At 29.8% G+C, this 53,409-nt stretch carries 39 protein-coding genes and 3 riboswitches; of the genes, 8 read left to right on the top strand and 31 right to left on the bottom strand.

What is annotated here, in order from left to right:
- Positions 1-182: 182 nt before the first annotated feature.
- Positions 183-596 carry a hypothetical protein gene (locus HBE96_RS13015; RefSeq protein WP_169298176.1) on the bottom strand — a complete coding sequence of 138 codons (414 nt, stop codon included), beginning with the start codon at positions 594-596 and terminating at the stop codon, positions 183-185.
- Positions 597-809: 213 nt separating this feature from the next.
- Between HBE96_RS13015 and HBE96_RS13010 the strand changes: the two genes are divergently transcribed.
- Both HBE96_RS13010 and HBE96_RS13005 read left to right on the top strand, forming a co-directional pair.
- Entirely contained in the window at positions 810-1,283 is a 474-nt protein-coding gene (locus HBE96_RS13010) for a hypothetical protein (protein ID WP_169298175.1), read from the top strand.
- A 91-nt stretch (positions 1,284-1,374) separates the two neighbouring features.
- Entirely contained in the window at positions 1,375-3,441 is a 2,067-nt protein-coding gene (locus HBE96_RS13005) for a cell wall-binding repeat-containing protein (protein ID WP_169298174.1), read from the top strand.
- A 237-nt stretch (positions 3,442-3,678) separates the two neighbouring features.
- Here the strand turns inward: HBE96_RS13005 and HBE96_RS13000 are convergent, their stop codons facing one another.
- A complete protein-coding gene (locus HBE96_RS13000) occupies positions 3,679-4,485 on the bottom strand; it encodes a YitT family protein (RefSeq protein ID WP_206154927.1) in 807 nt (268 codons plus the stop codon).
- A 539-nt stretch (positions 4,486-5,024) separates the two neighbouring features.
- Between HBE96_RS13000 and HBE96_RS12995 the strand changes: the two genes are divergently transcribed.
- Positions 5,025-5,228: a hypothetical protein gene (locus tag HBE96_RS12995; RefSeq protein WP_169298172.1), complete on the top strand. Its 204-nt coding sequence runs from the start codon at positions 5,025-5,027 to the stop codon at positions 5,226-5,228.
- A 52-nt stretch (positions 5,229-5,280) separates the two neighbouring features.
- A riboswitch (ZMP/ZTP riboswitch) is annotated at positions 5,281-5,362 on the top strand.
- Between the two features lie 52 nt (positions 5,363-5,414).
- Positions 5,415-6,590, top strand: coding sequence for a phosphoribosylaminoimidazolecarboxamide formyltransferase (locus HBE96_RS12990; RefSeq protein WP_169298171.1), 1,176 nt, complete (start codon positions 5,415-5,417; stop codon positions 6,588-6,590).
- A 67-nt stretch (positions 6,591-6,657) separates the two neighbouring features.
- Here HBE96_RS12990 and yjeM read toward each other — a convergent pair whose 3' ends face one another.
- The 6 genes from yjeM to aat all read right to left on the bottom strand — a co-directional run bounded on the left by yjeM (position 6,658) and on the right by aat (position 16,433).
- Positions 6,658-8,175 carry a glutamate/gamma-aminobutyrate family transporter YjeM gene (yjeM, locus tag HBE96_RS12985; protein WP_169298170.1) on the bottom strand — a complete coding sequence of 506 codons (1,518 nt, stop codon included), beginning with the start codon at positions 8,173-8,175 and terminating at the stop codon, positions 6,658-6,660.
- A 54-nt stretch (positions 8,176-8,229) separates the two neighbouring features.
- On the bottom strand, positions 8,230-9,456 hold the full coding sequence (pepT, locus tag HBE96_RS12980; protein WP_169298169.1) for a peptidase T: 1,227 nt from the start codon (positions 9,454-9,456) through the stop codon (positions 8,230-8,232).
- Between the two features lie 349 nt (positions 9,457-9,805).
- Complete coding sequence (locus HBE96_RS12975; RefSeq protein WP_169298168.1) at positions 9,806-12,466, bottom strand: winged helix-turn-helix domain-containing protein; 2,661 nt, start codon at positions 12,464-12,466, stop codon at positions 9,806-9,808.
- A 32-nt stretch (positions 12,467-12,498) separates the two neighbouring features.
- The gene (pepT, locus tag HBE96_RS12970) at positions 12,499-13,725 is read right to left on the bottom strand and encodes a peptidase T (RefSeq protein WP_169298167.1); all 1,227 of its coding nucleotides are present in this window, start codon (positions 13,723-13,725) and stop codon (positions 12,499-12,501) included.
- Positions 13,726-14,412: 687 nt separating this feature from the next.
- Complete coding sequence (locus HBE96_RS12965; RefSeq protein ID WP_169298166.1) at positions 14,413-15,528, bottom strand: aminopeptidase; 1,116 nt, start codon at positions 15,526-15,528, stop codon at positions 14,413-14,415.
- A gap of 236 nt (positions 15,529-15,764) precedes the next feature.
- Positions 15,765-16,433, bottom strand: coding sequence for a leucyl/phenylalanyl-tRNA--protein transferase (aat, locus tag HBE96_RS12960; RefSeq protein ID WP_169298165.1), 669 nt, complete (start codon positions 16,431-16,433; stop codon positions 15,765-15,767).
- A 304-nt stretch (positions 16,434-16,737) separates the two neighbouring features.
- Here aat and HBE96_RS12955 point away from each other — a divergent pair, with 304 nt between their 5' ends.
- Complete coding sequence (locus HBE96_RS12955; protein WP_169298164.1) at positions 16,738-18,534, top strand: multicopper oxidase family protein; 1,797 nt, start codon at positions 16,738-16,740, stop codon at positions 18,532-18,534.
- Positions 18,535-19,448: 914 nt separating this feature from the next.
- Here the strand turns inward: HBE96_RS12955 and HBE96_RS12950 are convergent.
- Positions 19,449-20,207, bottom strand: coding sequence for an exodeoxyribonuclease III (locus tag HBE96_RS12950; protein ID WP_169298163.1), 759 nt, complete (start codon positions 20,205-20,207; stop codon positions 19,449-19,451).
- 289 nt (positions 20,208-20,496) lie between these two features.
- On the opposite strand from HBE96_RS12950, the gene HBE96_RS12945 reads away from it, so the two are divergent.
- Complete coding sequence (locus tag HBE96_RS12945; protein WP_169298162.1) at positions 20,497-21,057, top strand: hypothetical protein; 561 nt, start codon at positions 20,497-20,499, stop codon at positions 21,055-21,057.
- A 435-nt stretch (positions 21,058-21,492) separates the two neighbouring features.
- Here HBE96_RS12945 and ilvA read toward each other — a convergent pair whose 3' ends face one another.
- The 13 genes from ilvA to HBE96_RS12880 all read right to left on the bottom strand — a co-directional run bounded on the left by ilvA (position 21,493) and on the right by HBE96_RS12880 (position 38,083).
- Positions 21,493-22,725 (bottom strand): threonine ammonia-lyase, encoded by a 1,233-nt coding sequence (gene ilvA, locus HBE96_RS12940; protein WP_169298161.1) that lies wholly within the window; start codon positions 22,723-22,725, stop codon positions 21,493-21,495.
- A 669-nt stretch (positions 22,726-23,394) separates the two neighbouring features.
- Positions 23,395-24,678 (bottom strand): homoserine dehydrogenase, encoded by a 1,284-nt coding sequence (locus HBE96_RS12935; RefSeq protein WP_169298160.1) that lies wholly within the window; start codon positions 24,676-24,678, stop codon positions 23,395-23,397.
- Between the two features lie 27 nt (positions 24,679-24,705).
- Positions 24,706-26,025 (bottom strand): aspartate kinase, encoded by a 1,320-nt coding sequence (locus HBE96_RS12930; protein ID WP_169298159.1) that lies wholly within the window; start codon positions 26,023-26,025, stop codon positions 24,706-24,708.
- A 132-nt stretch (positions 26,026-26,157) separates the two neighbouring features.
- Positions 26,158-27,066, bottom strand: coding sequence for a homoserine kinase (thrB, locus tag HBE96_RS12925; protein WP_169298158.1), 909 nt, complete (start codon positions 27,064-27,066; stop codon positions 26,158-26,160).
- Between the two features lie 9 nt (positions 27,067-27,075).
- A complete protein-coding gene (thrC, locus tag HBE96_RS12920; protein WP_169298157.1) occupies positions 27,076-28,557 on the bottom strand; it encodes a threonine synthase in 1,482 nt (493 codons plus the stop codon).
- 431 nt (positions 28,558-28,988) lie between these two features.
- Entirely contained in the window at positions 28,989-30,062 is a 1,074-nt protein-coding gene (locus tag HBE96_RS12915) for a 2,3-butanediol dehydrogenase (protein WP_169298156.1), read from the bottom strand.
- Between the two features lie 191 nt (positions 30,063-30,253).
- Entirely contained in the window at positions 30,254-32,161 is a 1,908-nt protein-coding gene (locus HBE96_RS12910; protein ID WP_169298155.1) for a sigma-54-dependent Fis family transcriptional regulator, read from the bottom strand.
- Between the two features lie 265 nt (positions 32,162-32,426).
- Entirely contained in the window at positions 32,427-33,173 is a 747-nt protein-coding gene (locus HBE96_RS12905; RefSeq protein ID WP_169298154.1) for a class I SAM-dependent methyltransferase, read from the bottom strand.
- 421 nt (positions 33,174-33,594) lie between these two features.
- Positions 33,595-33,915, bottom strand: coding sequence for an energy-coupling factor ABC transporter substrate-binding protein (locus HBE96_RS12900; RefSeq protein WP_169298153.1), 321 nt, complete (start codon positions 33,913-33,915; stop codon positions 33,595-33,597).
- On the bottom strand, positions 33,915-34,667 hold the full coding sequence (locus HBE96_RS12895) for an energy-coupling factor ABC transporter permease (protein WP_169298152.1): 753 nt from the start codon (positions 34,665-34,667) through the stop codon (positions 33,915-33,917). The genes HBE96_RS12900 and HBE96_RS12895 overlap by 1 nt, the downstream gene beginning before the upstream one ends.
- A gap of 200 nt (positions 34,668-34,867) precedes the next feature.
- Positions 34,868-35,722 (bottom strand): energy-coupling factor ABC transporter ATP-binding protein, encoded by an 855-nt coding sequence (locus HBE96_RS12890; RefSeq protein WP_169298151.1) that lies wholly within the window; start codon positions 35,720-35,722, stop codon positions 34,868-34,870.
- 12 nt (positions 35,723-35,734) lie between these two features.
- Positions 35,735-36,631, bottom strand: a complete 897-nt coding sequence (cbiQ, locus tag HBE96_RS12885; RefSeq protein ID WP_169298150.1) for a cobalt ECF transporter T component CbiQ — start codon at positions 36,629-36,631, stop codon at positions 35,735-35,737.
- A 222-nt stretch (positions 36,632-36,853) separates the two neighbouring features.
- Positions 36,854-37,033, bottom strand: a riboswitch (cobalamin riboswitch).
- Positions 37,034-37,090: 57 nt separating this feature from the next.
- A complete protein-coding gene (locus HBE96_RS12880) occupies positions 37,091-38,083 on the bottom strand; it encodes a TIM barrel protein (RefSeq protein WP_169298149.1) in 993 nt (330 codons plus the stop codon).
- Between the two features lie 622 nt (positions 38,084-38,705).
- A riboswitch (cobalamin riboswitch) is annotated at positions 38,706-38,892 on the bottom strand.
- A gap of 179 nt (positions 38,893-39,071) precedes the next feature.
- On the opposite strand from HBE96_RS12880, the gene HBE96_RS12875 reads away from it, so the two are divergent.
- Positions 39,072-39,230 carry a hypothetical protein gene (locus HBE96_RS12875; protein ID WP_169298148.1) on the top strand — a complete coding sequence of 53 codons (159 nt, stop codon included), beginning with the start codon at positions 39,072-39,074 and terminating at the stop codon, positions 39,228-39,230.
- A gap of 218 nt (positions 39,231-39,448) precedes the next feature.
- The gene (locus tag HBE96_RS12870; RefSeq protein WP_206154926.1) at positions 39,449-39,811 is read left to right on the top strand and encodes a hypothetical protein; all 363 of its coding nucleotides are present in this window, start codon (positions 39,449-39,451) and stop codon (positions 39,809-39,811) included.
- A gap of 89 nt (positions 39,812-39,900) precedes the next feature.
- Here HBE96_RS12870 and HBE96_RS12865 read toward each other — a convergent pair whose 3' ends face one another.
- The 9 genes from HBE96_RS12865 to HBE96_RS12825 all read right to left on the bottom strand — a co-directional run bounded on the left by HBE96_RS12865 (position 39,901) and on the right by HBE96_RS12825 (position 52,975).
- A complete protein-coding gene (locus tag HBE96_RS12865; RefSeq protein ID WP_169298147.1) occupies positions 39,901-40,062 on the bottom strand; it encodes a hypothetical protein in 162 nt (53 codons plus the stop codon).
- Between the two features lie 48 nt (positions 40,063-40,110).
- Positions 40,111-40,503: a TIGR02452 family protein gene (locus tag HBE96_RS12860; protein WP_169298146.1), complete on the bottom strand. Its 393-nt coding sequence runs from the start codon at positions 40,501-40,503 to the stop codon at positions 40,111-40,113.
- Positions 40,504-40,646: 143 nt separating this feature from the next.
- A complete protein-coding gene (locus HBE96_RS12855; protein WP_169298145.1) occupies positions 40,647-41,264 on the bottom strand; it encodes a hypothetical protein in 618 nt (205 codons plus the stop codon).
- A 19-nt stretch (positions 41,265-41,283) separates the two neighbouring features.
- Positions 41,284-42,651 carry a hypothetical protein gene (locus tag HBE96_RS12850; protein ID WP_169298144.1) on the bottom strand — a complete coding sequence of 456 codons (1,368 nt, stop codon included), beginning with the start codon at positions 42,649-42,651 and terminating at the stop codon, positions 41,284-41,286.
- A gap of 25 nt (positions 42,652-42,676) precedes the next feature.
- Positions 42,677-42,985, bottom strand: a complete 309-nt coding sequence (locus tag HBE96_RS12845) for a hypothetical protein (RefSeq protein WP_169298143.1) — start codon at positions 42,983-42,985, stop codon at positions 42,677-42,679.
- A 970-nt stretch (positions 42,986-43,955) separates the two neighbouring features.
- Positions 43,956-44,396 (bottom strand): dUTP diphosphatase, encoded by a 441-nt coding sequence (gene dut, locus HBE96_RS12840; RefSeq protein WP_169298142.1) that lies wholly within the window; start codon positions 44,394-44,396, stop codon positions 43,956-43,958.
- A 176-nt stretch (positions 44,397-44,572) separates the two neighbouring features.
- A complete protein-coding gene (locus HBE96_RS12835) occupies positions 44,573-48,604 on the bottom strand; it encodes a DUF4430 domain-containing protein (protein ID WP_169298141.1) in 4,032 nt (1,343 codons plus the stop codon).
- A gap of 246 nt (positions 48,605-48,850) precedes the next feature.
- Positions 48,851-51,982, bottom strand: a complete 3,132-nt coding sequence (locus HBE96_RS12830) for a cell surface protein (protein WP_169298140.1) — start codon at positions 51,980-51,982, stop codon at positions 48,851-48,853.
- Positions 51,983-52,159: 177 nt separating this feature from the next.
- Positions 52,160-52,975, bottom strand: a complete 816-nt coding sequence (locus HBE96_RS12825; RefSeq protein ID WP_169298139.1) for a hypothetical protein — start codon at positions 52,973-52,975, stop codon at positions 52,160-52,162.
- Between the last annotated feature and the right edge of the window lie 434 nt (positions 52,976-53,409).

Below are 53,409 nucleotides of genomic sequence, written 5' to 3'. Positions count from 1 at the left end.
AACATTTGTATATTATCCCAGTAGGCTTCGCCTAAAAAATTGGAAGCTAAAGGAATATTATGGTTAATGCTAACAGGAAATTATGTGCAAATATAAGTTTTATATTTGTACGAAATTTAGGTAATTACAAAAGGTAGATACTAAAAATAAGTATCTACCTTTTAAATTAATTATTTGATTAACTAGAAGCAGATGAAAGTTTCTATTTGTCTTAAATCAATTCCAAAACGTACCCATCTGTGACCAGTCCATCTAAAACCAGAAGCAGATCTTCTTCCTACATAATCTAACCATGCCCAAAATGGTCTTGCTCTTCTTGGCCAAATATAAACATATCTAAATCTACATGGTCTTAAAGAACCTGGATCTACTGCAAATGTACCTGGCATGTATTTTGCGTGAGCATGTTGTTTTGAAGGTGTAATATTTGGTGGCGGACCAAAAGGTGCTCCTCCCATTTGAGGAGACGTTCCACCCATCTGAGGAGGTGCTCCACCAATTTGAGGCTGCTGCTGTCTGATCATAAAATCCATATATGGACAATAGGATAAATCATCTTCTAGATCTTCACTTCTAAAATAGTCATAATAATACATGAAACTACTCCTATTTTTTTGATTACATTATATAATATGCAATAAACTCCATATGGTTAATGTTTATTAGTAAAACTTTCTAAAGAAATATATTTTTTTTACGAATTTTATTATATACAAATATATTAAAAAACAGTTTAAATAGAAGCTTCTTAATTTTATGCTATAATGTAATAAAATCATCATATTTAACACTTTTGTTAGGAGTAACTTATGGGCAAAATAATAGAATTTAAAAATTTTAAAAATAACGCATATAAAGGAGATATAAATGATCCTTCTGAAGATGAAAAACTTTATATTAGAAAAGAAATAAACATTAAATTAGATGAGATTGATTACCTTCTTAATTGTGTATATAAACAAATGTTAATTAATAATAAACTTATTATTGATGCAGAAAATAATTGTAATTTTTCTAAATTAACTTACCTAAAAGATTTTAACGATAAACTTGAGGATATTATGTATTTTTTAACTAATAGTTCCTATCAGGATCCTATTATAATTAAGATTAACTTTATAGAACTTAAATACTTATTAGGTACTTTACAACTTGAACTAGAACTGCTAGATAACTCTAAAAAACTATCCTCTTCTTCTTATTCACCTGTATCATTAGAAAATTTATATAATAGGCTGTTACCAATATATAAAACCTGGGAAAAAGAGATAACCAAAGAATAAACATTATGAGAATGAAGTAGTATTTATTCTTTGGTTTAATAAATTTGTACATTAGCAGTTTTATAAAATTCGATCACGAGGAGGACAAAAGATGAAAAAGTTCTTAATTTTTTTAACAACTGCCTTAATTTTCACGTTATTTCAAGTATCTAACTTTAATATGACAAAAGTTTGTGCTGAAGGTATTGGAAATACATACTATGTATCTCAAAATAATGGTACTGGAAAAGGTGATTATGGAAGCATAGACAATCCTTTCAATACTATTCAGGCTGGAATAGATGCACTTAAACCAGGAGACACTCTTTTAATAAGAGGCGGAACCTACTTTGAAACCACAAATGTGTTTGATAAAAATGGATCAAATGATGCTTGGTACACTATAAAAAACTACCCTGGAGAAACTGTTATTATGACAGGAAATAATGAAAGGGTAATTGGTGCAAAAGATGGAGTGGATGCAATAACCTTTGCTGGTTGTTCTTATTGGAAAGTTGATGGAATCACTATGAAGGACTATACAGGTGCTGGAATATACGTAACCAAAAGTTTTACAACAAAAATAAAATCTAGTTATATTGATATGGAGAATTTGACTATATATAATTTAGATTATCCAGTATATAGAGGTATCGGTACTTCAGGCATAGATGGTGAAGGTTCTGATTACTGCAGTGTTAAAAATTGTGAAATATATAATGTAGGCTTAAAAATAAATAAGCCAAAAGATCACGGGATATACATAGGTTATGACTGCTACAATTGGACATTCACAGGAAATAAAATTCATGATAATGCAGGTGCAGCTATACAAATGTATGGTAGACCAAATGGAGGAAGTAACTGTACAATTACGAATAATCTTTTATACAATAATCATGCTTATGGTATGGCTGTTGCTAGTAATGCAACTAATAATTACATATATAATAATGTATTTTATGGTAATTCCATAGATGATATTTATATGATGGATAACGCTGTTAAAAACTGGGTTAGAAATAATTTGTTCTTAAGTAAAAATAGCATTTACAACGTACAGTTAACAGATGCAACCTCAGTAGATAATTCTTTTGATAATGATATTTACTACAAAGCTAATAAAATAGTGGCTAACAGATATGATCAAACATTGTATTTTGAAAATTGGAAAGCTTACTCAGAAGAATATTATGGTAGATGTATAAACAGCGATGCTGAAGCTGAAGCATTAATAAATAATTGGACACCTGTTAGTAATAAAAAATATTCAAGTACTAGATTAAGTGGGCAAGACAGATTTCAAACAGCATGCAAAATTGCTGAGAGCTTAAATAATGGAACAGTTAACAATGTAGTTATTACATCTGGTTACAATTTTCCAAATGCTCTTAGTGGCAGTGTTCTAGCTAAAAAATTAGATGCCCCTATTCTTTTATGTGGCAGCTATCCTTTTGAAAACATTAGCACTTTAAACTATATAAAATCTCATTTAAATAAAGATGGAACAATATATATTCTAGGAAATGAAGAAGAAGTAAATAATAATATAGTAACTAATTTGAAAGATTTAGGATATTCAAATATAAAAAGACTTAATGGTAATTCAAAATATGACGCCATAAAAACTATAAATGATGAAATAAATCCTAAAGAAGGAACTCCAATAGTTATAGCTGGCGGAAATGTATTTGCAGATGGTTTAAGTATATCAACTATTGCTGCCGCAAAAGGTTATCCAATAGTTTTATCCGATAGTAATGCTTTATCTGATTCTGCTTTACAAACTATCAAGAAGATTAAACCTTCTAAAATCTATATTGTAGGAGGAACAGGTGCTGTATCTGATAACATAAAAGAACAGATCAAAAACAGTATCAGCCTTTCTGACAATGATATATTGAGAATATGGGGAATGGATAGGTATGAAACTTCATTAAATATAGCTAAATATTTTGATTTAGATAGTTCCACAGTAACCTTTGCTTCAGGAGAAAATTTTCCAGATGCTTTAGCTGGCAGTATATATGCAGCAAAGTATAATGCTCCAGTTATTCTTGTAAACAGCAACATAATAAATCAAAAAAATTATATTAATGGAAAAAGTTATTTAAACCAAGTTATCTTCGGTGGACCAGGAGTTGTTCCAGAAAGTATAAAAATTAATTTAGCAAAATAACTGGCTCCTATAATAAAGTTGTCTAAAAACACACTTTACAGTAAAATGTTTAATATAGTTTTTTATAATTTAAAAATGAAGCTGTGTTAAAATTAATAAAATATATAATTTTTTTCATAGTAGTTTTTTAGAAAAGTAAAGTCTTAGTTTTAAGTATATTATAAAAAGGGCTTCTCAAAATACACGCAAATGTACTTTGAGATAGCCCTATACTTTTTCTACACCACAGTATACTTCTTAGTGTATAGCTTTCTTTTTATAACTCTTTCCTGATGTATCAACACTCCCTATTGTTATTAAGGCAGCTTCATCAAATCCATGTACAATGGACTTTAATTTAGAAATTTCCAAACGGGTTACCACCACATATATTACATCTGTAGATACACCTTTATAACCACCTTTTCCACTAAGTAAAGTTATCCCTCTTCCAAGTCTATCCATTATAGCTTGTGATATCTCTTCATGTTTACTTGAAATAATAAATACAGCCTTGGACTCATCTATACCATCAACTATAATATCTATAAGTTTCATTGCTATAAAATATGCGATAAGGGAATACATGGCCCTGTCCCAGCCAAAAATAAAACCTGCTGAAGTTAATATAAAGAAATTAAAAAACAATACTATTTGTCCAACTGAAAAGGTTGATCTTTTGTCCAAAATTATTGCAACTATTTCAGATCCATCAGTAGATCCACCATTTCGTATTATTATTCCTATTCCTAATCCTGATATTATTCCACCAAAAACCGAAGCCAAAAGAACATCTTGAGTTATACCTGGAATAGGCTTGAAAATAGATATTCCAATAGAATAGCATACTACAGAAAATAACGTTGATATGGTAAAAGTTTTTCCAATTTGTTTATATCCAATAACAAAAAACGGTATATTTAGTATAAAGGTGAGAACCCCTAGTGGTATGTTAGTAAAATGGCTTACCATAATTGATATTCCAACTAATCCACCATCTATAATATTATTGGGTATTAAAAATATTTCCAACCCAATAGAATACAAAATTGCACCTAACATCATTAATAAAATTTTAGTAGTTTTTGAATAAATATTTATATATTTTTTTATCACAAAATTCCCCCTTCATTTTTGTAAAAATATTATCTTTACTATGATTTTTATGTTAATATACGTATAACTGCTTAAAAATATGCAAAATATAAATTTTACTTTACATAATGTATATGAATATTATATCAAAAATTCTTGCAATAAACAATTATCAATTATTACTTATTCTCAACTGATATCAATTTAAATATGTTAACTATTAAAATATTAGTTCATTATTTCTTACATATTAGAGATATACTTCATGCTTGTTAAAATTACAAATTCCCATACTACTATTTAAAAATTATAGGTAAATTTAACAAAAGCATTGTAAAAACGTTTTCAAAAGCATATAATAATATTAAGAAACGGGTAATTTTATCAATATATTTCGCATATATAAACATTTTTAAATGCTAATTACTTACCAACAATAAATATTAAAAAAAGAAAAAACAAATTACAATAGTATTTTGTTTAAATTATAATTATGGAGGTGGCATATTATGGTAAGTTTGAACTTTTTAGATGAACAAGCAAAAGATAAAGATGAAAGAATAGAGAATTTAACTGAAGTAATAAGCAGCCCTGAAAAAAACTATACTCTTGAAAAAGAAAAAATAAATGAAGATAACAGTGACTTTTCAATACTCTACATTATATTTTCTGTGATTCCAATGGTTATACTATTAATTTTATTTGGTTTATAATAAAATTTTAATTCATGTTTGACTTAGGAATTAATATAAGTTATACTTTAGTCAGTAATCATGCAACCGGCGGAAATGGAATTAACCATAAGGAGCATGATTTAAAAAAGTTATCGACCGCCTGGGTAGAATATATTATTTTACCCAGGCGTTTTTTGCTTTATTTTATTTTTGGAGGTTAAATTTATGAAAAATCAAGAAGTTGTACTTAAGTATGGATGTAATCCACATCAAAAACCGGCAAAAATTTATGCTGAAAATAAAACACTACCTTTTAAAATACTAAATGGTAATCCTGGTTACATTAATTTTATGGATGCCTTCAATTCATGGCAATTAGTTAAAGAATTGAAAATAGCTACAGAACTTCCTGCTGCTGCTTCCTTTAAACATGTAAGTCCTGCTGGTGCTGCAGTAGGTGTTCCATTAAGTGATACATTGAAGAAATCCTATTTTGTATCAGATATTGACTTATCTCCTGTAGCTTGTGCTTATGCACGTGCTAGAGGTGCAGATAGAATGTCATCTTTTGGTGATTGGGCTTCTATAAGTGATGTAGTAGATCTTCCTACAGCTCAAATTTTAAGTAAATCTGTTTCAGATGGCATAATTGCATTAGGATATACTGATGAAGCTTTAAAACTTTTAATGAGAAAGAAAAAAGGAAACTACTGTATCATTCAAATGGACTGGGATTATGAACCTTATGAAATAGAAAAGAGACAAATATATGGAATAACCTTTGAACAAAAAAGAAATAATGTGATAATAAAAGAAGATATGCTTAATAATATAGTTACTATTAATAAAAATATTAGTGATGAAGCTAAACGTGATTTACTTATTTCTATGATTACTTTAAAATATACTCAATCCAATTCTGTTTGTTTTGTTTTAGATGGTCAAGTAATTGGTGTTGGTGCAGGACAACAGTCCCGTATACATTGTACTAGACTTGCTGCTTCTAAAGCAGATACATGGTTTTTAAGACAGCATCCAGCCGTCCTTAATCTACCTTTTAAAGAGGATGTTTCAAGGCCAAATAGAGACAATGTTATAGATCAATATCTTAGAGATGATATTACTCCTATGGAATTAAAAGAATGGAAAAGTGTATTACAACAAATACCAGATAGATTAACAAAAGAAGAAAAAAGAACCTGGCTTTCAAATTTAACTGGAGTTTCTTTAGGTTCAGATGCATTTTTCCCTTTTAAAGATAATATAGATAGAGCTGTTCAAAGTGGAGTTAAATACATTGTACAACCTGGAGGATCATTAAGAGATAATTTAGTAATAGAAGCCTGTAATAAATACAATATAGCTATGTCATTCTCTGGAACAAGATTATTTCACCATTAAAAGTTTTACATATAAAAAATAAACTGTACCAAATAGTACAGTTTATTCTTTATATTCTTTATATTATTTACATATTACTATTTACTGAATGATTCGTATTCTTCTTTTCATATAAGTAATGCATTACAAATGCAACTATACCAAAGAATATTGGTCCTGCAATCATCCATATTGTATCTTTTAATTTTCCATGCACTGCTGGTTCTATTATTGTAAAGAAATTAGCAAATCCTATAGTAAATGTAACCACTATAACAGCAATCCATGTCCAGGCATTACTTTTAAAAACTTCAAAAGGCTTCTGAATATATTTTTTCTTCTTAAAACCAATGAATGCAATTGACAAAAACATATATGGAACAGTCATTGCCACGTTAGTCATCTCTATTAATATAGTAAAGAATTTAGATGCTGCATCTCCTCCAAAGGATACTAATGCTATAAATACCACTACAATTATGCACTGAATCCACATAGCATTTTTAGGCATCCCATCTTTAATTTCAGCCATTTTACCTGGCCATAATTCTTTTGGCGTACCTTCTATTAATTGTTTCAATGGTGCATAACTTAATGTAAAGAATGCTCCTGTTAGTGCCAAAAACATGGACAATCCCATATATCTAGCCATCCAAGCTCCCATTGTTAACGAAGCAGCTTGGCTAAGTCCAAAACCTTTTCCCAATTGATATCCCAAATTTTGCATTACTACATAAGCAACATTACCCATGTGTACACCTTTTACTGACAATACATCGCTCCAATTAGTAAATACACCACATAAGAATATACCTATAGCATATCCTATAGCAATAATTATTGCTGCTATTGTAACACCCTTTGGAAATGTTATTTCTGCTTTTTCAGTTTGATCTACTAATCCTCCAACCGCTTCTATTCCACCATAAGCAAATAATGCATACACTAAAAATGATAATATGCTAATTGTACTTTGATATCCTGGATTTGGTGATTGTGTAAAAGCAGCTGATGCTGCAACTGGTTGAGCTAAGTGACCACCATTTACTATTAAAACAAGTACTGCACCAATTAGTAATACAATGTTAAGTAAAGCTACTGCCGTACCACCTACTGATGTTACCTTTGTTATTTTTTCTAATCCTTTAGATGCTGTTAATGTTACAATTAAAATCCAGCATACTCCTAATACTCCTAATACTTGAGTAGACTTTAGTCCTAACATTCCCCAAGTTGCAGTTTTATCACTTCCAAATATTGCGTTTGAAAATGGTACCCATATTGTTGAAGATATATTAACCATCCAAACTACATATGAAGCATACCACATAAATGTACCTATAAAAGCAAATCTAGCACCAACAGACTTTTCCATCCATGAGTAAATTCCACCTTTTTCACTTTTAAATGCTGCTCCATATTCTGCCATCATGAATGCATAAGGAATAAAAAAGGTTATTGCTGATAAAATGAACCATGGTATTGCGCTATACCCCATCAAATAAAACGATCTAGGTATGTTAGTAAATCCAAATACTGATGTAAAAATCATTAATACAAGTGCTATTAAAGTCATCTTTTTTTGTTTTTGATTATCCGGTTCCATTTTTGTCCCCCTAAATTTTTTCTTTATTTGTCACTTCTTTTTCTAAACTTTTTATTACATTTTCTCATATAATTCAATTGTTTTAAGTATTACTTCTACAGCCTTTTCCATAGCATACACTGGAATATACTCAAACTTGCCGTGGCAGTTATGTGCACCAGTAAACATGTTTGGTGTAGGAAGTCCCATAAAAGATAATGTAGCTCCATCAGTACCACCTCTTATAGGTTGGATTTTAGGGACCACATTAACTGCTTTCATTGCTTCAAATGCAGTATCCACTATATATTTTACAGGTTCAACCTTTTCTTTCATGTTCTTATATTCATCTTTTATTTCAATTTTAACTATACCTTCACCATATTTTTTATTTAACTTTTCTGCAATACTAGTTATAAATTCTTTTCTTTTTGCAAAATCTTCCACATCAAAATCTCTTATTATATATTCAAGTTTTGTTTCTTCTACCTCCCCATTAAGTTCAACTATATGATAAAAACCTTCATAGCCTTCTGTAGTTGCTGGTGTTTCATTCTCTGGAAGCATGCCCATAAATTCTGAAGCAATAAGCATTGCATTTATCATTGTTCCTTTTGCACTTCCTGGATGAACACTTCTTCCACTTATAGTTATCTTAGCATCTGCTGCATTAAAGTTTTCATACTCTAATTCTCCAACAGCTCCTCCATCTACAGTATAAGCTAAATCTGCATTGAACTTTTCAACATTAAAATGATCTGCTCCTCTTCCTATTTCTTCATCAGGAGTAAATGCAACCTTAATAGTTCCATGTTTAATACTAGGATTATTAATTAAAGTTTCCATAGCAGTAATAATTTCAGAAACTCCTGCTTTATCATCAGCACCCAATAAAGTAGTTCCATCTGTTGTTATAAGTGTTTTTCCAACATAATCCTTTAATTCTGGAAAATCCTTTGGCGAAAGAATTACATTTTTTTCTTTATTTAAAACTATATCCTTACCGTCATAATTTTCAACGAATTTAGGATTTACATTAGCTCCTGAAACTTCTGGGCTCGTATCCATGTGAGCAATAAATCCTATAGTAGGAACTTTTTTAGTAGTATTTGAAGGTAATGTTGCCATTACATATCCATTTTTATCTACTGAAACTTCTTTCATTCCCATCTCTTCTAATTCTTTTACTATTGCTTTCGCTAATACAAGTTGTCCAGGAGTAGTTGGAACACTCTCACTTTCCTCACTTGATTTAGTATCAAAGCTTACATAATTAATAAATTTCTCTACAACATTAGACATACTTAATCCCCCCACAAAATATAAGTATAATTTTAATAATTATACTATTAATATTAAATTAGAATTTTATAGTTCTGCAGCACTACATTCAATTTTTAATAATTTGCTATGAATTTTGCATAAACTTTTTTATAAAGTTATGCATATTATTATGTATCTCCCTTTTAACTATACCACTTTTCTTTAAAGTATTAATCATTATAAAGTATGACTGGATGGGTTGAAATAAGTTTATTTCAATGTCATACTTTGAGTTAATTGTATATATATGCAAAATCATTAAAAAAAGTATAAGATACTTAGAATTTAAGCTGTATATATTTTAATACGTTACATATGTACGCTAATTTTATATAATTCCTATTTCTTTAGCCTTTGCTACAGCTTGTACTCTATTTCGTACAGCTAATTTACTAAATATATTTAATATATGGCTTTTAGCTGTACTTTCTGTAATAAATAATGTTTTAGCTATTTCTGAATTTTTCGCACCACTTTCTATAAGCATTAGCACTTCTTTTTCTCTTTTACTTATTATTTCATTATTTTCTCCACTTGAATATAAATTTAATATTTTGTTTAAATATTCATTTATCTTATAATAATCTTTATTATATTTCATAGATTTTATAGTTTTTAATAAAATTTTATTTGTCTTCACTTGCTTTATTAGAAAAATTCTAATAAATCCGTTTTCACTTCCAACAATGAGAGCTTCTCTTAAATCTCGTGTAGCATTTTCATACTGGTCCTTTTGTGAAAAAATCTCTGATCTCAATATATATGATCTTATAATTATGTACTTATTATTAATTTCTTTTTCAGAAGTTAATATCTTATTTAATATCATTAATGCATCTTCACTTTTTCCTTTATGAATAAGTATTTTAGAAAAAATAATAAGTTCTTCTGTAATTTTAAAATCTCTTTTTGTAATGTATTTTTCCGCAGAATTGATTTTTCCTTGTTCCATAAGTCTTCTCATTTTCAATACTTTAAAATTATCTTTTAACTTATGAAAATAGTATTTATCTAATATCTTATAATCACTACCTTTTTGTGATAACTCTTCTATCCTTTCATGAATTTTATCTAATTCAACTTTTTTATTTTTACTATCCTTTTCTAAAATAATTCCTGAATAAACATAGTACCCTATAAAAGCAGTGTAAATATCCCATTTATCTTCTACTAATTTTAAACCTTTTAATACATACTCTTCTGATTTATTAATATCATTTTTTTCATAATAAATTAATGATAATCCTATATAAAAAATAGCCATCAGTGAAGAGTTCTTAAACTCATCACTCATACTACTATTTAAACATATGTTACATATATTTTCACACTCTATTAATTCACCCATAAGTAATTTTATAAAAATAATAGTTCTATTTACCACTAAATATAAAACATCATCTTCATAGGACTGGCTTAAAAGTAGGGCCTCATGAAAGTATCTTTTTTGTAAAACAAAATCCTGTAAATAAAAACTTACTACACCTAATTTTAAATTTATTATGGCATGCCAAAAAGTATCTTTTTCTAAATATCCAAGAGCTCTTTCATAAAGTTCTTTACTTTTTTCATACTCTGATTTAATAAAAATTTTATCTCCTTTTATAATAGCTAATATACCAATACATTCTTTTTTATAATTTTCATCACTGCAATTATCCAAAGCTTTTTCAGTAAATTCCAAATACTTATAGTAACTTATATCATCATTTATATACATATGCATACAAGCTATACAAAACCTTGGTTTCTTCACTATTATATCTTGAGGTATGCTTTTTAACCATTCTAATACATAAAAATATTCATTAGTAAAAACTTTTTTAACACATTTATCTTCAATTAGCTTTACTGCTTGTTCATAATTTTCTACCTTTATGTATTGATTAATAGCGTTATCTATATGCTCATTTTTTTCATACCATCCTGCTGCCTTATTACTTATTTCAAAAACTTCTTCTTTATTTATTCCATTTAGCTGACTTATCAAAAATTCTTCAAAAAGTCTACAATACCTAAATGATTTTCCATCATAATCTAATTTCTCAATAAATAAGTTCTTATCACATATTTCTTCTAAAATTTTTTGACTGTTTTTTCTTCCACTTACCGCATTGCATAAATCTGCATTCAATTCATCTAAAATACAAGTTTTTAATAAAAATTCTTTAATTTCTCCTGATTGAACATTAAAGATCTCTTCACAAAAATAATCATGAATATATTCATTATTTCCACTAAATCTTTCTTCTATATCAGTTATATCTTTTCTTCTGTTCATAGATAATACAGCAATTTGGATTCCTGCTATCCATCCTTCTGTACATTCATTTAATGCTTTTGTACTTTCTTTTGATATTCTAAATTCTACATTTTCATTAATAAATTCTAAAGTTTCCTTTAGCGAAAAGCTTAAATCTTTTCTATCTATTTCTGTTACTTCACCATTCAGTCTTAGTTTAGAAACATTTATATTGGTTTTTGATCTGCTGGTTATTATAATATGAATATTATCAAAAATACCATCGATAAAGTGTTTTATTCCAGTAAGTATATCTTTGTTTTTTATAAAATGAAAATCGTCTATTACAAATATTAAATTTTCATCTATAGATGATATACTATTTAATGCTATATCCACTATTGTTTCCATAGGAATATCATCATTGTCTTTAAAATTAACCTTTTCACTTTTATCATATTTTTCTTTAAATTTTTCAATTGCTGCAATAAATGAACTCCAAAAAATATCTGGATTATTATCCCTTTCATCCAATGAAAGCCATACCACATTGTTTTGCAATTCCTCTGAATTTATCCATGAAATAACCGATGTAGTTTTTCCACTTCCTGCTGGGGCAGATATAATTGTAAGTTTTGTTTTTAAAGCTCCATCTAACTTTTTTACAACCTTTTCTCTAAAAATAAGTTTACATTTTCTTTTAGGAATTAAAAATTTGGTTTTATTATATTTATAATTTAATATCATTTTTCACAGCCCCCAATATCTTTAATAAAACTTTACATTTCTGCAAACAATTCAATTATTTTAAGTATTACCTCTACAGCTTTTTCCATAGCATAGGTTGAAATATATTCATACTTACTGTGAAAATTATGTCCTCCCGAAAATATATTTGGTGTTGGAAGCCCCATATAAGATAATCTTGCTCCATCTGTTCCTCCTCTTAGTGGTGTTACATCTGGAAATATATTTACTTCTTTCATAGCCTCAATAGCTATATCCACAATATATTTTACAGCTTCTATTTTTTCTTTCATATTCCTATACTGTTCAGTTATCTCAGCTAGTACTGTATTTTCTCCGTATTTTTTATTCAAATACTGTACTATTTTTTCAATAAATTCTTTTCTTTCCTCAAATTTTTTATCATCAAAATCCCTTATCAAGCAATGAATTTTTGTTTCTCCTACATTACCATTAATATGCTCTACATGATAAAATCCTTCAGTACCCTCTGTAGTCTCTGGAGTTTCATTTTGTGGAAACATATTCATGAACTCTGTTGCAATTCTCAAAGAATTTATCATTATTCCTTTAGCTTCTGCAGTATGAGTATTTCTTCCATTTATGATAATTTTTGCAGTTGCTGCATTGAAATTTTCATATTTTAAATCTCCAATTCCCTCTCCATCTACTGTATAGGCCAAATCCGCCTTAAACTTTTCAACATCAAAGTACTCTCCTACTTTCCCTACTTCTTCATCCGTAGTAAAAGCTATTCTAATAGTTCCATGTTTAATTTTAGGGTTTTGTATTAAAAAATCCATAGCAGTAACAATTTCTGCAATTCCTGCCTTATCATCTGCTCCAAGAAGTGTAGTTCCATCTGATGTAATTAAAGTTTTACCTATATAATTCTTTAGTTCTGGAAATTCTTTTGGAGAAAGAATTATATTTTTTTCCTCATTTAATATTATATATTCTCCATTATAGTTCTCCACAAATTTAGGCTTTATATTAACTCCTGAAACTTCAGGACTAGTATCTATGTGAGCAATAAATCCTAATATGGGAACATCTTTATCAATATTTGACGGCAGAGTTGCCATTATGTACCCATTTTCATCTAAACAAATATCTTGCATTCCTATTTCTTTGAGTTCTCTTACTAACTCTTTACCTAATTCTAACTGTCCTGTAGTAGTAGGATTGGTTATAGAATTTTCATCCGATGTAGTATTATACTTTACATACTTAATAAATTTTTCTACAACTTTAGACATAACTATCTCCCCTTATAATAAAATGATTGCAAATACAATCCACCTAAAGTATGATTTTACATAAGTGGATTAATTTAATTATACCATTAATTTCATAAAACCACCTTACAAATTTATCCTATAACTAATATTGCCATTGAAATTTTTCTTATTTAAAAGCACCAAAAATCTCATAATAAAATTAGATTAGGCATCTAAGGCATATTCAAAAAAATAACAAGTCAGTATGCGACAGATATTTTTTGTAAAACAAAGAGACAGATTCTGCAGATAGTTGTTCTATCTAAGAGTTCTGTGGACGCAGTATTACAAAAATAGACTAGCATATAGACTTGATGTTTTTTTGAAGATGTCTTAGAACTAGAGGTCACTGAAAAACTACTTCAGATGGAATACAAAGAACTATTAGAAGAGATGCTTTAGCTATAAAATTAAAAAGAAGTATATTTTAAAAGAATTAAATTCTTTACTCCTTTATATTTAGGAAACAAGTGTAAAAATAACTGAATTTAGGAGAGATAATAAATCTAAGGAAAGTTAATTACTTAATATGGTTATTTTGTGTCTAATCCATATTGTATAGGGTTGTAATAATTTATTCACTAACTAAATCTTATTTATTACAACCCTTGAGTGTTTTTATTATTTAATTTTACTATGGATAATATATATTCTTTAGCATCATTATTACTTTAAGTTATCTGGATTTAATCCTTTTAGTTCATCAATTACAAATAAACCATCTTTTCTTATTAGTACATCATCAAAATAAATTTCTCCGCCACCATATTCTGGCCTTTGTATATATACTAAATCCCAATGTATAGAGGATCTATTTCCATTAAAACAATCATCATAAGCTGCCCCTGGCGTAAAATGAATAGATCCTGCTATTTTTTCATCAAATAAAGTATCCTTCATTGGTTTTAATATATATGGATTAACTCCTATTGCAAATTCTCCCACATATCTTGCCCCTTCATCTGTATCAAATACTTTGTTTACTCTTTCTGTGTCATTAGCTGTAGCTTTTACTATTTTTCCATTTTCAAATTCTAATCTTATGTTTTCATAAGTAAATCCATTATATAATGATGGAGTATTATATGTTATATATCCGTTTACAGAATCTTTAACTGGTGCAGCATAAACTTCTCCATCTGGAATATTCATTTTTCCATCACATTTTATTGCATTTAACCCTTTAATAGAAAATCTTAAATCCGTTCCTTCTCCCTTTATAGCAACCTTATCTGTTTTATCCATTAATTCAACTAAAGAATCCATAGCTTTTGACATTTTTCCATAATCTAAGTTACACACATTGAAATAAAAATCTTCAAAAGCTTCCGTACTTGTTCCTGATGATTGAGCCATTGCAGTATTGGGATATCTTAAAACTACCCACTTAGTTTTAGGAACTCTTATTTCGCCATGCACTGGCTGCCAAAACTTTTTCATAACAAGAGACATATTTTCCCCTGGAACATCTGAAGTTTCAGTTAAATTTCCTGGAGCTCTTAAACCAATGTATGCATCCATATCTTTCATTCTTGCTGCTTCATATTTAGCCATCATTTCTAACTGTTCTTCACTGCAGTTCATATAAAGTTCTCTATCAACTTCTGGTAATTTATTTGTTGCAAAAGGTATTCCTCCTGATAAATATGTTTGTTTTATAAGTTCAAGAGTTAATGGATTTGGTGTTCCTATAGTCTCTATTAAAACCTTTTCACCTTTTTGAATACCACAAGAGTAATTAATTAAATTTTTTGCAAGTTCTATTATTCTAGAATCTTTCATTTTAACTCCCCCATTTTCAGTTTAATATATGCAAAATTAATACATTTATTCTTACATATATTACTATATCACAAATATTAAAATACATCAAAATAGTCTAATAATTTTCATTCATGACTTTCATGTTAAAAAAATTCAATTTATTACAAACATAAACAAATTACTCATATGCTTAAAACTTTAATTTTAAAAACATGACAGAGATAAATCTCTTTATCCTGTCATGCTTTCTAAATTTATATAATTTTATCGGCAAAAAACCTTTTTGCCTCATTTTGCACAACTTCTAAAAATTTATCTCTCTTAATATTTACTGCGCCTAAACTTTCAAGATGTTTACTATATACCTGACAATCTATTAATATAAAGTTTTCTTGTTGTAATTTTTTACACAGAGTAATCATAGCTGCTTTTGAAGCATTATCCATAATAGAAAACATAGACTCTCCAAAAAAGCACTTTCCTATTACAATTCCATAAAGTCCCCCTACTAATTTATCTCCATACCAGGTTTCCACAGAATGCGCATATCCTAAATTATGAAGCTTACAATAAGCTTCTATCATATCATTTGTAATCCATGTTCCACTTTCTTTTCTAACTCCTGCACAATTAGATATTACATCCCTAAAACAAGTATCAAATAAAATTTTATATGTATTCTTCTTCAATAATTTTTTCATAGAATGAGAAATCTTAATATCCTTTGGATACATAACGAATCTAGGATCTGGTGACCACCAAAGTATAGGCTCATCTTCTGAAAACCATGGAAATATTCCATTACTATAAGCAAGTATTAATCTTTCCGGGGACAGATCACCATATGCAGCCAAAAGTCCATCCTCTTCTGCAAGTGATGGATCTGGAAATATTAAATCCTCTGATAATTTAAAAACAGGCACAATTAAAAGCTCCCTTCAAATCTATAACTTATCGCTTCATCCATTATTTCATTATAACATTTTAATATGTAATAAAAAAACCCTTTATTATATAAAGATTATTAATATTTAATTAGCCAATTTTATAATTATATGAATATTAGCATTATACATTTTTTCTAAAAAACAATAACATGTTATAAAAAACTTCATATTATATTTTAAAGATATAATGTGAAGTTAATCATATTATTATTTTGACAAATGTTGTTAATGTAGAATACATCAAGGAGATTCCTTGTAATGAATAAGAAAGGAGTTTTTTATGAACACTTTACTTCCTGCAAATTTAATTCCTAAATTTCAAAATCAATTATTGATACCACCTGTTTACAAACCCACTATAGTTATAGATCCTAATACTGGAAAAGTATTAAGTCATAATTATGTGATTTCTATAAGAGCATTTAGGCAACAACTTCTACCTAAAAAATTTCCACAAACTACTGTATGGGGATATAGTGGAACTGTCATAGATCCTTTATCTGGTTCAACTATCAATAACTTTTACAGTTCACCTGGCCCCACTTTTCAAGCTGAACGCAATATCCCAATTAACGTTCAGTGGATTAATGCTATTAAAACACCGCATCTACTACCAGTAGATCCAACTTTATGCTGGGCAGATCCTAATGGATTAGGAATGGTATTACCTCAAGCAGTTCCACCATTTCCACCAGGATTACCAAAAGCACAAATGCCTGTACCAATAGTTACTCACATTCATGGAGGTGAAAACAGTTCTATTTTTGATGGACATCCTAATGCTTGGTTTACTGCTGAAGAAAAAAAAATAGGCTCTGCATTTATAACTTCGGTTTATAACTATCCAAACAAGCAACCTTCAGCTACATTATGGTATCACGATCATGCTATGGGTATAACCAGACTTAACGTATTAATGGGTCTTGCCGGCTTTTATATTATAAAAGATCCTAAAAATAAATTAGATTATAGCGAATCTATACTGCCAAGTAAAAAATATGATATACCAATTGTAATTCAAGATAGATCTTTTAATAAAGATGGATCCTTTAACTTTCCTACAAAAGGTATAAATCCAGGTATACATCCATATTGGATGCCAGAATTTTTTGGAAACACCATCATGGTAAATGGACGAGTATGGCCAAATTTAAATGTAGAAAAACGTCAATATCGCTTTAGATTATTAAATGGGTCCAATGCAAGATTTTACAAATTAAAATTTTCTAATAATATACCATTTATGCAAATTTCTAGTGATGGAGGATATTTGGCTCATGCTGTAAAACTTAGCTCGCTAACTTTAGCTCCTGGCGAAAGGGCTGATATTCTTGTAGATTTTTCTAACGAGCATTCTAAAAGTAAAATAATTCTTCAAAATTACGCAAATGCACCTTATCCAATGGGAGATGCACCAGATCCTAATACTACTGGACAAATTATGCAATTTACTATAAAAAACTCTCATTCTGAAACCCCTAATAAATTACCTAAAACTTTGAATAAAATTACTAAATTAAAAGTAGATTCTAAAAAAAGAATTTTAGTATTGTTTGAAGTTCAAGGACCAAATGGTCCCAAAGAAGTTTTACTAAATGGTCAAAAATGGTCCGCACCTGTTTCCGAATTACCAAGAATAGGTTCAACAGAAGAATGGGAATTTGTTAACCTTACACAAGATGCTCACCCTATGCATCTACATCTGATACAATTTCAAGTTTACAATCGTCAAGCCTTTAAAGTTAAAGAATATACAAATGACTGGATTGCTCTTAATGGAAATCCTCCATTAAATCATCCTACAAAGCGTTTATCCGTAAAACCATATCTTATAGGGAATCCTATAAATCCTGATTCTAATGAAGAAGGTTGGAAAGATACTGTTAGAGCAAATCCAGGAGAAGTTACAAGAATAAAAGTCCGTTTTGCTCCACAGGACATAGATCCTAAATTAACTTCTCCAGGAAAAAACTTTTATTCATTTAATCCTGAAATAGGTCCAGGTTATGTATGGCATTGTCATATACTTGATCATGAAGATAATGAAATGATGAGACCTTACAAAATAATTTTATAAATTATAATACTAATCATTAAAAGCTGTTTAGCTTTTACAATATAAGCATAATGTGACGTAAGTAACCGAAGAAACGTTAAGCTGTATTACGTCTGATATATGTTGTGCAGGAACACTCGCTTCATTTAAGAAGTTCTAATGCCTGAGATATTAAAAAATGCCTACCTCCTCAAATGTGACCTCCTGTCACTTTCGGAGCTTTTGCCGTCCTGGCAAAAATCACGTCATTTTTTAATATCTCAAGCATAAGAACTTCTAAAATTTGCTCGAATGTTCCTGCACAACATATATCAGTCTTCATACAGCTTAACGTTTCTTCTTACTTCAGTCTACATATATACTATTATCCCTATTATATTAAAAGCGCAGCTTTCATAATAATTATTTTTCATTTATATATTTTAAGTTAGTTATTCTAATCACAACTTAAGGCGTAGCCTGTAAGTAGTAGGTTTATTTCCAATTTTAAATCTATGTGTTATATAGTGTTTTGTTTGATTTTTTTTAATTTTCACAATTATATTATACTAAAATGAATATTTTTGATTTATTTTTCTATCTTGAAGGCTTCCGCCTGAATTTTTAAGAGCTAAATTATAAAATTATCAATATTGATATGTACAACTGAAATTACTAGTTTTGATTTTAACTTTTACGTAGGGATATAGGATAAGCGTTTACTCACATTAGCTAAATTGTTTTCTTATTAGTCTTAGCGAGAAGTTAAGGAAAGCCTTAGAACTTTAGCCTTGTTTGAGGGAACCGAGTTTGGCAAAGTTCTTAGGTTTTCCTTAACTTTGAGCTTTAGACTAATTGAAAACATTTAGCAGTGAGTAAACGCTTATCCTATATCACATAGTAAAAGTTAAAATCAAAACTTTCACTACACTTTACTTCGCAATATTTTTATATTATTACTTATCTGAAATAACAATTTCTACAGGACAATGATCTGATCCCATAACTTCTGTATGAATATCTGCACTAATTAGCCTTTTCTTTAAGCAATCTGAAACACAAAAATAATCTATACGCCAACCAGCATTATTCTTTCTAGCATTAAATCTGTATGACCACCATGAATATGTACCTTCCTTATCTGGATTAAAATATCTATATGTGTCAATAAAACCTGATTCTAAAAATTCAGTAAATTTTTCTCTTTCTTCATCTGTAAACCCAGCATTTTTTCTATTTGTTTTAGGATTTTTAAGATCTATTTCCTTGTGAGCTACATTTAAATCTCCACACATAATTACAGGTTTATTTTTCTCTAAAGACTTCAAATAGCATCTAAAATCATCTTCCCATTTCATCCTATATTCTAGTCTAGCTAACTGATCTTTAGAATTTGGTGTATAGACTGTTACCATATAAAAATTATCAAATTCTAAAGTAATAACTCTTCCTTCTTTATCATGTTCTTCTATACCAATTCCATATTTAAAACTTAAAGGTTTATTTTTTGTAAATATAGCTGTACCTGAATATCCTTTTCGTTCAGCATAATTCCAATACTGATAATACCCGTCTAATTGTAATTCTATTTGCCCTTCCTGCAATTTACTTTCTTGAATACAAAATATATCTGCATTTACTTCTTTAAAATAATCCAAGAATCCCTTAGTGACACATGCTCTAATTCCATTTACATTCCATGATATTAATTTCAAAACTCACACCTCCAATATTATATTTTACAATAAATCAAGAAATTTATCATTACAATAACATATAAACTAGTTAATTAACAATATAAAAAATACAACATAAGTGCTAAAGAAGGAAATGCAAACGTTGATCTTTGAAAGTGGAATAATATAATATTAAAAATTTCTATACTTTTTATATTACCGTGAAAATATACAGAAAAAGTGTTATAATTTCAATATCAATTAAGGTGCAGTTGTAGAATTACATGAAATAAAGACTGGATTAAGCGGAGGATGAAAATTATATATAATGAGTAACTATAAAGAAATACATTTAAACGACATAAATTGGAAAGAAAAACTAATCAATTTAACTAATTATGAAGAGAATTTTGTTTTTCCTATTAAATATAATGGCAAATTTACTAATCTAATATTAACTCCAACTTTAATAATAAGTGGTTTTAATGAAAAAAAAGAAACTATAGTAAAAAATACTCTTAGTTTTATTTCAGAAAATTTTAATAGTATTTATGAAAATATGTTAAAGACCTTAGTTAAAACTTTTAAAAATTGGGACATATATGATAATGATAATAAAGAGGATTATTACGTTAAGACAGAAGAAGACTTAGATAAAATGCGTTATGATGGTAATTTCATTGATACAATAATAATTAATTGTAATGAATTAGAAAATGAATTTGCTTATTATTCCTTTAAATTTCAATTTAATTACTGCCGATTCGGTTATGATGATGGAGCAGAAGTTGTTATGTATAAAGATAAAGTTATATTTTGGGCTGATGGAAATAGTATGGAATATATATATACTTTCAGAGATATATTAGAAGCAAATAACTCAATTTAAATCTATACTTAATGTTATTTTCTATACTAAAACACTATATTATTCAAAATTGAATTATACAGTGTTTTTTGTATCACAATATAAGCATATTTCGACGCAAAGGTGCAGTGGCAGTTTGGATTTTAACTTTTACTCCATGATATATGGTGTATAAAAGCTTTTGAGTGAATTTAGGAGCTCTTATGTCTAAAATTTAAAAAATCTCGTAATTTGAATCAGAACGATTCAAGCCGCGAAAGTCCCAGGACGGGACATTTGAGCGGGTAGAGATTTTTTGAATTTTAGACATTAGAGCTCCTTAATAAACGGTCAGCTTTTATACACCATATATTCAATGTGGACTCCAGCTAAAAAGTTGTGTTGCAATATTTTTATATTATGATAAAACTCATAAGCAAATTATAATACATATTTCACCAACTATTTCTTTTAATATTAGTATACCTTATCTACATTATATCCTTCTTCATTTAGAGCCTTAACTATCTCTTCAATATGTTCATGTCCATTTGTTTCTACTGTTACTTCTAAAACTACATGTCTCAATCTGTCAATAGCCTTAAATTGATTATGATCTAATTCTATTACATTAGCTCCTTTATCGGCTAAAATCTTAGATATCTTAACTAATTGTCCTGGTGTATCTTGAAGTTTAACTGAGAAGCAGAAGATTCTTCCCCTAGAAAGCAATCCATGATTAAGCATTGATGCTATTGTTACTACATCTATATTTCCTCCACTTATTAAAGAAACTACTTTTTTGCCCTTAAAATTTAATCTCTTTAAAGCAGCTAAAGACATTACTCCTGTTGCTTCTGCTACAAGCTTGTGTTTTTCTAGAAGAATAAATACTGCTTCCATAAGCTCGTGATCACTTACTGTAACAATATCATCTACATATTTCTTTACAATTTCAAATGTAACATCTCCTGGTTGTTTTACTGCTGCTCCATCTGCGATTGTATCTATTGTATCTGCAAAAGTTAACTTTCCAGTATTAAAGGATATCTGCATAGGATTTGCTTTTTCCCCTTGAACACCTATTACCTTAACATTAGGGTTGATAGCCTTGGCGGCTACAGATATACCACTTATTAATCCACCACCACCAATTGGTACTAATATAACATCTACATCCTTTAATTCTTCCATAATTTCAAGAGCAATTGTCCCCTGTCCTGCTGCTACATCCACATCATTAAAAGGATGAACAAAGGTGTATCCATTTTCTTTCTCTAATCTCTTAGCTTCTTCATAAGCTTCATCATAAACTTTTCCCTTTAAAACAACATTTGCTCCATAGTTTTTAGTAGCTTGTACTTTTATTAGTGGAGTAGTTTCTGGCATAACTATTGTTGCCTGAATTCCAAGCTTATTTGCGGCATATGCAACTCCCTGTGCGTGATTTCCCGCAGATGATGCTATAAGCCCCCTTTTTTTCTGTTCCTCGGTTAACTTACCTACCTTGTTTAATGCTCCTCTTAATTTAAAAGCTCCAGTAATCTGAAGATTTTCTGGTTTTATATAAACCTCGTTTCCACTTTCGCGACTAAACTCAGAACTATATATCAATTTTGTATTTACACATATATTCTTTATTCTTTCTCTAGCCTCTTTCACATCACCTAATGTTAGATATTCTTTATTTGCTGCTAAATTTTCCTTCATATTTATTGCCCCCTTCTATTTACTCTTATCTTTTGTTTCTAACTTATTGTGTTTTGCCCCAATTTTCTAAAAGTAATCCTCCTTATCTTATTTTTTAATTAGTCTTTAACTTTATATGTAATTTTCTTAAAAAACTTATTAAGTTAGATATCACTATAATTTAAAGCGTTATAACTATATCTCGATACAGTTAAAAAGTTAATACATATTACTTTAATATGGCTCAGAAGTAATTTAAATATTATTTTATAAAACAAATTATTTATAATAAAAAAATCTTTCATCCTTAAAAACATAATTTTCTTATGCTTTTAAGGACGAAAGATTGAACTTCCGTGGTACCACCTAATTTGCAATTAGATATACTAACTGCCACTTCTTATCAGGTCAACTTTAAATACTGTAACTAAATAAACTTATTATTTATAGTGAACCTTAACCATATATCGCTGGTAAACGTCTTTATCTACTTAACAAAAGTCTTTCAATTTAGAAGCTCCGGAGTGATCATTATATATTCACATTAACACTAACTTCCACCTACCGTTAGCTCTCTTTTGTTAACATATCGAATACCTTTTTCTCCATCTCTGCCCTACATATTAAATTTATAAATTGCTAACTTGTTAATAAGTATATTTTAATTTTGATAAATTGTCAATAGACTTTTTAACTTAATTCTTCAATTCTAATTACATTTTTAACTTTATCCACCATTCCTAAGTTCTTTATTTCTTTTAAAGATTTATCAATATTTTCTTCTAACGTTTCATGAGTAACAAGAACTAAAGATACAAAATCCTCTTTTTTAGGTTTCTGTATAAATGATAAAATACTGACTTCATTTTTTCCAAGTATAGTTGCTATCTTTCCTAGAACTCCCGGCATATCCTTTACTGTAATTCTTAAATAGTACTGAGATTTAATTTCACCTGAATTCGCTATTTCTCTGTTATTATATTGTACATCAGAAGCATTTAACCCTTCTCTGTCATTTCTTAAAACAGATATAATATCAGAAACTACAGCACTTCCTGTTGGAAGTTCTCCTGCTCCTCTTCCACAAAGCATTAAGTCTCCTACTGCATTTCCCTTGATAAGAATTGCATTAAAGGAATCATTAACATTAGCTAAAGTATGAATTGCAGGAATCATTGTTGGATGCACTCTAACTTCTAATTTTCCATTTACATCTTTAACTATAGCTAAAAGCTTTATAACATATCCCAATTCTTTAGCATATTCTATATCCTTAGGTCTCACCTTAGTTATGCCCTCTACATATATATCATCTACATTTACCTTTGTTTCAAAGGCTAAAGTAGTCAAAATAGCTAATTTATAAACTGCATCATAACCTTCTACATCAGAAGTTGGATCTGCCTCAGCATAACCTTTTTGTTGTGCCTCTTTAAGCGCACTTTCAAAATCCATTCCTTCCAAAGTCATTTTAGTTAATATATAATTTGTAGTTCCATTTATGATTCCTACAACTTCTTGTATCTTATTTGCTGTTAAACTTTCATTTATACTATTTATTACAGGAATTCCACCAGCTACACTAGCCTCAAAGTTTATAATAACCCCCATGTCACGAGCCTCTTTGAAAATCTGCTCTCCATTAGTTGCTATAAGTAATTTATTGGCAGTAACAATGTGTTTCTTTCTTCTTATAGCATTTAATATATAATCCTTAGCAGGTTCTACTCCACCTATAACCTCTACTACAATTTTTATACTATCATCATTAAATATTTCATCTACATTAGTGGTTAGAATTTCATCTGGTACTCCTACTCCTCTGTTTTTTCCTGTATTCCTTACCAGTATTTTTGCAATTTCTATATCATAGCCTGCTCTTTTCATTATAGTTTCTCTATTGTTTTTTAATATATTCCAAACACCTTTTCCTACATTTCCTAAACCTAATAACGCAATTCTAACCTTTTCCATGATTATTACTCCTCTCATTTCCACAAACTAATTTACAAAAGCTTTATATATTGATCTAAGACCTTTTTCAAAATCATCATTTTCAACACCTACAGTAATATTTATTTCACTTGATCCTTGATTTATCATTCTAATATTTACATCTCCCTTAGCAAGACCACTAAACACCTTTGACGATATTCCTTTTGTTCTATTCATTCCTCTACCTACAGTGGCTATAAGTGCCATATTAGGATAAACATCTATAGAATCTGGATTACACTGTCTTTTTATATCCTCTAATATATCATCTAACTTATCTTCAAGCTGCATATCCTCTATTACTAGTGAAACTGAATCTATTCCTGACGGCATATTTTCAAAAGATACTCCATTACCTTCTAATATAGAAAGAAGTTTTCTACAAAAACCCTGTTCTGAATTCATAAGCATTTTTTGTACAGCTATAACTGTAAAACCTTTTTTACCTGCTACGCCTGTAATAGTTCCAGTATTATTTACAGGCTTATCATCATCTACAATTAGAGTTCCCTTATCTTCTGGTTTATTAGTGTTTCTTATATTTATAGGAATACATACGTCTCTAATTGGAAATATACTTTCTTCATGAAGTACCTTCGCTCCCATATAAGAGAGTTCTCTTAATTCTTTATAAGTTATAACTTCTATTGGTTTAGCATTCTCAACTATATTAGGATCTGCCATTAAAAATCCTGAAACATCCGTCCAATTTTCATAAAGCTTTGCATGTGCACATCTTGAAATTATAGCTCCTGTAACATCAGAGCCTCCTCTTGTAAAAGTTTTTATGTTTCCATCAGGCATTGCCCCATAAAAGCCTGGTATAACTGCCCTTTCTATATTTGCCATTCTTTCCTTAAATGCTTTCTCTGTAGCTTCTAAATCCAAAGTTCTATGCTTCTTAAAATGTATAACTTCTGCTGCATCTACAAATTCATATCCAAGATAATCTGCTAAAATTAATCCATTTAAATATTCTCCTCTGCTTGCTGTATAATCTGCTGAAGCTCCTTGTCCTATTTTTCCTTTTATTTCATCCAAATGCTTTTTTATATCTATATTAACTTCCAATTCCCCTGCTAAAGTAACATACCTCTCTTCTATAAGTTTAAAAACATCTTCAAAGGATATACTATTTTGTGCATGTGCATGACACAAATATAAAAGATCTGTTATCTTATAATCCTTTTTAAATCTTTTTCCCGGCGCTGAAGGTATAACATATATTCTTTTATCATCATTTAAAACTATATTTTTTACTTTTTTAAACTGCTCACTGTCTGCAAGTGAACTTCCTCCAAATTTTGCTACAACTATATTATTCATTATTAGCCCCCCGTTTATTTCAATTAAAAATTAACAATTGACAGTGAACATTCGTTACTGTTAAACAATCATCTACTTTAATCATTTTTTCCATGAAAGGAGAAAAATTTTCCTTAACTGTTCATTGTCAATTTAGCTACATTTAGTTAATGCTGCCTCCCTATTTACAATAACCCCTTCATTCTCTATTTTAAGTTCTTTAACTGACCACTTGCCTTTCAAGACATTCAAAAACTTCTGAATGTTTTGAACGAACTCATTATCTTCTTCCTTAAGCATAACCATAATTGTTGGACCTGCCCCACTTAAAAATACGCCCAAACAATCAAGTTTTTCACACTGCTCTTTTACAGAGTAAAAATTTTCTATAAGCTGTGCTCTATAATCTTCATGTAGCTTGTCCTTACATGCAAATTTAAGCAAATGAAAATCCCCATTATTTAAAGCGCTTATCAAAAGTGCAGTTCTTCCTATATTATAAATTCCTTGATTATAATTCAGAAATTTAGGTAACACCGCTCTCGCTTTTTCTGTAGATAATGTAAAATTAGGTATAAGTGCACAAAACTTAATTCCTTCTTTTATATTTACCTTATTATAAACAACTTCCTCACCTTCAGATATAGAAACAGTCATACCTCCACAAAATGCCGGATTTATATTATCAGGATGTCCTTCAACTTCCACTGCCAGATCTAAAAGCTGCTGATCGTTTAAAACTCTTCCTGCTAATTCATTAGCACAAACAACTCCTCCTAGTACACAAGCAGCACTACTACCAAGGCCCCTTGATACAGGTATTTGGCTTTCTATTTTTATCTTCAAGCCTGTAGGCTTATAACCTATTTTTTCAAAACATTTTTTCATAGCCCTATATATTAAATTATCTTCACTTTTAAATTTATCATCACAGCCTTCAATAATAAGACCTTCTTCAATTTCTTCTACGATAAATTTATTATACATATTAACTGCTATTCCAAGGCAATCAAATCCAGGACCCATATTGGCACTTGTAGCAGGTACTCTAACTTCTACCATAAATATCACCTACATCCTTAAAAATTTTTTAATAACTTCCCTCATTTCGTACTTTTCACAATTTACACTATGACGAATTTCTTTTTTATCTAGTCTGCATATACCTTTTGGTATTTCAAGTTTCATTTCCTTTGATAAACTTTGTATCATTTCAAATTCAGAAGCACTTTCATCTGCAAAATTTAATACTTCATTTATGCTCTTTGGAAACTTAAATGGACTTGCTGTTGAAGCTATTACTGTAACACTTTCATCCCCTGTATTCTGCTTATATTTTTCATAAACCTCGTAAGCTACTGCAGTATGCGTATCTACAATATAGTTAGATGTTTCATAAATTCTTTTAACTGCTGCAAGAGTTTCTTGCTCTGTAGCAAAATCTCCATATAGGACTTTTAAATTTTCCTTCATAAGCTTTGTTATTTCATAATTACCTTCTTCTTTAAGCTGTTTCATAAATATATTTATAAGTTCTTCATTTCTGTCGCTTATTTCATATAAAAATCTTTCTAAGTTACTGGATATTAAAATATCCATTGAAGGAGAATTAGTTACAGAAAAATCTCTTTTTCTATTGTAAATCCCTGTATTTATAAAGTCTGTAAGAACTTTATTCTCGTTAGATGCGCAAATGAACTTTCCTATATTAACACCCATTTGCTTAGCATAAAAAGCTGCTAATATATTTCCAAAGTTCCCTGTAGGAACAACTACATTTATGCTTTCTCCATCTTTAATCTTTTTATTTTTTAATAAACTTACATAGGAATAAACATAATAAACTATTTGAGGTACGAGTCTTCCTATATTTATAGAATTTGCAGAAGAAAACATATATCCCTTTTCATCTAAATCTCCATTAAATTCTCTATCTGAAAATATATCCTTAACTCCACTTTGAGCATCGTCAAAATTCCCTTCTATACCTACCACAAAGGTGTTTTCACCTTCTTGGGTGATCATTTGTCTTCTCTGAATTTCACTTACACCATGTTCTGGATAAAAAACTATAATTTTTGTTCCATCTACATCATGAAATCCTTCCAAAGCTGCCTTCCCGGTATCGCCTGATGTGGCTGTAAGTATAACTATTTCCTTTTCTACACCTAACTTCTTAGCTGCTGTTTTTAAAAGATGTGGTAATACACTCAATGCCATATCTTTAAATGCTAGTGTACTTCCATGATAAAGTTCTAAAAAATATGCTCCTGACTTGTACACTAATGGTGCTATTTGAGAATTTTGAAATTTTTCATCATAAGCTCTATCTATACAATCTTTAAGTTCATCATCACTAAAATCATCAAAATATTTTTTCATAATATATAATGCAAGTTCCTGATAACTCATATTCCCTAATTCTTCAAAAGATTTGGTTATCTTAGGAAACTTGTCTGGTATATATAATCCACCGTCTTCGGCTATTCCTTTTATTATTGCTTCTGATGCTTTTACAACTTTTCCTTTTCCCCTAGTGCTTTTGTATAACATTTATTAGCCCCCTTTTAAGTTAACTTTTTTGCATTTTAAGTCTATGTATTTTAGCTATGTTATATATAATATATTGTTTGTCTGGAAAAAGCAAGTGTTTTTTTGCCACGTACATACCTTGTGTATTTGTTTAATCTAAAACCTTTACAATTCAAGTATTTGCCATCACTCTGTATAATCTTTCTTAGATAAAAGTATTTTTATTGTAAAAACTTTACATTGCAAATAGTAAAACACCTTTTCGTAGATCCTTCAAACACCATTTATTAAATTATTTAAATTGCAGCATAATTCCTAAATCTATCTTTAATGAAAGCTTGCATTACTAGACAAAAGTTTCACATTTAAAACAAGCTATCAATGTAAATTAATACATAGATAGCTTATATTTATACTATTTATAATATTTAAAACTTAACCTATTAAATCAATTATAAAAGTGATTTATCTGGAGTTATAATTATTTTTACGTGTTTCTTCTTTTCCGGTCCAGTTAATGCACCAAATCCTTCTTCTACTATATCATCTAACAATACTTTCTTTGTAATATATCCCTCTGCTTTTACTCTTCCATCACTCATTTGTGCAATTGTTGCTGGAAATTCGTGTCTATAAGCTAAAGTTCCTACTACTTTCTTTTCTGAAAATACTAAAACATTAGGATTAAAGCTTATATCTCCTTCCCAAATACTTGTTATTACCAAAGTACCTTCAAACTTTATACTATCGAGTCCAATATCAAATCCTACTTTAGCACCTGTAGTTTCAAATGCTGCATCAACACCAACCCCATCTGTAAGCTTTCTAACTTCTTCAGCTATGTTAACTTCATTTGGATCAAGTACTACATCTGCACCAGCTCTTTTAGCATACTCCTGTCTTACTGATTTTCTTTGTAAAACAATTACAAGCTTTGCTCCAGCTGCCTTTAAACATTCTATAGTAGCTAACCCTATTGGACCTGATCCTAAAACTAATGCAGTATCTCCAGTTTTAAAATTAGCTACCCTTATTGAATGAAGTGCCACTGCCATAGGTTCTATTAATGCTGCTTGTTCATAGGACATATTGTCAGGAATCTTATGAACAAATTCTTCTGGAAATACAGTATATTCTGCAAATCCTCCACCACTTCCACAAAGTCCATGAAAACCTAATGATGAGCAAAGATTGTATTTTCCTTCTCTGCATGCTGCACATTTACCACAAGCAACAATTGGTTCAACTGCTACTCTATCCCCAACATTAAATTTTGTTATACCTTCACCTATTTCTACTACTTCACCTGAAAATTCATGGCCTAAAACCACAGGTGCTGTGTTACCGCTTAATGGATGAGGTTGTCCTACTGGAATAAATATAGGTCCTCCTAAATACTCATGTAAATCTGAACCACAAATTCCACACCATTTAACTTTAATTTTCACAGATCCTTTTACTACCTTTGGCTCTTCAATTTCTTCAACTCTAACATCCTTTTTATTGTACCATAATGCTGCTTTCATAATTATACCTCCAAAGTTTAATATATTTGTTAATTCATTCACACACTTGTATATTAAGCAAACATTATGCCAAAATAAAAAAAGCTTATAAAAAAGGCTCTTTTTACTTTATGTGTGTCAATACGATACACTTTTATATGTATCATATTGACACATACAAAAATATGATTGTCATTTTGATACACTTTAATTTAATTACTATTATATTTCTTTATTTTTCTATATAATGTAGATCTACTTATGTTTAAATATTTTGCAGTTTTCGCCATGTTTCCCTTGCAAATTTCAAGTGCATTTTTAATAGTTTCTCTCTCTAATATTTGTATTGGAACAATATGATGTTCTTCATTATGAGCTTTCACTTCATCATTAATATATATTTTTTCTTCATCACTGCAACACAAAATAAAATTATCATCACTTAAATAGTAATCTCTTTCAACCACATTTCTAAGTTCTCTTACGTTTCCAGGCCAATTATATTCTTTTAGCTTATTTATATAATTTTCTGTTACCTTTTTATGAAACTCTTCTCTTTTAACATTTAAACCTTCTACAAAATGCTTAACAAGTATATCAATATCTTCTTTTCTTTCATTTAAAGGTATAGTTTCAATACTCATTACATTTAGTCTATAATAAAGATCTTCTCTAAAATTTTTCTTTTTTATTTCTTCCTTTAAATTTCTATTGGTAGCTCCTATGACTCTTATGTTTAGTTGTTTTTCATAAGTTGCACCTAACCTTGAAATTTTATTATTATCTAATACTCTTAGCAGTTTACTTTGTATATCCAGTGGCAGTTCACCAATTTCATCTAAAAAAATTGTACCTCCATCTGCAATTTCAAATTTTCCTGGATGCCCCTCCTTAGAGGCCCCTGTAAATGAACCTTTTTCATAACCAAACAATTCACTTTCCACTAATTCGCTAGGTATAGAAGCACAATTTACTGCAACAAAAGGGCCAGATTTTCTATCACTATAACTATGTATGGACTGAGCTATAAGCTCTTTCCCTGTACCACTTTGACCCTGAATAAGAATATTACTATCAGTTTTTGCTATTTTTTTACCAAGCTTTATTACATCTTTCATTTTTTTATTTTGGGTTATAATATCCTCAAAATTATAAGATGCATTGTATCCAATTACTTTACTTACTAGCCTATGAACATCCTGTATCTCTCTAAAGGTTATAACTATTCCTATAACTTTTTTGTTCACCTGCATAGGAACTGCATTTATAATACATTTAACTATTTTACCTTTCACATGAAAATCACACTCAATATTATTATAAGATATACTATTTCCTTTTATTATTTCATTGAAGTTTACAGTTTTCATAAGCTGTACTATATCCATTTCTTTTAAATCTTTATCCATCACACCTAAAATCTCAACAGCTCTTCCATTTACTCTTTTAGTTTTTAATTTTTCATTTAAAACAATCATACCTTCACATATAGAATTAAAGGTAATATTCATAAGCTTATTAGAGATAACTAATGCTAATTGTTTTTGTATAGACTCTGCTGCTGATATTACAATACCAAGTGTATGTATATGGGCACTAGAAAACTTACCTGACATGTTTATACATCCTATTATATTGCCATCTTCATCATGAACAGGTGATGCAGAACATGTCCATATGTGTTGCTTTATTCCAAAATGTTCTGCTCCTATGGTCTGCATAGGTTTATCTAAAAACAATGCAGTACCAATTGCATTAGTTCCTACTGCTTTTTCTGACCAAAGCTCACCTTTTACAAAGTTTAGCTCATCTGCCATTTTCATAATGTCAGTGTCACCAATAACATCTATAATATATCCATCTTTATCTGCCAGTATTATAGCAAAACCCGAACCTGCAACAACACTATGTAAACTTTCCATTACAGGACGAGCTACTGAAATTAGTTCTTCATTACGCTCAATTATAATTTTCAAAGGAAGCTTATATTTACTATTTCCCTTTCCACCCATTGGATCTACATTAAGTTCCATACACCTTCTCCATGATTTAGCAATTTCAGTTCTTACTGCATAACTTATATTTCCATTTTTAATAAATTCATTCCAAGCCTTAGCCATGTCTTCTATAATAATACACCTCCATATCACAACTACTAGCTATATACAAAAATAACGTAGATTAATTTGCATATACACAAATCTGTCTACGTCACTATAAACTTATATATACTTAAATTTAGCAATATCATGGCAGTTACTTGTTATATTGATTTTAATATTTCTAAAATCTCTTTATCCATGCATTTTACCACTTAAGTTATATTATAACAAAACATTTATTATCTATCTATAGGTAACTACAGGAAACTACCGCAAATTTTTATTATAACTTATAAGCACATATGCTGAACATTGGTGTTGTCTTATAAGCCACTTTTTCTTCTTCTGTATATATTTTATCTGAAATATCTTTTTCAACTATTATCTTCTTGAATCCGCATTGTCTTAATACTTCCTTGTCCCATTCTGGACGTATTTTATAGGTCATTGGAAGGTTTTTTGCAATTTCTTCACACTGATTTCTCTGACCTTTATTAGTCTTACAATCATATCCCATATTTCTAGCCAATTTCATATCTTTTTCATACTCTTCATCAAAACCTGACTTTGCTAATCTTAAATACCAGTTAGCATCAAAAATAACTAACCTTCCATCTTCTTTTAAAAGCTGAAACCAATTTTTATAAGCTACCTCTGGTTCTTTCAAAGTCCAGGTAACATTTCTGCTAATTATTAAATCAAAGCTTTTATTTTCAAAATTTAGTTTCTCCCCATCACTTTTTATAAAATTAACTTTTACTCCTGCCAATTCTGCATTGTATCTTGCTTCTTTAAGCATAGTACAGGAACAATCAACAGCAGTTACATCATATCCCATTTGTGCCATTATAATTGCAAAAAAACCTGGACCAGTACCTATATCCAGCACTTTCACTTCATTTTTATCTGATACTTTATTATTTATAATTTTACACCAAGCTTCTTTCTTAAAACTGTTCATATCTTCATTTATCATTTCACTATATGTATTCGCTCTATTATCCCAATAATTTTGAATGCTTAATTCCATTTGAATTCCTCCTCATTATAAATAATAGGTTTTTGGGTTTTTTAAACATATATATTTATTAAGCAAATTTTATACCAAATATATTCTTTAAATTTTAAACTGTTTAAATTAAACAAAAATAAGTTCTTTTCTATATATTTGTTACCAAAACCACCTTCTGAAACTTATTTTAATATAAAAAAATTTCAAAACGATACAAAATTAGTATCATTTTGAAACTATACTGTTTTATAGATATATAACTTCATAATTAAATCTTACATTTTTCATAAAGATTAAAATTTAGTTTTGATTTTATAATAAAATTAGCATTTTGAAGCTAGGTATATACTCTACTACTTTTCCATTTTCCAGCAAATACTACTATGTTAGCAGCTGTTTTTCTTGTATCACAACTTGTACTAATATACATAAAACATTATTAATTTTTAATCTGCCGATTTTCTTTTTTATTTCTCTCCACTAACCTTCCCATAAAGAAGGCTAATACACCCACTCCAATGCCTGTTTGTACACAGAAGAGTAAACTTTCAATTTCACCTGGCAATTCTCCACCAATCCAAGTTTCCATAACAGGTGTAAACCAAGGTTCATAATCTTTTCCTGTAATCTGTGAAACTACCTTACTTCCTGCATCATCAGAACCTCCAAATTCAGCACCCTTTAATGTGAATAATGGTATAACAGCAATCAATGCAGCAATAACTAATAAAATAATAACCTTCTTTTTTGTCTTTGCCATTAATTTTCACCTCTCCTTAAAAATCCAATACCTGATAATTCAGATTTTGCATATGTTTCAAGTCCCATAACTATAACAACAGTAAGAATGCCTTCGATAACTGCAAGTGGAAGTTGTGTTGGTGCAAATACTGCAAGGAATTTAGCTGCAGAGGCCATAACTCCACCGCTTTGAGACGGATATGCAAGTGCAAGCTCAATACTAGTTACACAATAAGTGAATAAGTCACCAATTGATGCTGCTAGAAAAATACCTACGTGTTTATTAACTTTTAAATTCTGACACAATTTGTAGATTCCATAAGATACTAATGGTCCTGCAATAGCCATAGAAAATGTGTTAGCACCAAGAGTTGTAAGTCCACCATGTGCAAGTAGGATTGCCTGAAAAACAAGCACAATAATACCAAGAATACTAACTGCAGTGGGTCCAAATAAAATTGCAGCAAGTCCTGTACCAGTCATATGTGAACAACTTCCTGTTACTGATGGAATTTTTAAAGATGAAAGTACAAAAATAAATGCACCTGCCATAGCAAGAATAGTCATTGATTTACGATTTTCAGATAATGTCTTTTTAATTGATAAATAGCCTAATACTAAAAATGGAATACAAATAACGCCCCATGCAATACAAAACTTTGGTGGAAGATATCCTTCCATAATGTGCATTGCGTTTGCTACTGGAACTATTCCAAAAGTTAACGCAAGGATTGTGACAATAGTAATAATTTTCTTTTCTTTTTGGTTCATTTTATTTCTCCTCCTTATGTTGTTTTTAATTTAGGTATATAAAAGAAAATAGCAATTCAAAGACATTAGTATATTTTGTATCAAACAAGGAAGCATATTCCGCTGATAGTTGTTCTATCAAAGGCTTATGCTGACGTAGTATGAAGCAAACCATACTAACTATCTTTCTAGTTACTTTCTTGAATATGTCTTATATTAATCTAGGCTAAAGCACCTAGAAAAGATACCTGTTTTTCAAGCATTTTCTTTAATTCTTCAGTACTTTTGGGATAGATTTTTTCATCTTCCAGCAAATGCTTTTCTACAAGTAGTTCATAAACTTCAAGCATAGTTGGTTGTTTTAAATTTGCCTGTTTTAAAATCTCCCTGCTTTTAAAAATTTCTAAAGATGTTCCATCTGCTATAATTTTCCCATGACAGAATACAAGAACTCTTTCAGCCCATCTATATGTAAAATCTACATCATGGGTAGAAATCAACATTGTCTTTCCCTCCAAAGCAAGTTTGTCTAAAACTTCTTCTAACATCAGTGCATTTAAAGGATCCAGTGCCGCTGTTGGTTCATCAAAGATAACGATTTCTGACTGCATAGCAATAATATCAGCAATTGTAACACGCTTCTTTTCACCACCACTTAAATAGTGAGGAGGACGATTCTTGAAATCAGATATATTCATATATGCCAATGCTTCCTCAACACGCTTTTTAACTTCCTCTTTAGGTAGCTTTAAATTCATAGGACCAAATCCCACCTCTGCCATAACTGTGGATGCAATTATTTGATTATCTGCATCCTGAAATACGATTCCGATATTTTTTCGAAGCTTTTTTAAGCTCTTTTTATTAACCACTGTATCTCGATAAATGATTTTTCCCGTCTCTGGTGTAAATACACCATTAATATTCAAGAAAAATGTTGATTTTCCTGATCCATTTGAACCAATAACAGCAATCTTCTCACCTTCATGTATATCCACACTTATACCGTTTAATGCAGGTTTTCCGTTTCCATAAGCGTAGTACAAATCTTTAACCTTTAATATTGTTTTTTCCATAATGTCCCCTTTCTATCTTGTAAAGCCCCAGAGTAGAATCAAAAAGATTATAAATGCTACTGCTGTGACAATCTGTATTGTTTCCACCTTTTTATCTTCCTCATAAAATATAAGGTCTCCATCATAACATCTAGCCTCCATGGCATCATAATATGAGCTTGCCTTCTTTAACGAAGTAACCATCATATTACTTGCAATACTTCCAAATGTATAGCAAGAAGTTTTAAAATCACAGTACCCCTGACGAGACTCTGCGGAATTTTTCATTTTAGTATACACATCCATTAAAATGAAAATATAACGGTAAATCATATTCATCAGTTCTATAATAAGCTTTGGCACATGTGCCTTTCGAAGTACATATATAATCTCAGAGGATGGAGTTGATAGCGTCATCATTTGCAGCGCACTAATAGCTGCAAAAACCTTTAAAATCAAAAATATAGCTTCCTTAAGCTTTGCATTGGAAGTAAATACATAGAAGAAATGAAGATACAGATTATACTGTCCCAAAGGCCGATTTGAAAAATCAATAGCAATAGTAAAAGTACCAACAATGATAAAGGCTATTGGAATAGTCATTATTGACAAATATTCATGTACTGGAAGCTCTCCTTTTACAATAGTTATATAGGCCATTGCAATAATCACTATAACAGATACATATGAATTATTAAGTGCAATACAAAGAATCAATATTAAAACAGAAAGAGATACTTTAAAAGTAGGATTCCAATATCTGATTTTAGAAGTATACGCATAAAAATCAATTGAAAAACCTTCACCGTGCTTATGTCCGATTCCACAATGATGTGTACCATTCTCATGAGTTTGTCCATACCAATTTTCCCTTTTGAAAAAAAACACAGCCACGAAAAGCATGACACATAAAACAATAACTTTTGCCATTTGGCACCTCCTTTAATTTTTCAGTAAAATACTTTCTCTTAAGCTTCATTTAATTACATTAATTTAAAAATTTATAATAAAAAAGCCTGCAACAACCTGCAGGCTAATATAGCATTATATTGAAATTACATAACATTAATTAGTAATTATTAATAAAAAAACAATAATAAACTATATAACTTTTATGTAAACAAATATTACCACACACTTCCCACCGAAGTTGTCGTCAATTACTTTAAGGCAGGTCTCCTGACTCGTAGATCAATTTACTCTCTAAACTTCCCAGCAGTATGCCAGTGTTAACTAGATTTCATCCCTACTCACAGTAGCGGGGGCTGTAAAGGTTTCAAACCTTTTTCCCTATTATCTTCATTTTGAAGCACCTTAAAATATTAATATTAAGTTTTTATCACATATTTACATTATATCCACTAAATGTATAGATGTCAACATTTTATCTTAATTTTCGTAAACTTCTCTCTTATAACAAACTGTATCCTCAATTTCAATATATTCTTCAAGCTGCTCTATTGAATTGGCTACCAATTCATATACAAGATATTTGGGATTTATAAAATCAATAACCTTCTGTACACTTTTATCTATAAAAGGCCTATGAGAATCTATTTTAAAAACATGCATAAATACTTCTTCACTTAAAGGGTTCAACATAAATTCTTCATTTTGTTCATTTTTATTCTTTATTTGAGTCCTTACATATTCCCCTGATAGAGAAGAATTAAGATGTATTCCCTTTATTAGATTTTTTAACTCTCCAAGTTCCTTTACAGTATTTATTATATATTGAACTGCTTCTTTTTCATCCTTAAGATATAAATTTGTATTCATTAAATGAGATGTATCCAGCATAAATCCTTTATTTTTATATTCAACCTTATTCATCAATTTTAATGCAATTTTTTTGTCAAGCATAGTAAATCCAGGCCACCACATATTTTCAAATAAAAGTTCTATATCTGTGTCTATCCCTTTAAATGCCTGATTTATCAAATCAATTGCTGCATCTGCAATATCATTATCAGAGTAGGTGAAATTATAATCATAAGCATGTTCAACCTCCACATGAGCTACATGAAATACCATGTACTTTACACCTATCTTAGCTGCAGCTTCAATTTCTTTTCTATAATGTTGTATCATAACTTCTCTACTATTACCTGAATAATATTGTTCTATAATATCTTCAGTTTTAAATTGCCTCAAAAGTTCATTTTTATCATTTTTCCAAAAATCAAGCCATGTAGGATAATATTTTAAATGTACCCCTTTAACTATTCCTTTAGGAAGAATACTTTCTTCCCACATAATTGGATTTAAAAGTTCAACACCATCCATATTGTGTTTTTCTAAAAATTTTGTTATTTGATCACTTTTAAAATTAAATCTTTCAAGATCATAATCATATGTAGACAAATTCATTAGCTTTAGCATTTGCATATCCCCCATTAATTAAATTTTCTTATTAAAATATCAGCTTTAAAAACGTAATTAAACAAATTTGTTTTAATATTTAAATAGACTATCTCATAATACATTGTATTTAAAATATACTATAAGATAGTCCTATGGTGATTTTTTAAGAGATAACTCTATTACTTCCCCATTCTAATCTAAAATAATGGACTAATCAATTCACTAGCCTATTATTTTATTTTTAAAGCTGCAGTTCATAATGTTAAGCTAAGTAAAAATTTTTAATGAAGCAACTGTGCGATTTCATGATATTTTAAACATTAATATTCATACAAAAACTGCAAATAGTCAATGTATAGACCGCACATTACAAATTACAGTTTTTTTAATAAGTATCTGATTTTTGTTTATATATTTTATACTTGCCTTTATATATTGTATCTAGGGGGTAATAATATACCTAATATTTCAAATATAAAGGCAAGTTTGGCAGCTTATTGAACATTTTGATAATTTTTTATATAACAGCGTAAAAAAGACCTTCTTGCGAAGGTCCTTAAATATACGACACGAATACAGCTTTAGCTAAAAAAACTAAAATCATAATATCGCTCGATACTTATCTCTCCCTCCGAAAGCACTATATCTATAGAAACAGGTAGGTCTACTGACTTAGAATCATCTTACTCCTCACACCTTCCCAAAGACCAATGTCTCCAGTGGTATATCATGAGTTTCATCATCCTTACAGAAGCGGGGGCTGCAGCGGCTTTTCACCACTTTCCCTATTAATTCCCATTAAGGAAACCTGTACTAAAATATTATTATTTTTGCAATTGTTTACACAACTATATTACATCCTTTTTCCTTATTTGTCAACAAGCCAAGAATTTATCCAGAGATTATGATCCATTTGTGATAATGTCTTAATATACCACATTTGATTATGTCCCAAATATGAAAACATTGTATAATAAACCTCATAACTAGAAAAGAGGTGCTGACAATGAGAAAGGTAAATTTAGCCATGATAAAAATGGATAAGTACTCTACTATAAAAAAGTTAATAGAAACAGATGGAAATAAGAAGCGAGCAGCTATCACTCTCAATTGTTGTATTGACCGACACACCAGAGCGTTTTTCCTTATTACATACCATATTTAATAATATATATTGGTTTAAATTGTTAAAAATCTTTAACACAGAGAAAAATACTATAAAGAGCAAAAATTTATTTAGTACAATCTCATACCTATCATATTGATATAAAGTTAAAGGATTTTAGGGTTAGAAAAGCAATCTATGTATAGCTTATGTTAAATATTTGTAACTCTTCAATTATATGATGTATCATTAAACCAATAAGCAAAGGAGTGGTAGAGATGAAATATTTCGAAGAAGCAAAGTTCATTTGGAAGAATTATGTCCATAAAAATGGTCAGGCAGATACAGTACAAGGTGAATTATTGAAAGCAATAGAAAAACTTAGGTATGAAGCACAGGATAACGGAAATATAAATTGGGACGATAGGTTTGAAATGTTTTGCAAGTATATGTGGAATACACTTAGTAGTTGGGGAAAATTTAGTGATGAAACTTTGACTGAAATAAAAAACGACTTAGAGAGAATTAGGGATTATCAAAACCCTTATGTAAACAATGATTTATACGATAGATTAACTGACCATGCTATGGAATGGTATCTGCAAAACAAAAGAGCCGATAAAAAGAGAGAAATACCCTAACCAGTATAGATAGATTAAGGAGCAATCTTCCAAAACGTGAATTAGGCATATGAAAGAAAATAGCAAGTCAAAGATGTTAGTATATTTTGTCATTGATAATTTAAAACTTCCAATTTGCTTAAATAATTATCAAATTCTTTTTCCCAATTTGTTTTTATTGAACAATAATAAGGGTGATTCAACCTACTGTATATTTCAATCCCTTCTAAACTTCCCTTAAACTTTAACTCCTTTAAAGTATCTTCTACCATAAAGCCTCCATTAGAGAGCAGTATTTGGCTCTAATGGGGGAGATTCGCTCAAAACTTTATTTGTAGTTTCAAATTATTATTTGTTAGTTTCATAGTTTGATTTAAGGAATTAAAAATATTTCCATGCTTTTTATGATATTCATAGAACTCCTTACATCTAATAAGGCAAGGATATAATGCAGAGACTCTGGAAATGCTTTCTTCTTGTACATTAGCCCCTGTCTGAAATCCACCTCCTGGATTCTTAGCAGAGGCAAAGTTAAGGGCAATAATATTCCCACTAATGCCTTTTTTTCTTAAATCTATTATTGTGTCGACTGTGGTATTATTAACAACAGATATAGTGTTTAATGAGTTATGATTTATATAGTATCCCTTATCAATTATATCTAAAGTCTCATTTGCTATATTTTTAAAATAATATCTTTTATTGAAATTCATCCATTGTCACCTCCATATTAAGATATAAGGATTATGGTATTAAATTTAAGAACTTTGCTCACTAAGATTTTATATTCTGTAAATAATACTTCTGATAAGCATGTTCTATTCTTAGAAAATAAAGAACATGTTTCTGGATTTGTTTATTTCTGATTTTTCTCATTGTATTCATTACATATTTTTTCAAACACTTTATAGATTGAGTGTGCTTTTGAAGATAGCTTTTCTAATTCTTTGGTACTTATATTCTGTTTAATTTGAGAGTCAATACATTCATCCTTTTCTTTTTGACTTGGTAATGGATGTTCTAAATCATTTGCTTTATAGTCACATGAAATAGATCCATTGCCTCTAAGTTTAATTCTAATATCATCATCTTCCCTCATTCCAAATAAAACCATTTCAATTTCCCTTGTATAATTAAATTCTTGAGATGGTTCAAATTGTTTTGTAATTCTAACTGTTGAAGTTACTACAAACTTTATTTTTGTATCATTATCAATATCAAACTCTATATATTTTTCTTCTTTACCATTTATTATCCCATTTACTACTTTTCCTTCTACCCCCGACTCATCCTTAATTCTACTTCTATATTTATCAAAATTCTCTGCAACATATTTGATAATATCTGATTCTGTGGCCATCTTAGTATCTTTTGGTGTTGTATAGTTATTACTACAACCCACAAATACTTGCATTATAAATATGCACAAACAGATTAGAGTTAAAAATAAAATTACTCTTTTATTTTTTTGCATGTATGGATTCCTCCTTATACTATATGCCTAAACAATTATAAAACTTATGCTTAGCAGATTTTATATCACTCTCTTTGTCTTTCATATTTTGAATATAATCGTCAGCACTCTTATCTATATCATGAATCATCTTATCAACTTCGCCTTTAGTTTTAGTATGCTTTGCTATAGTCAATGCAATTTCGTCTTTCATTTGAGACCAACCATAATTTATTGCATCTTGTGGTTCATGTGTTAAAAACTCACCACCTGGAGACCGACTCTCTATAATATTCTTAATCTTTTGCTTTCCTTTTTCTATATCTCCATCACCATAATTCGCACAATATTCATTTGCTCTATTAATTTTTCCACTAGCTACAGATGTATTATAATTTGTAAAAGTACTCATAAAGTCACTATATTTGTTGTTTTTTGCTCTATTATAAATATTTACTGAATCTATATTAGCATATAAATCTGAATCTGACATTGAACCTGACCAAATATCACCCTTAATACTTGCCATTTCATTTGTGTGTCCAAAATTCCCTGCATCCGCTAAAAGTCTTCCACCACCTGCACCTGCATTTAAATATGAAGCTATTTCAACTATTTCATGTGCAAAATCTTTTTTTCCAACTTTATCATGGCTATGTTGAGTAACCATTATTTTTTTAAGATTGTTAACCTCCTCAGCAGACATACCCATTTCCTTAAAGTAATCTTTTGCCTCATTTTCTGTTGGTGCATTATCTACACACTCCCATAAAAATCCATGATAAGTACCTAATGTTGATAGATTTTTTAAAAACTCCTTTAATTTTTGTTCATCTGTTAATTCAATTTTTAGATTAGGATTATAACGTAGTAAAGATGCTCTTGCCATAGCTTGCTCTTTAGTCATATATCCTTCTTTTGGATTCATTGATAATTCATAGGCTTTTAAAATCAATCTTGCTTCTTCTGGCTTAAATCCATAACACTTATTCATCATATTATAGAATTTTTCTATTTCTAATAGCTTTTCTAACTTCTCTATACTCTGTACATCAACATTTCTATTTAGGAAATTTACTATACTTATATTATGCCTTATAGCTTCTAAAATACGATTATTAGAAACATCAGCAGCGAAATAATAATCAAATTCTTTAATATCCTCAATATAATCAGAAAAATTTTTCTTAAAACGTTCTAACCTTTCTATTTTATCTTTAACTGACCTTATTGCATTAGGTATAGCGCTACCTATACCATCACATCCTTCCGCATAACTAAATGCTCTATTAAGATTATCTAAATCTGTTTCTGCACACCTTTTAGTATTTTCTAATAGTCGAATTAATTCATCACATTCATTATAATCAACTGCCAATATTCCCGAATATCCTATACTTCTCGCCATTGCTTCTATTCCTCCGATACTTAAATTAAAAATGTAAGCTTTGTCCTTTTTTGAGTAAACTCTCTACTTTCTCTACATTATTTATTAAACAATCTGATAAGCTATTGATACCATCTATAAAAGCCTTTGAATCTTCAACCCATTTATAATACGACTCTAAAAATGCTATTTGACTATCACCATACCAACTCTCATCTGCTAACTGCAACATCGTCTGTGTAGACTCATCTACTTTAAGTGAAATTGCCTCAACTGTAGTGTCACAATCAAAAACAGTTTTACTTACATCTGACATATCAACTTGACCTATTTTAATTTCTTTACTTTCAGTCATAGTTATCTCCTTAGTACATTATTTTAACACCCATCATATTACCATATTTTATTTAATTATACAATTTTAGCTTTGTAATATTATTACATTTATTTGATCTACATTTCTTTTTATCAAACATATAGTAATTCTTCATAAACAATTCTATCTTTGGAGTTAGCCAGATTTATCACATTTTTAAGAGAGTTATGAAGAATAATATTTAAAAAATCTTTCGTTTCTGATTCAAACTTACAATTAAGATGGGGTATTCTTCCAATCATTTATTCCGTTTCTTGTCAAAACCATTTTTTGTGGCTATGCCAATTGTAGATTTAAAATAAAATTTTTAACCACACCTCCTCCCCCCGCTCTCACCCCTTATCCCTTTTCACTTCTCAGCTTATCCCAATTTCTGTATCATATTAATAATCCCCTCTTTTCTTTTCCCAATTTTATCTGAAAAGTATGCTACTTACGCATAAACATCCGTACAACTTATTGCGTTATTTCCCTACTTACTCCTGTTCTTTAATCTAATATTTAAACAGGTACAAGAATAAAAGCATGAATAGATTCAGGTATAAATCCTGCAAATTCTTCATGCTTTAGAACTGGAAATTTTATTTAATTTTCTGCTTGATTGGGACGCAAAAAAGCCCCACATTTTATTCATAAGAATTACCTGCTGGGCGTATCCCCTATCTATTTTTCTCGAACCTTTTTATGAGTTTGGGGATTTACAATGTTAGATGAGGAACTTTTTTTGTTTTATACATAGATTAGGATTAATGTTCAAATAACAAATAATTTTCCATTAGTTATATATAAAAACCTAATACAATTATATTTATTTTCCACTATTTACACTACAAGCTATATTCAATTATATATCGAAAGAAATATTACTAAACCACCTATATGAGATTTCGGTTAAAGCCTTGTAATGGAAAATAAATATCTAACCTCTTCCTTAAAATACCTTTATCTCTTATTTTGATGAATTACCTTTTAGTCCTGTTGAACCAAACCCTCCTTCACCTCTTTCTGTACTTGTCATTACACTTGATTCTACAACGTTAACTCTTAGTATTGGTTTTATAACCATTTGTGCTATTTTCATCCCTTTCTCTACTCTAAAATCATTATTGGAATGATTAATTAAAATAACGCCTATCTCACCCCTATATCCTTCATCTATTGTTCCTGGGGTATTTAATACTGTTATCGAATTTTTTAATGCTAACCCACTTCTTGGTCTACTCTGTGCTTCTGTATCCTTCGAAAGTTCTATCTGTATGCCTGTATGTATTAATATAGTTTCACCAGGTTTAATAATTTTATCATCAATGGAATATAAGTCCAAACCTGCGTCTCCTTCATGTGCATATGTAGGAAGCTGTGCCTCCTTATTCAATCTTCTTACTTTCAACTCTAAGTAATTACATTTACTTACGACTCAAGTCAAGAATTTATAAATGACTATTACTTATAAAACATGTTATAATAAACTCAAATGAAAATGAAGCTATTTAATCTCTGATAAATTTATAATTACTCAAATGAGCTAAGTATATTTTCATACTTAGCTCATTTAATTTCTATTACTTATTTAATTGGTATGTCTATAGTATTAGAAATAACCTTCCTATTTTCAAAGCTGTCACATGCAAAAGCTTTTAATGTATACTTTCCTTCTTGTGGAATACTCATTTTTGTATTTAAAACTGAAAAATCTCCTTTTTTAATAACCTTTTCCCCACTTATGCATTTAATAATATTACCACTTTCATCATACAATGCTGCTACTATTACAACATTTTGCTCATTATCAGAATTATTTACTGCTTTTATTGACACTTTTGCATCATTTCCTAATTTTACTGATGGATTAGAGCTTTCATTAGTTATTTCTATTAGTTTAGAGTCATCCTTTGGATCTTTAGCCCTATCTATCATATCAAATATAGATTTCTTGTTAAGTAATTCCACATATGCTGTAAATGCATAATATGATGATTCACTATTTTCAAAATCTAAGCCTTCTCCTTGACAATATCCTGATTTTGAAGAATCACTGCCTTTAAATTTAGCTTTTTCCATAGAATCAATAACTGTTTTTCCATTCTTCGTCCACTGGAATGAAAGAGGATCAATCCCATTGACATCAAGTGCCATAACAACAGCTGCAGTTGCTACGGGACTGTTCTGAAAAGTGCTTCCAGCTTCCATATCAAATCCACCATCATTATTCTGTTTTTGTTTCAAATAATTTTCTAATTCATAAATCTTTGTCTGTGCTCCTTCAATATCCTTATGTTTTCCAAGTGCAGCAAGTGCAAGTGCCTCTGTTTTTATAGACTTATAAGAACTTGCATTTTTATAATCTGGATTATTAATCATAGTTAAAAGAGCCTTCACTGCTGCTTCTTTATCATATTTTCCACCTGCAGTATCAAGTGCTAATATACACCAAGCTTGTGCTTCAATAGAATCTTTATCCATCAAAGCATTTACAATAAACTTTCCTTTATTATCTTCAGCAGATGACTGAGCTTTTTCAAGTGTTTCAACATAGTTATTTATCTTTTCCTTCACTGCATCATTTTTAGGATCAAGTCCTGCACCTAAAAGAGCTATAATTGTCTTTGCATTTTGAAGTGCTGTATTATTCTTAGAATATCTGTATATATTATTAGCAACTTCATTTTTATCTAATCCTGACACAACTGCTGAAGGAGAAGCTAAAAATTCATAACCTTTATATGCCTTGTAATGATCTTTTAAAAATTCAATTTCATTTTTTAATCTGCCGCTGTAATCAATAACAGGTGGTGCAGCTACTTTTACTTTTATACTATCTTTTATACTTTCATTACCTGTAATATATGCAGTAATATCCGCTTCACCCTCTGATATACCTGTTATAGTTCCATCCTTTACTGAAACTACTTTATCATTTGAACTTTTCCATGAAACTGCTGTATTACTTACAACAACATTATTATAGTCATATGCCTTTGCAGTAATAAAGGAACTTTGTCCATTATAAATCTGAATTAATTTTTCTCCATAAATAGATATTTTTACTGGAACAGCTGTATCTTTATACTTCAATTTTTTATACATTGAAGTATTATATTTTAAATCACTTAAAGCTGCTAATACACTAGGTGTAGCCACATCTGACGAAATTGAGGATTTTGGATTTAGTGCAAAAGTTTTACCAACTTTACATTTTAGCACAGCATCTAAAAGTGTTACCTTGTTTCCATCAATGTTTACATTCCAATTATCACTATTTGGATCTTCACCAATTGCAATTAAGGCTTGAATCAATAAGGATGTATTAAAACTATCATCACCTATTAATCCGTTTTCTTTCTGCTGTCCCTTTATATATTTTTTAATACCTTCAATTACATTATTACAATTACCAATATCTTTATGATTTGACAATGCAATCAAAGTCCAAATACTGCCTTCAATACTTGCATTATACTGGTCTTCAGTTTCATCTCCAAATTCATCTTCATCACCAGGTACTATATTTCCAAAGGAAATCTTACCATTTCCTTCATCATGAGCTTTAGTCAAAAGAATATTTACAAGTTTTGCTTTGTCATAATCAGCTTCTGCCATATCAAGAGCTATTACAGCCTTTGCAATATATTCAGAATTATTTTCCTTTGAATAATCATACTTATCCACATAACTTACATAATCCTTGTTCCTATAATTTCTTGGATTTTTATTAGCTCCTATAAGAGTCATTATATTTCTTGAATAATTATGTAAATTATCCATACCATAAATGTTCATCTTTTGAACTAGTTTGTCAGTATCCATACCTGCTCTTCTCAATGCCAAAGTTGTAATAAAATCAAATGTCTTGTACTGATTATTCAAAATTGAATTATAATAACTCATAACATCATCTATAACACTTTGAACAGATGCATTTTTATTTATTGAATTCTTAAATACAGATATTGCACTTTGAAGTTTTACAACTTCAGCATTTATTTCACTTTGAGACACTCCGCTTTTATCCATTATGCTCTTTGCATTTGTCAATTCCGATGAAAGTTTATCTACAGCTTCTTTAGGGTATTGTCCACTTTCAGTTCCCACTGTAGAATGATCTGCTAAAGCTTGTACCTCGTCTATTAATTTTTCAAGATTATCTTTATTTACAGATGATTGCCCCTGCTCAACTATTACCTTACAATAAGGTCTTGTAATATCTCTTATTTTTTTATCTTTATCAAACCTAACCGCTGATATGATGTACGTACCTGGAGTATCAAATTTTAATTGGGCATTTCCATCTTTATCAGTAGTTATGTACTGACCATTAACTACAAGCTCTTTATTATCAATTAATATTTTTGCATTGTCAATAGGCGAAGTCACTTCCTTGTTGCTGCTAATATCATTTTTACTTCCTTTTAAATTAACTTTAAAACTTTCACCGGTTTTTACATTCATGTCTTTATTTTCAAACCATGTATATATATTTTTCAAATAATCTTCTTGAAAAAATACAACAATTGAATCCCCATCATGTATTTCAACATTATTCATATAATCAGGGGCATACTTATCATTCACATAATACATCCAGCCATCATTGCTGCCTACAGAACGTTCTTTAACTCCTTCAATATTTTTTATATAAGTACATCCATTTGAATCAAACTGTTTAACATCTTTACAATCTATATCTTTACTCTCCAGTGCCTTTATAAGTGCATGAATTGCAAACACCTTGTCGTCCTTCTTTTCCTTGCTGCCATATGGAGTCAAATCAAATTTGTTTACTGTTAATTCTGTTTCAGGAACTATAGTGCGGTCATTTGCCTCTACTCTAGCCTTTACTTTACATGTCTTTTCTTCCTTTATGCCTTCGCCGTCATCTTTAAATGTTGTTATTACATCTCCATCCTTTAGTTGTTTATCCTTTCTATTGTAAGTACTGTTATCATCATTTAAAGTATAACTCCAAATCTTAGTATCATCTTTTGACATTAAAGCTCCTGATGCTAAAGAAACCTTATCAAAATCCTCTCCATGACTTTTTAATGCTTCCATGATTGCAACATTTATAGAATCATTTTTTAATACAGTAACTTGTTCACTAAAATTATTATCTTTTTGTGTATTTTTTACCGTTACACCTACAAAATCATTTTGAGTTGAATCATAAGATGGCAGCAAATCACTCTCATTTTTAGCATAAACAAATAATAAGTAATCTCCATCTTTTACACTTTGATCTTTAGGATACACTTGAGGTGTTGTAAAATTAACTTTGTACATCCATCCACTCTGAGAGCCATAGTTTCCATCCTCTGTCCCATTTTTCTCACTAGCTATACTTGTTACCATACCTTTATCATTAGAAGTTTCACTTAATCCTGTAGCTTTTAACACATCTTCAGCCGTAGCATTTTCATCTACTTTAATTTGCTGTGGTCTAAAAAGCACTTCATTATACATACCTACTACTGCAATATTAACATTTATACTTTTACTATTTTCCTCTGCAAAAGCAGTAGTTATATTAGTACTAACAACACTTATAATCATAGTTAAAATCATTATAATAGATGTAATTTTCATTCTAAACTTCTTCATGTTCATTCACCTCATGCTTTCAATAATATACTATCTTCAGACACACGTATTTATCCAATTGTTAATATCCATTTTTAATTATGAAACTTCTCTTCATGTTGTGAAAAAAGCAAACTATTCACATTAAATCATATATCTAGGCTCTCTGCTTAATTATTTGATAAGCAGAGCTACCGTGCCTGAATAAAAATCTAAATAATGGACTAATTAATAGAATTAGTCCATCGTGATATTGTGTTTAATTTATTATTTATTTGAAGTAGGTATTTCTATAGGATATGAAATAGGCGTCATCTCTTCCAGTCCATTCCATACAAATCCTTTAACTGTATAATTGCCCTTATCGGGTAATTTTAATGTAACTCTCAATTTAACACTGCTTGAAGCATTTATATTTTGCTCTGATGCACCATAGCTTACAAGTGCTCCATTATTGTCATATATGCCAACTATAAGAGATACATTTTTAGCTTCACTGCCTTTATTTGCAGCTTGTATAGTTATTTGAGCATCATTTCCCAAATTAAATTGTTTTTCCTGTGTTAAATTACTAATTTCTATCGTCTTATCAATACCAGTATCATCCTTAGCTGCTACTGTTACATTTATGCTTGCAGTATCTGCTGTAGTTTTATCTGCTGTATTTGTTACTGTAAATACTAAAGCAACTGCAGTATCTTTATCTGGTGGTGTTATTTTTCCATCTAATCCTATAACTTCAGGCTTATCTGATGATTTAATGGCTATGGTATAACCAGCTGGCACTACTGGTAAAACTAAATTTGTTACATTCTTTAATGGCGCTGTTACACTGGTTATTCCTGCTGCAACTGCTGCAGCTGTAACATCTGGAGCAGGATTATTTAAAGCCTTTTGTGCTGCATCAAGCTTTGCCTTTGTACTTGCTTTAATGGAAGCCTTTTTAGCAACAGTAAGTGCATCATATAGTTTTTGAGCATCCTCAACCTCTTTCTTATTAGCAGAAGTTATACTATCTGGCAGTGCTGCTACAGCGTTGTTTACTAGTACTGTAGAATCCTTAACATCTGTACAATCAAAAATTGAATTTCTACCTTCATAGGATCTTACAAGAGAATCCAATCCTCTGCTTAACTGGCATGGATCATAACTAAACCCGCCTAATCCTCCAGCCATAGTTTTATTTTTAAAATCATAATAACTTAATGCACCTTTAAAAATATCATTACCATTTTTAATAAATTTGCTGTCAAATATATCATGCTTGGTCATTCCCAGTGTCATATATACCTGTGCATTGTTCCATGCATTACTATCATAATAACCACCCCAAAAGAAACTTTCATAAGTTTGAGCATTGGAATATTGTTCAAAAACTGCATCCATAGCTTCTTTTACATCGTAATACTTATCTCCTGGTTTTGCATCAGCCTTGTAATAATCTGCAATTGGTTGATATGACATAACGTTCATATCTGTCGCTCTGTTTGGATTCGTCTTAACACCATCTTTTGCACTTTCAGCCCATGTATGAATCTTTGATTCTATATTGATACGGTTTCCTTCCTTTGGAATAGGATACTTATAGGAATTCAAAGCAAAGACAGCATACTGTGGTGTAAAAAACTGCTTTGACTTAGATAAATACTCCTCATTAGAAACAATATCTATTAAATCATAAGCCTCAATATCCCTTGCATCATAACCAGCAGCCGTAATGGCTAAAACTAGCTTTTCCCATTCTGTCATTTTAAAACCTAGAGGTTCAATGCCCTCTTTTTTCATCTCTTTTAAACCATCCTGTACACTTTTGAACCATTCATCATAATAACCATCTTTCATGCCCTTGTATCCAGAACGAGCTGAGGAATATACTTCCCATAATGGTGAAGTAAATTGCATTGTACCTTCTTCTCCTTTACTACTTGCTCTTGCTCCAACCCAGGAAAATTTAGGAACTGTAGTCCAGGAAAATTTATCATAGCCTTCTGAACCTTTCATTATATCAGGTAATTTATCATACATAATATTTTCAGCTTCTTTAGCCTTTTCAATTTCTGCTGCTTTTTCACCATCTCCATAAACTTTTGTAACCTCATTGTCATAAAAGTTTGGAGTATTGAAGGTAACATTACCTAGTTTAAATTTATATTCTTTCTTATCAGTATTGTAGGTTAGCTGAAGTTTACTTTTTAATGTATTTGAGTCTATAGTACTTGTCCTACTAATCCTATCATAAAGCATTGTTAAATTTTTTCCAGTACTGCTTGGAAAGAATAAGTCTACAGGTAATTTTACCTGTACACCATAGTCTTTAATCATTTTAGCATCCAAATTTGTAATATCACATGTATAGTCTGCTTTAAGGTCAGCTGTTCCATCTTTGTTTACTGTTTTATCTTTTATATTGATATTTACATCTACAGGCATATCAATTATTGGCTGCACTATTTGATCTGTTCTCAAATAGGGATATCCATCATTTACATCTTTTGAAATATCCCATACACTAACAAAATCCCACCCTGAATATGTATTCTGCTGTTTCATTTCAGCTGCAGTTTTTGATACGCCTGCTTGCGGTAACGTTGTAGGATGTATCTTTTCTCCATCATAATAGCTATTACTATAAGGAAAACTTGTAGTATTAGTATTTGTAATCGCATACACATATTTTCCTTGTAAATTCCCACTTACATAACAGTTATTTATAGTTTGATCATATATTGCACCGTCAGCTAAACCACAAACTTCAATTTCTTTGTCACTAGGAGCAACTATATCTGCTCTGCTGCAACAATTTTCAATACGAGCATCCAACTTTTTACTAGATTTAACCCATCCAACTATACCACCTGTTAGCATGTGTTGTTGTGTTGAAGATGAAAATTTCATTATTCCATCAACTGTACATAAACTAATTTTTCCTCTTGAACATATATCAGCTATAGAACCATATAACATAGCACTATAACTGCTATTATATGTTCCTACAGCATCTGCTACATTCATGTTTATATGAAGATTTGCCACATATCCAGAAGCACCAATATCATAAAATAAGCCGGAATAAATATCGTTAAATCCAGAAATTTTATATCCCTGTCCATTAAAAGTACCTTGAAATGTTCCTGTGGTTTGTTCTAATTTAAAATCCCCTACATCAATATCTTTTGTCAAAATAACAGTCTTGCCTTGGAATGTTTCTGTATTGACTGCTTTACGAAAGTCATTTAACTCTTCTACTGTGCTAATAATGTATTGACCTTTATCATCAGTTTTCAAAGAAGATTCATCAGCAAAAACAGGAACTGATGATATAAGATTACTAAAAATTAAAGATAAAATTAAAAGAATATTAAAAATTCTTTTATAAAAAAGTTTTTTTGTTTTTTTCATTTATTATTCCTCCCTTAAGAGATAAAATCCCATTTAGGGTAATATTTTATTAAATTATATATTTAAACAACAACATTTCAATTGCTTAACTTATAAATATCACTATAATTATAGAGCGGAAAGTATTTGATACTACATTCCGCCCTGTAATTTATAAACTATTTATTACTAATTTTCTTAGTGTAATGCAGTAACACAATCATCAACATCATCTTGACTAATAGTTAAATTCTTAAGTGCATTCTCTGCATTAACATATTGAGTATAATTAACAGTACCAATAGCTGGTTTAGCAGTTGTTGCTAATTTAGTAATCAAATCCGTTTTATTTGCCCTTGGGAAGAAAGGTGCAACATATTTGGAAGTATTCCAATCATAATATCCATCAGCTTTTGCTGCAGTTGGTAAATAAGCATTATCTAAGCCTAAGTCTGCACCACTAGCCATTGAGAATTCCCAACGAATTACAGCACCATTTGGTACGTTAGTTAATGTTGTATCGCCTTTATAATATTGAGTAGCCTTATTGGTATCAGTATACGTACCAGCATTATTTACTGTAAACATCCAGCCAGAAATTCCATTGTATTCTTTTTCTCTTAACCAAGTTGGGTCATTAATAATAGATTGTTTATATGCTTTTTGTGTATCGTATAAAATTACTGGTATTTTATCTTTATAAGCATATACAAAATCAGCTGTATTGTCTTTAAAAGCTGTTACATAGTTACCATAATAGCTTGGAACTGAAGCCACGTTATCAGAACCTGCAGCTTGCTTTGTAGCATCTAAAACTGTTTTTGAATCATCAATAGTAACTGCTTTTGGTGCTAAAATAGGATCCTGTCCTGTTATGTTCTTTTCAACATCCACATAAACAGTTTTGTCAGCTGCTTGTACACTATTAAAAGTGGACGCAGCTGTTACAGCTCCTAAAGTTAATGCTGTCACACACAAAGTAGCAAATAATTTGTTTTTTAGTGTTTTAATCATTTTTTACACGCTCCCTTTAATTTTATTTTTTCTTCTTAAGATTTGTTTTTTATTTTTGTGTACACATATTATTTATTCAGCTATATAACTGTTATATTTTTATACTTGCCTTTATATAGGGAAATAGGTAAGAAGACATTTTAAATTATTTGAGGGTATTTTTAAATATAAAGGCAAGTTTGCTGGCTTACTTGGACACATATGTAATTTATATTTTAGTTAATAACTCAACTTTTTAAGAGGACAGAGGACAATTGACAGAGGACAGTGAAGGATGATTTTTCTCCGCTGCACTTCGAAAAATCTTTAATTACCTAAATTTCGTACAAATATAAAACTTATATTTGCACATAATTTCCTGTTAGCATTAACCATAATATTCCTTTAGCTTCCAATTTTTTAGGCGAAGCCTACTGGGATAATATACAAATGTT

It is taken from the genome of Clostridium muellerianum (genome assembly GCF_012926525.1).
Classification (GTDB): Bacteria; Bacillota; Clostridia; order Clostridiales; family Clostridiaceae; genus Clostridium_AM; species Clostridium_AM muellerianum.
This window is presented reverse-complemented; position numbering and strand designations above follow the sequence as displayed.

What these genes read in the sequence shown, in the direction of transcription:
- HBE96_RS13015 (WP_169298176.1), bottom strand. Translation starts at nt 596, where the DNA reads ATGTATTATTATGACTATTTTAGAAGTGAAGATCTAGAAGATGATTTA.
- HBE96_RS13010 (WP_169298175.1), top strand. Translation starts at nt 810, where the DNA reads ATGGGCAAAATAATAGAATTTAAAAATTTTAAAAATAACGCATATAAA.
- HBE96_RS13005 (WP_169298174.1), top strand. Translation starts at nt 1,375, where the DNA reads ATGAAAAAGTTCTTAATTTTTTTAACAACTGCCTTAATTTTCACGTTA.
- HBE96_RS13000 (WP_206154927.1), bottom strand. Translation starts at nt 4,485, where the DNA reads ATGATGTTAGGTGCAATTTTGTATTCTATTGGGTTGGAAATATTTTTA.
- HBE96_RS12995 (WP_169298172.1), top strand. Translation starts at nt 5,025, where the DNA reads ATGGTAAGTTTGAACTTTTTAGATGAACAAGCAAAAGATAAAGATGAA.
- HBE96_RS12990 (WP_169298171.1), top strand. Translation starts at nt 5,415, where the DNA reads ATGAAAAATCAAGAAGTTGTACTTAAGTATGGATGTAATCCACATCAA.
- yjeM (WP_169298170.1), bottom strand. Translation starts at nt 8,175, where the DNA reads ATGGAACCGGATAATCAAAAACAAAAAAAGATGACTTTAATAGCACTT.
- pepT (WP_169298169.1), bottom strand. Translation starts at nt 9,456, where the DNA reads ATGTCTAATGTTGTAGAGAAATTTATTAATTATGTAAGCTTTGATACT.
- HBE96_RS12975 (WP_169298168.1), bottom strand. Translation starts at nt 12,466, where the DNA reads ATGATATTAAATTATAAATATAATAAAACCAAATTTTTAATTCCTAAA.
- pepT (WP_169298167.1), bottom strand. Translation starts at nt 13,725, where the DNA reads ATGTCTAAAGTTGTAGAAAAATTTATTAAGTATGTAAAGTATAATACT.
- HBE96_RS12965 (WP_169298166.1), bottom strand. Translation starts at nt 15,528, where the DNA reads ATGAAAGATTCTAGAATAATAGAACTTGCAAAAAATTTAATTAATTAC.
- HBE96_RS12955 (WP_169298164.1), top strand. Translation starts at nt 16,738, where the DNA reads ATGAACACTTTACTTCCTGCAAATTTAATTCCTAAATTTCAAAATCAA.
- HBE96_RS12945 (WP_169298162.1), top strand. Translation starts at nt 20,497, where the DNA reads ATGAGTAACTATAAAGAAATACATTTAAACGACATAAATTGGAAAGAA.
- ilvA (WP_169298161.1), bottom strand. Translation starts at nt 22,725, where the DNA reads ATGAAGGAAAATTTAGCAGCAAATAAAGAATATCTAACATTAGGTGAT.
- HBE96_RS12935 (WP_169298160.1), bottom strand. Translation starts at nt 24,678, where the DNA reads ATGGAAAAGGTTAGAATTGCGTTATTAGGTTTAGGAAATGTAGGAAAA.
- HBE96_RS12930 (WP_169298159.1), bottom strand. Translation starts at nt 26,025, where the DNA reads ATGAATAATATAGTTGTAGCAAAATTTGGAGGAAGTTCACTTGCAGAC.
- thrB (WP_169298158.1), bottom strand. Translation starts at nt 27,066, where the DNA reads ATGGTAGAAGTTAGAGTACCTGCTACAAGTGCCAATATGGGTCCTGGA.
- thrC (WP_169298157.1), bottom strand. Translation starts at nt 28,557, where the DNA reads ATGTTATACAAAAGCACTAGGGGAAAAGGAAAAGTTGTAAAAGCATCA.
- HBE96_RS12915 (WP_169298156.1), bottom strand. Translation starts at nt 30,062, where the DNA reads ATGAAAGCAGCATTATGGTACAATAAAAAGGATGTTAGAGTTGAAGAA.
- HBE96_RS12910 (WP_169298155.1), bottom strand. Translation starts at nt 32,161, where the DNA reads ATGGCTAAGGCTTGGAATGAATTTATTAAAAATGGAAATATAAGTTAT.
- HBE96_RS12905 (WP_169298154.1), bottom strand. Translation starts at nt 33,173, where the DNA reads ATGGAATTAAGCATTCAAAATTATTGGGATAATAGAGCGAATACATAT.
- HBE96_RS12900 (WP_169298153.1), bottom strand. Translation starts at nt 33,915, where the DNA reads ATGGCAAAGACAAAAAAGAAGGTTATTATTTTATTAGTTATTGCTGCA.
- HBE96_RS12895 (WP_169298152.1), bottom strand. Translation starts at nt 34,667, where the DNA reads ATGAACCAAAAAGAAAAGAAAATTATTACTATTGTCACAATCCTTGCG.
- HBE96_RS12890 (WP_169298151.1), bottom strand. Translation starts at nt 35,722, where the DNA reads ATGGAAAAAACAATATTAAAGGTTAAAGATTTGTACTACGCTTATGGA.
- cbiQ (WP_169298150.1), bottom strand. Translation starts at nt 36,631, where the DNA reads ATGGCAAAAGTTATTGTTTTATGTGTCATGCTTTTCGTGGCTGTGTTT.
- HBE96_RS12880 (WP_169298149.1), bottom strand. Translation starts at nt 38,083, where the DNA reads ATGCTAAAGCTAATGAATTTGTCTACATATGATTATGATCTTGAAAGA.
- HBE96_RS12875 (WP_169298148.1), top strand. Translation starts at nt 39,072, where the DNA reads ATGAGAAAGGTAAATTTAGCCATGATAAAAATGGATAAGTACTCTACT.
- HBE96_RS12870 (WP_206154926.1), top strand. Translation starts at nt 39,449, where the DNA reads ATGAAATATTTCGAAGAAGCAAAGTTCATTTGGAAGAATTATGTCCAT.
- HBE96_RS12865 (WP_169298147.1), bottom strand. Translation starts at nt 40,062, where the DNA reads ATGGTAGAAGATACTTTAAAGGAGTTAAAGTTTAAGGGAAGTTTAGAA.
- HBE96_RS12860 (WP_169298146.1), bottom strand. Translation starts at nt 40,503, where the DNA reads ATGAATTTCAATAAAAGATATTATTTTAAAAATATAGCAAATGAGACT.
- HBE96_RS12855 (WP_169298145.1), bottom strand. Translation starts at nt 41,264, where the DNA reads ATGCAAAAAAATAAAAGAGTAATTTTATTTTTAACTCTAATCTGTTTG.
- HBE96_RS12850 (WP_169298144.1), bottom strand. Translation starts at nt 42,651, where the DNA reads ATGGCGAGAAGTATAGGATATTCGGGAATATTGGCAGTTGATTATAAT.
- HBE96_RS12845 (WP_169298143.1), bottom strand. Translation starts at nt 42,985, where the DNA reads ATGACTGAAAGTAAAGAAATTAAAATAGGTCAAGTTGATATGTCAGAT.
- HBE96_RS12835 (WP_169298141.1), bottom strand. Translation starts at nt 48,604, where the DNA reads ATGAAGAAGTTTAGAATGAAAATTACATCTATTATAATGATTTTAACT.
- HBE96_RS12830 (WP_169298140.1), bottom strand. Translation starts at nt 51,982, where the DNA reads ATGAAAAAAACAAAAAAACTTTTTTATAAAAGAATTTTTAATATTCTT.
- HBE96_RS12825 (WP_169298139.1), bottom strand. Translation starts at nt 52,975, where the DNA reads ATGATTAAAACACTAAAAAACAAATTATTTGCTACTTTGTGTGTGACA.